This window comes from Streptomyces sp. NPDC050121 (genome assembly GCF_044460385.1).
GTDB lineage: Bacteria > Actinomycetota > Actinomycetes > Streptomycetales > Streptomycetaceae > Streptomyces > Streptomyces soliscabiei.
In genome coordinates this window covers 1-57,671 of record NZ_JBITJV010000005.1, presented here as the reverse complement: position 1 = coordinate 57,671, position 57,671 = coordinate 1, and the positions used below count along the sequence as shown (strand labels likewise).

Annotated in this window: 53 protein-coding genes (1 of these 53 running past the window's edge); 35 read left to right on the top strand and 18 right to left on the bottom strand. The window is 70.5% G+C overall.

Annotated elements, in window-relative coordinates; all coding sequences use genetic code 11:
• From ispG to ACIBTS_RS09870, 7 genes are all read left to right on the top strand, one after another.
• Positions 1-1,016: the 3' portion of a flavodoxin-dependent (E)-4-hydroxy-3-methylbut-2-enyl-diphosphate synthase gene (ispG, locus tag ACIBTS_RS09900; RefSeq protein ID WP_399318055.1), read on the top strand. It extends 142 nt beyond the left edge of the window; the window shows 1,016 of its 1,158 coding nt (coding positions 143-1,158); its start codon lies off the left edge, out of view; it ends in the stop codon at positions 1,014-1,016.
• Between the two features lie 595 nt (positions 1,017-1,611).
• The gene (locus ACIBTS_RS09895; protein ID WP_399318053.1) at positions 1,612-2,460 is read left to right on the top strand and encodes a GNAT family N-acetyltransferase; all 849 of its coding nucleotides are present in this window, start codon (positions 1,612-1,614) and stop codon (positions 2,458-2,460) included.
• Between the two features lie 21 nt (positions 2,461-2,481).
• On the top strand, positions 2,482-3,012 hold the full coding sequence (locus ACIBTS_RS09890) for a GNAT family N-acetyltransferase (RefSeq protein WP_399318051.1): 531 nt from the start codon (positions 2,482-2,484) through the stop codon (positions 3,010-3,012).
• Between the two features lie 207 nt (positions 3,013-3,219).
• Positions 3,220-4,923, top strand: coding sequence for a proline--tRNA ligase (locus ACIBTS_RS09885; protein WP_399318049.1), 1,704 nt, complete (start codon positions 3,220-3,222; stop codon positions 4,921-4,923).
• Positions 4,924-5,047: 124 nt separating this feature from the next.
• Complete coding sequence (locus tag ACIBTS_RS09880) at positions 5,048-5,479, top strand: hypothetical protein (protein ID WP_399318047.1); 432 nt, start codon at positions 5,048-5,050, stop codon at positions 5,477-5,479.
• On the top strand, positions 5,476-5,982 hold the full coding sequence (locus ACIBTS_RS09875) for an NADH-ubiquinone oxidoreductase-F iron-sulfur binding region domain-containing protein (RefSeq protein WP_399318045.1): 507 nt from the start codon (positions 5,476-5,478) through the stop codon (positions 5,980-5,982). The genes ACIBTS_RS09880 and ACIBTS_RS09875 overlap by 4 nt, the downstream gene beginning before the upstream one ends.
• 3 nt (positions 5,983-5,985) lie before the next feature.
• The gene (locus tag ACIBTS_RS09870; protein WP_399318044.1) at positions 5,986-6,090 is read left to right on the top strand and encodes a ferredoxin; all 105 of its coding nucleotides are present in this window, start codon (positions 5,986-5,988) and stop codon (positions 6,088-6,090) included.
• A 127-nt stretch (positions 6,091-6,217) separates the two neighbouring features.
• Here ACIBTS_RS09870 and ACIBTS_RS09865 read toward each other — a convergent pair whose 3' ends face one another.
• The 3 genes from ACIBTS_RS09865 to ACIBTS_RS09855 are packed head-to-tail and all read right to left on the bottom strand — an operon-like array spanning position 6,218 to position 8,223.
• Positions 6,218-7,114: an aminoglycoside phosphotransferase family protein gene (locus tag ACIBTS_RS09865; RefSeq protein WP_399318042.1), complete on the bottom strand. Its 897-nt coding sequence runs from the start codon at positions 7,112-7,114 to the stop codon at positions 6,218-6,220.
• A gap of 27 nt (positions 7,115-7,141) precedes the next feature.
• A complete protein-coding gene (locus ACIBTS_RS09860; protein ID WP_399318040.1) occupies positions 7,142-7,639 on the bottom strand; it encodes a ferritin-like domain-containing protein in 498 nt (165 codons plus the stop codon).
• Positions 7,636-8,223, bottom strand: coding sequence for a hypothetical protein (locus ACIBTS_RS09855; protein ID WP_399318038.1), 588 nt, complete (start codon positions 8,221-8,223; stop codon positions 7,636-7,638). The genes ACIBTS_RS09860 and ACIBTS_RS09855 overlap by 4 nt, the downstream gene beginning before the upstream one ends.
• Before the next feature lie 227 nt (positions 8,224-8,450).
• Here ACIBTS_RS09855 and rimP point away from each other — a divergent pair, with 227 nt between their 5' ends.
• The 9 genes from rimP (at position 8,451) to ACIBTS_RS09810 (ending at position 20,678) form a co-directional block, all read left to right on the top strand.
• Positions 8,451-8,990, top strand: a complete 540-nt coding sequence (gene rimP, locus ACIBTS_RS09850; protein WP_399318036.1) for a ribosome maturation factor RimP — start codon at positions 8,451-8,453, stop codon at positions 8,988-8,990.
• Positions 8,991-8,992: 2 nt separating this feature from the next.
• Entirely contained in the window at positions 8,993-9,991 is a 999-nt protein-coding gene (gene nusA, locus ACIBTS_RS09845; RefSeq protein ID WP_079659160.1) for a transcription termination factor NusA, read from the top strand.
• Between the two features lie 101 nt (positions 9,992-10,092).
• Positions 10,093-10,389: a YlxR family protein gene (locus tag ACIBTS_RS09840; protein ID WP_079659159.1), complete on the top strand. Its 297-nt coding sequence runs from the start codon at positions 10,093-10,095 to the stop codon at positions 10,387-10,389.
• Between the two features lie 146 nt (positions 10,390-10,535).
• Positions 10,536-13,658 (top strand): translation initiation factor IF-2, encoded by a 3,123-nt coding sequence (gene infB / locus ACIBTS_RS09835; RefSeq protein ID WP_319676399.1) that lies wholly within the window; start codon positions 10,536-10,538, stop codon positions 13,656-13,658.
• 191 nt (positions 13,659-13,849) lie between these two features.
• Positions 13,850-14,143 carry a DUF503 domain-containing protein gene (locus ACIBTS_RS09830; RefSeq protein WP_319676398.1) on the top strand — a complete coding sequence of 98 codons (294 nt, stop codon included), beginning with the start codon at positions 13,850-13,852 and terminating at the stop codon, positions 14,141-14,143.
• Positions 14,144-14,187: 44 nt separating this feature from the next.
• Positions 14,188-14,637: a 30S ribosome-binding factor RbfA gene (rbfA, locus tag ACIBTS_RS09825; RefSeq protein ID WP_079659156.1), complete on the top strand. Its 450-nt coding sequence runs from the start codon at positions 14,188-14,190 to the stop codon at positions 14,635-14,637.
• Positions 14,637-15,542, top strand: a complete 906-nt coding sequence (gene truB / locus ACIBTS_RS09820; protein ID WP_319676397.1) for a tRNA pseudouridine(55) synthase TruB — start codon at positions 14,637-14,639, stop codon at positions 15,540-15,542. Before rbfA ends, truB begins: the two co-directional genes overlap by 1 nt.
• A 258-nt stretch (positions 15,543-15,800) precedes the next feature.
• A complete protein-coding gene (locus tag ACIBTS_RS09815; protein WP_399318035.1) occupies positions 15,801-19,511 on the top strand; it encodes a trypsin-like peptidase domain-containing protein in 3,711 nt (1,236 codons plus the stop codon).
• A gap of 222 nt (positions 19,512-19,733) precedes the next feature.
• Positions 19,734-20,678: a bifunctional riboflavin kinase/FAD synthetase gene (locus ACIBTS_RS09810; protein ID WP_099935834.1), complete on the top strand. Its 945-nt coding sequence runs from the start codon at positions 19,734-19,736 to the stop codon at positions 20,676-20,678.
• Positions 20,679-20,745: 67 nt separating this feature from the next.
• Here the strand turns inward: ACIBTS_RS09810 and ACIBTS_RS09805 are convergent, their stop codons facing one another.
• The 3 genes from ACIBTS_RS09805 to eccE form a co-directional block, all read right to left on the bottom strand.
• Positions 20,746-24,135 carry an SCO5717 family growth-regulating ATPase gene (locus ACIBTS_RS09805; protein ID WP_399318032.1) on the bottom strand — a complete coding sequence of 1,130 codons (3,390 nt, stop codon included), beginning with the start codon at positions 24,133-24,135 and terminating at the stop codon, positions 20,746-20,748.
• Between the two features lie 339 nt (positions 24,136-24,474).
• Complete coding sequence (locus ACIBTS_RS09800; RefSeq protein WP_399318031.1) at positions 24,475-25,287, bottom strand: hypothetical protein; 813 nt, start codon at positions 25,285-25,287, stop codon at positions 24,475-24,477.
• Positions 25,284-26,630 carry a type VII secretion protein EccE gene (gene eccE / locus ACIBTS_RS09795; protein WP_399318030.1) on the bottom strand — a complete coding sequence of 449 codons (1,347 nt, stop codon included), beginning with the start codon at positions 26,628-26,630 and terminating at the stop codon, positions 25,284-25,286. Before eccE ends, ACIBTS_RS09800 begins: the two co-directional genes overlap by 4 nt.
• Before the next feature lie 208 nt (positions 26,631-26,838).
• Here eccE and eccB point away from each other — a divergent pair, with 208 nt between their 5' ends.
• The 17 genes from eccB (at position 26,839) to ACIBTS_RS09710 (ending at position 41,503) form a co-directional block, all read left to right on the top strand.
• Positions 26,839-28,365: a type VII secretion protein EccB gene (eccB, locus tag ACIBTS_RS09790; protein WP_399318029.1), complete on the top strand. Its 1,527-nt coding sequence runs from the start codon at positions 26,839-26,841 to the stop codon at positions 28,363-28,365.
• Positions 28,366-28,547: 182 nt separating this feature from the next.
• A complete protein-coding gene (mycP, locus tag ACIBTS_RS09785; protein ID WP_399318417.1) occupies positions 28,548-29,825 on the top strand; it encodes a type VII secretion-associated serine protease mycosin in 1,278 nt (425 codons plus the stop codon).
• Positions 29,826-29,948: 123 nt separating this feature from the next.
• The gene (locus tag ACIBTS_RS09780; RefSeq protein ID WP_399318027.1) at positions 29,949-30,368 is read left to right on the top strand and encodes a WXG100 family type VII secretion target; all 420 of its coding nucleotides are present in this window, start codon (positions 29,949-29,951) and stop codon (positions 30,366-30,368) included.
• Between the two features lie 55 nt (positions 30,369-30,423).
• Positions 30,424-30,738, top strand: coding sequence for a WXG100 family type VII secretion target (locus ACIBTS_RS09775; protein WP_399318025.1), 315 nt, complete (start codon positions 30,424-30,426; stop codon positions 30,736-30,738).
• Entirely contained in the window at positions 30,738-32,477 is a 1,740-nt protein-coding gene (locus ACIBTS_RS09770; RefSeq protein ID WP_399318023.1) for an RNase A-like domain-containing protein, read from the top strand. The genes ACIBTS_RS09775 and ACIBTS_RS09770 overlap by 1 nt, the downstream gene beginning before the upstream one ends.
• A 45-nt stretch (positions 32,478-32,522) precedes the next feature.
• Entirely contained in the window at positions 32,523-33,122 is a 600-nt protein-coding gene (locus ACIBTS_RS09765; RefSeq protein ID WP_399318022.1) for a hypothetical protein, read from the top strand.
• A gap of 84 nt (positions 33,123-33,206) precedes the next feature.
• A complete protein-coding gene (locus tag ACIBTS_RS09760; RefSeq protein ID WP_399318020.1) occupies positions 33,207-33,506 on the top strand; it encodes an RNase A-like domain-containing protein in 300 nt (99 codons plus the stop codon).
• Between the two features lie 23 nt (positions 33,507-33,529).
• Positions 33,530-34,225, top strand: coding sequence for a contact-dependent growth inhibition system immunity protein (locus ACIBTS_RS09755; protein ID WP_399318019.1), 696 nt, complete (start codon positions 33,530-33,532; stop codon positions 34,223-34,225).
• 183 nt (positions 34,226-34,408) lie between these two features.
• Entirely contained in the window at positions 34,409-34,954 is a 546-nt protein-coding gene (locus ACIBTS_RS09750) for an SAV_915 family protein (RefSeq protein ID WP_399318018.1), read from the top strand.
• Entirely contained in the window at positions 34,954-35,256 is a 303-nt protein-coding gene (locus ACIBTS_RS09745; RefSeq protein ID WP_319676190.1) for a DUF6317 family protein, read from the top strand. Before ACIBTS_RS09750 ends, ACIBTS_RS09745 begins: the two co-directional genes overlap by 1 nt.
• Positions 35,256-36,545: a WXG100 family type VII secretion target gene (locus tag ACIBTS_RS09740; RefSeq protein WP_399318015.1), complete on the top strand. Its 1,290-nt coding sequence runs from the start codon at positions 35,256-35,258 to the stop codon at positions 36,543-36,545. The genes ACIBTS_RS09745 and ACIBTS_RS09740 overlap by 1 nt, the downstream gene beginning before the upstream one ends.
• On the top strand, positions 36,523-37,062 hold the full coding sequence (locus ACIBTS_RS09735) for a hypothetical protein (protein ID WP_399318013.1): 540 nt from the start codon (positions 36,523-36,525) through the stop codon (positions 37,060-37,062). The genes ACIBTS_RS09740 and ACIBTS_RS09735 overlap by 23 nt, the downstream gene beginning before the upstream one ends.
• A 155-nt stretch (positions 37,063-37,217) precedes the next feature.
• A complete protein-coding gene (locus tag ACIBTS_RS09730) occupies positions 37,218-37,652 on the top strand; it encodes a hypothetical protein (RefSeq protein ID WP_319676192.1) in 435 nt (144 codons plus the stop codon).
• Positions 37,652-39,376 (top strand): hypothetical protein, encoded by a 1,725-nt coding sequence (locus ACIBTS_RS09725; RefSeq protein WP_399318012.1) that lies wholly within the window; start codon positions 37,652-37,654, stop codon positions 39,374-39,376. Before ACIBTS_RS09730 ends, ACIBTS_RS09725 begins: the two co-directional genes overlap by 1 nt.
• Before the next feature lie 202 nt (positions 39,377-39,578).
• Entirely contained in the window at positions 39,579-40,676 is a 1,098-nt protein-coding gene (locus tag ACIBTS_RS09720; RefSeq protein ID WP_399318010.1) for a S8 family serine peptidase, read from the top strand.
• 94 nt (positions 40,677-40,770) lie between these two features.
• The gene (locus tag ACIBTS_RS09715) at positions 40,771-41,109 is read left to right on the top strand and encodes a WXG100 family type VII secretion target (protein ID WP_319347728.1); all 339 of its coding nucleotides are present in this window, start codon (positions 40,771-40,773) and stop codon (positions 41,107-41,109) included.
• Between the two features lie 91 nt (positions 41,110-41,200).
• Positions 41,201-41,503: a WXG100 family type VII secretion target gene (locus ACIBTS_RS09710; RefSeq protein WP_399318009.1), complete on the top strand. Its 303-nt coding sequence runs from the start codon at positions 41,201-41,203 to the stop codon at positions 41,501-41,503.
• A gap of 164 nt (positions 41,504-41,667) precedes the next feature.
• On the opposite strand, the gene ACIBTS_RS09705 is transcribed toward ACIBTS_RS09710, so the two are convergent.
• On the bottom strand, positions 41,668-41,946 hold the full coding sequence (locus tag ACIBTS_RS09705) for a GntR family transcriptional regulator (protein ID WP_399318007.1): 279 nt from the start codon (positions 41,944-41,946) through the stop codon (positions 41,668-41,670).
• Between the two features lie 520 nt (positions 41,947-42,466).
• Here ACIBTS_RS09705 and ACIBTS_RS09700 point away from each other — a divergent pair.
• Positions 42,467-42,682, top strand: coding sequence for a hypothetical protein (locus ACIBTS_RS09700; protein ID WP_399318006.1), 216 nt, complete (start codon positions 42,467-42,469; stop codon positions 42,680-42,682).
• Between the two features lie 408 nt (positions 42,683-43,090).
• Here ACIBTS_RS09700 and ACIBTS_RS09695 read toward each other — a convergent pair whose 3' ends face one another.
• From ACIBTS_RS09695 to eccCa, 11 genes are all read right to left on the bottom strand, one after another.
• The gene (locus ACIBTS_RS09695; RefSeq protein ID WP_399318004.1) at positions 43,091-43,480 is read right to left on the bottom strand and encodes a hypothetical protein; all 390 of its coding nucleotides are present in this window, start codon (positions 43,478-43,480) and stop codon (positions 43,091-43,093) included.
• Positions 43,481-43,493: 13 nt separating this feature from the next.
• On the bottom strand, positions 43,494-44,156 hold the full coding sequence (locus tag ACIBTS_RS09690) for a hypothetical protein (protein ID WP_399318003.1): 663 nt from the start codon (positions 44,154-44,156) through the stop codon (positions 43,494-43,496).
• A complete protein-coding gene (locus tag ACIBTS_RS09685) occupies positions 44,156-46,324 on the bottom strand; it encodes a hypothetical protein (RefSeq protein ID WP_399318001.1) in 2,169 nt (722 codons plus the stop codon). The genes ACIBTS_RS09690 and ACIBTS_RS09685 overlap by 1 nt, the downstream gene beginning before the upstream one ends.
• Before the next feature lie 5 nt (positions 46,325-46,329).
• Complete coding sequence (locus ACIBTS_RS09680) at positions 46,330-46,776, bottom strand: hypothetical protein (RefSeq protein ID WP_399317999.1); 447 nt, start codon at positions 46,774-46,776, stop codon at positions 46,330-46,332.
• A gap of 283 nt (positions 46,777-47,059) precedes the next feature.
• The gene (locus ACIBTS_RS09675; protein WP_399317998.1) at positions 47,060-47,605 is read right to left on the bottom strand and encodes a hypothetical protein; all 546 of its coding nucleotides are present in this window, start codon (positions 47,603-47,605) and stop codon (positions 47,060-47,062) included.
• A gap of 11 nt (positions 47,606-47,616) precedes the next feature.
• Positions 47,617-48,144, bottom strand: a complete 528-nt coding sequence (locus ACIBTS_RS09670) for a hypothetical protein (RefSeq protein WP_399317996.1) — start codon at positions 48,142-48,144, stop codon at positions 47,617-47,619.
• Positions 48,141-48,662 (bottom strand): hypothetical protein, encoded by a 522-nt coding sequence (locus ACIBTS_RS09665; protein ID WP_399317994.1) that lies wholly within the window; start codon positions 48,660-48,662, stop codon positions 48,141-48,143. Before ACIBTS_RS09665 ends, ACIBTS_RS09670 begins: the two co-directional genes overlap by 4 nt.
• Positions 48,663-48,673: 11 nt before the next feature.
• Positions 48,674-49,135: a hypothetical protein gene (locus ACIBTS_RS09660; RefSeq protein WP_399317993.1), complete on the bottom strand. Its 462-nt coding sequence runs from the start codon at positions 49,133-49,135 to the stop codon at positions 48,674-48,676.
• A 104-nt stretch (positions 49,136-49,239) separates the two neighbouring features.
• Complete coding sequence (locus ACIBTS_RS09655) at positions 49,240-51,054, bottom strand: alpha/beta hydrolase (RefSeq protein ID WP_399317991.1); 1,815 nt, start codon at positions 51,052-51,054, stop codon at positions 49,240-49,242.
• Between the two features lie 19 nt (positions 51,055-51,073).
• Positions 51,074-51,508, bottom strand: coding sequence for a hypothetical protein (locus ACIBTS_RS09650; RefSeq protein WP_399317989.1), 435 nt, complete (start codon positions 51,506-51,508; stop codon positions 51,074-51,076).
• A gap of 221 nt (positions 51,509-51,729) precedes the next feature.
• Complete coding sequence (gene eccCa, locus ACIBTS_RS09645; RefSeq protein ID WP_399317987.1) at positions 51,730-55,710, bottom strand: type VII secretion protein EccCa; 3,981 nt, start codon at positions 55,708-55,710, stop codon at positions 51,730-51,732.
• Positions 55,711-55,939: 229 nt separating this feature from the next.
• On the opposite strand from eccCa, the gene eccD reads away from it, so the two are divergent.
• Positions 55,940-57,451, top strand: coding sequence for a type VII secretion integral membrane protein EccD (eccD, locus tag ACIBTS_RS09640; protein WP_399317985.1), 1,512 nt, complete (start codon positions 55,940-55,942; stop codon positions 57,449-57,451).
• The last annotated feature ends 220 nt before the right edge of the window (positions 57,452-57,671 follow it).

Below are 57,671 nucleotides of genomic sequence, written 5' to 3'. Positions count from 1 at the left end.
CCGACATCGGCGCCACCCTCCAGCAGATCGCCGAGCTCACCGCCTCCGGCTGCCAGATCGTCCGCGTCGCCTGCCCCACGCAGGACGACGCCGACGCCCTGTCGACGATCGCCCGCAAGTCGCAGATCCCGGTGATCGCCGACATCCACTTCCAGCCGAAGTACGTCTTCGCCGCGATCGAGGCGGGCTGCGCGGCGGTCCGCGTGAACCCCGGCAACATCAAGCAGTTCGACGACAAGGTCAAGGAGATCGCCAAGGCCGCCAAGGACCACGGCACCCCGATCCGCATCGGCGTCAACGCCGGCTCGCTGGACCGCCGCCTGCTCCAGAAGTATGGCAAGGCCACCCCGGAGGCGCTGGCCGAGTCGGCGCTGTGGGAGGCGTCCCTCTTCGAGGAACACGACTTCCGCGACATCAAGATCTCGGTCAAGCACAACGACCCGGTGATCATGGTCGAGGCCTACCGTCAGCTCGCCGCCCAGTGCGACTACCCCCTCCACCTCGGCGTCACCGAGGCGGGCCCCGCCTTCCAGGGCACGATCAAGTCGGCGGTGGCCTTCGGCGCCCTCCTCTCCCAGGGCATCGGCGACACGATCCGCGTCTCCCTCTCGGCCCCCCCGGTCGAGGAGGTCAAGGTCGGCAACCAGATCCTGGAGTCCCTGAACCTCAAGCAGCGCGGCCTGGAGATCGTCTCCTGCCCGTCCTGCGGCCGCGCCCAGGTCGACGTGTACAAGCTGGCCGAGGAGGTCACCGCGGGCCTCACGGGCATGGAGGTCCCGCTGCGCGTCGCCGTCATGGGCTGCGTGGTCAACGGCCCCGGCGAGGCCCGCGAGGCCGACCTCGGCGTCGCCTCCGGCAACGGCAAGGGCCAGATCTTCGTCAAGGGCGAGGTCATCAAGACCGTCCCCGAGTCCAAGATCGTCGAGACCCTCATCGAAGAGGCCATGAAGCTGGCCGAACAGATGGAAGCGGCCGGCACCCCCTCCGGCGAACCGTCAGTATCAGTCGCAGGCTGAAAGCGGGCCGGACTGCCGTCGCGCGGCCGCCGCGGCCGGGCCGCCTCCCGCCCCTACCCGAACGACCCCCGCCGTCGGGCCGACCGCTCCCAGCCCCCCGCTGTATCCAGCCCGGGCCCCTGCACCCGGCCCGTCCGGTGTCCGAGGACGGGTTCGAGGAGGAGGGACGGATGAGGGACGGAGGACGTCTTCGAGGACGGAGGACGTCTCCATGGCGCCGGTCCGGGCATCCCGCCCGTCCGGCCTCCGAGGACGAGGAGACGGTGTTTGAGGCGAGGGACGGAGGACGTCCTTCGCGGACGGGGGACGTCTCCGTGGTGCCGGCCCGTATCAACCAGCCCGTCCGGCGTTCGCGGACGTCTTCGAGGACGGGGGACGTCTCCATGGCGCCGGTCCACATCAACCAGCCCGTCCGGCGTTTGAGGACGAGGCCCCTTCAGGGCCGAAGCGGGGGTCCGGGGGCGGCAGCCCCCAGGGGACGGCCCGACAGCCCACGGCCACAGGCAAACAAGCGGCACCAACCACAGGGCGGCACGGCAAAGCTTCCGCAGGTACAGTGCGGGGATCAGCCAGACCTGAGTGTGAGGCCCCGCGCGTGTTGACCCAGACGACCTCCCGGGTCCTCGAACCGAGCGACCTGGACGCCGCGCTCGCCGTCCTCGACCGCGAGCCGGTTGCCAATGCCTTCGTCACCTCCCGGGTACAGATCGCGGGCCTCGACCCATGGCGGCTCGGCGGCGAGATGTGGGGCTGGTACGAGGACGGCATGCTGACGTCCCTGTGCTACGCGGGCGCCAACCTCGTCCCGATCTGCGCCACCCCGCGCGCGGTCCGAGCCTTCGCCGACCGCGCCCGCCGGGCAGGCCGCCGCTGCTCCTCGATCGTCGGCCCCACCGAGCCGACCACCCGGCTCTGGCGCCTCCTGGAACCCCACTGGGGCCCGGCCCGAGAGGTCCGCACCCGCCAGCCCCTCATGGTCACCGACCGCATGCCCGCCGACATAGCCCCCGATCCCTACGTCCGCCGCATCCGCAAGGACGAGATGGACACGATCATGCCGGCGTGCGTGGCGATGTTCACCGAGGAGGTCGGCGTCTCCCCGATGGCCGGCGACGGCGGCCTGCTCTACCAGGCCCGAGTCGCCGAACTCGTGGGCACCGGCCGCTCGTTCGCCCGCCTCGACGACAACGGCAGGGTCGCCTTCAAGGCGGAGATCGGCGCCGCGACGTCCCAGGCCTGCCAGATCCAGGGCGTGTGGGTGGCCCCCGAATACCGGGGCCAGGGCCTCGCGGCCCCCGGCATGGCGGCGGTCCTGCGCTACGCCCTGGCCGACGTCGCCCCGGTCGTCAGCCTCTACGTCAACGACTTCAACACCCCGGCGAGGCGCACGTACCGGAGGGTCGGCTTCCAGGAGGTCGGCGCATTCACGAGCGTGCTTTTTTGACGCCCCTGTAGGCTCCCCGCCATGGACCTCGTCATCGGCCCCTTGGACCTTCCCGCCCATGTGGACGAGGCACTGGCCGTCCAAGCGGCCGCCTTCGGACTGGGCCCGGACGAGGTCGCCGTCCGCCGTCAGATCGTCCTGCGCCATATGACGAACCCCGGCGCGAGAGCCTTCGGAGCGACCCTCGGGGACAGACTCGTCGGCTTCGTCTACGGCATGCCCAACGACCGCACGCACTGGTGGTCCACGGTCGTCCAGCCCTACCTCCGCGCCCAGGGCAACGAGCACTGGCTGGACGACTCCTTCGTGATCACGGAGCTCCACGTCCACCCCGCCCACCAGAACCGCGGCGCGGGCCGGGCCCTGATCACCACGATCACCGACACCGCGGCCGAACCCCGCTCGATCCTCTCCGCCATCGACACCGAGAGCCCCGCCCGCGCCCTCTACCGCTCGCTGGGCTACCGGGACCTGGCCCGCAGCGTCCTCTTCCCCAGCGCCCCCCGCCCGTACGCGGTGATGGGCGCCCCGCTTCCCCTCCTGCGCCCGTAAGAGCCTGGGTTATATCCCCGGCCGGGCGTGCGACGCCTGGCACGCTCCCCCCAAAGGGGGCACCCCCACCCCCAGAGGGGGGACCCCCATGACGCCGCACGCTGATCCGACCGGGGATATGACACAGGCTCCAACGGATTTCCGGCCCCGCCACGCTCCCGGCTAACCTCCTAGCCATCACCCTTTCCCGGCAGGAGTACGAGAACCATGGCGAACGCACCGGTCCAGCGCATGTCCCAGTTGATGGCGAAGACGCTGCGCGACGACCCGGCCGACGCCGAGGTCCTGAGCCACAAGCTCCTCGTCCGCGCCGGCTACGTCCGCCGTACCGCGGCGGGCATCTGGAGCTGGCTGCCGCTCGGCATGAAGGTCCTGCGCAACGTGGAGCGGGTCGTCCGCGAGGAGATGGACGCGATCGGCGCGCAGGAGGTGCTGCTGCCCGCCCTGCTGCCGCGTGAGCCCTACGAGGCCACCGGCCGCTGGGACGAGTACGGCCCGGAGCTGTTCCGCCTCCAGGACCGCAAGGGCGGCGACTACCTCCTCGGCCCCACCCACGAGGAGATCTTCACGCTGCTCGTGAAGGACCAGGCGTCCTCCTACAAGGACCTGCCGGTCATCCTCTACCAGATCCAGAACAAGTACCGTGACGAGGCCCGCCCGCGGGCCGGCATCCTGCGCGGCCGCGAGTTCCTGATGAAGGACTCCTACTCCTTCGACACCGAGGACGAGGGCCTCGCCCACTCCTACGCCCTGCACCGCCAGGCCTACCAGCGGATCTTCGAGCGCCTCGGCCTCGACTACCGCATCTGCGCCGCGACGGCGGGCGCGATGGGCGGTTCCAAGTCGGAGGAGTTCCTGGCCCCGGCCGGCGCGGGCGAGGACACCTTCGCGGACTGCCCGAACTGCGACTTCGCGGCGAACACCGAGGCGATCACCTACGGGCTGAAGCCGGTGGACGCCGAGGGCGTCGCCGCGCTCGAGGAGATCCCGACCCCCGACACCCCCACCATCGAGACCCTCGCCGCCCACCTCGGCGTACCCGCCTCGGCCACCCTCAAGAACCTTCTGGTGAAGGTGGACGGCGAGATCGTGGCCGTGGGCGTCCCCGGCGACCGTGAGGTCGACATGGGCAAGGTCGAGGCGCACTTCGCCCCGGCCGGCGTCGAACTGGTCACCGCCGAGGATTTCGTGGGCCGCCCGGACCTGGTCCGCGGCTACGTCGGCCCGCAGGGCCTGGGCGAGAAGGTCACCTACATCGCGGACCCGCGCGTGGCCCCCGGCACCGCCTGGATCACCGGCGCCAACAAGGTGGGCCTGCACGCGAAGAACGTCGTCGCGGGCCGTGACTTCGAGGTCGCCGAGTACGTCGACGTCGTCGTCGTCCAGGAGGGCGACCCCTGCCCGAACTGCGGCACCGGCCTGAAGCTGGACCGCGCCATCGAGATCGGCCACATCTTCCAGCTGGGCCGCAAGTACGCCGACGCCCTCAAGCTCGACGTCCTCGGCCAGAACGGCAAGCCGGTCCGCGTGACCATGGGCTCCTACGGCATCGGCGTCACCCGCGCGGTCGCCGCCCTCGCCGAGCAGACCGCCGACGACAAGGGCCTGGTCTGGCCCGCCGAGGTCGCCCCGGCCGACGTCCACGTCGTCGCCGCGGGCAAGGCCCTGCAGACGGAGCTGGCGCTGGACGTCTCCGAGAAGCTGCACGCGGCCGGTCTGCGCGTCCTGGTCGACGACCGGGCCGGCGTCTCCCCGGGCGTGAAGTTCACCGACTCCGAGCTGATGGGCGTGCCGAAGATCCTGGTGGCGGGCCGCCGCAGCGCCGAGGGCGTCCTGGAGCTGAAGGACCGCAGGACCGGCGAGCGCGAGGAGCTCACGGTGGACGAGGCGATCGCCCGTCTGACCGCGTGAGGTACGTGAATCAAAGGAACGTTTCAGAGAGTTCTGGGGAGGCGTACGGCCGCCTCACAGACTTCTCGCAGGCCGTTCCCCGACCGTAGGGCGTGACAGAGCGTCACTACGGAGGGGAACGGTCATGGCGACAAGGGAAGCGGAACGGGGGCCGCGTCGGCCGTCCGCAGGGGGGGCACGGCGGACGGCGGCCGTCGCGGCGGCCGTCACGCCGGCCGCGGCAGCCGGGGTGTTCGCCCTGGTCGGCGCGGCAGCGACGTACCTCGCCGTGGAGGACGGCGCGACCTGGCTGGAGTCCGCTCTCGCCCGGCGCACCGCGGACCCGCTGCCCGTCAAGGTCGTCCGCCTGCCGAAGTCGTTCCTCTCCGGCCAGTCCTCCGCCCTCGCCCGGTACGTCTCCGGCGGCGCGGCCCTGCCCGCCCACCAGCGGCTGCCGGCCCACCTCGCGCTCGTCGCCCGCTACGGCGCCGACTGGTACCGCACCGCCGGCACCCGACCCAGCCCGGCAGCGTCCTGTGCACGGTCCATGTGCAGGGCCGTGAACCCCGGGTCGTGAAGGCCCCCTACGGCCTGCCCATCGCCCGGCTGTTGCCCCTGGAAGATGCCCGGGCGGTCCTGGTGGGCGGCTACCACTACACCTGGATCCCGGCCCCGGAGGCGAGCCGACTCACCCTCGACGCAAGCTGCTTGGGCGCGGGAGTCCTCGCCGCACTGCCCGCCGACCGCTGCGGCCTCGTCGAGACCGCCCGCGTCCTGCGCTACCTCGCCCTGCAGTCGGCTACCGGCCAGTGCGGCCCCTGTCTCAACAGCCTGCCCCGCACCGCCGCCGCCTTTCGCGCCCTCGCCGCCCCCGGCCCCCAGGGCACGGTCCGCGCCGACCTCGCCCGCTGGTCGGGCCTCGTCGAGGGCCGGGGCGCCTGTCACCACCCCGACGGCACGGTCCGCCCGGTCCTCCGCAGCACCCTGACGACCTTCGCCACGGAGAACGACGCCCACGCCCACGGCCACTGCACGGCGACCGACCGCACCCCCCTGCTGGCCGTCCCGGAGGAGAGCTGACCCATGAGCACGGACCAGCACATCGACATCGACCGGACGTCCTGCCGGGCCCACGGCCTCTGCGCGGAACTCCTACCGGACCACATCACCCTCGACGAGTGGGGCTAACCCTCGTGCCGGCGAGGCCCGTCCCGTCGACGACGGTGAAACGCGCCCGAAGAGCAGCAGCGGACTGCCCGGTCCTTGCCTTGGCACTGACGCCGGCCACTACGGACCCGGCCCCGAACCGCGACCGCTAAAGCCACCCGGCGAACTCCAGCAGCAGCTCGGCATCCCGAGCCCGACCCACCCGAAGGGCACGAACCCCCGACTCCACCGCCCGGAAAAGCGTCCAGCCCCGCACCCGCTCCGGATCCAGCTCCAACGACTCCGCCAGCTTCCGCACCCGCCGCCGCGTGATCGACGCCCCCGAGGGCGAGGCGATCAGATCCTCCACCCGGTCCCGCACCAGCCGCGCCAGATCGAACGCGCACTCACCGACCACCGGATCCGGCCCCACCGCCAGCCACGGCGTCCGCTCGCCCGCCAGCACCTTGCTCTGCCGAAACGTCCCGTGCAGCAACCGCACCTCGGGGGCCGTCCCCACCAACTCCTCACGGGCGCAGAGCGCCGCCTCGACCAGCACACCCACGTCGGAGCCGACGGCGGTCCCCCGCATCGCCTCGGCCTGCCGGCCGGTCCGCTCGGCGACGGTCTCGAAGACCTGCCCGGCCGGCGGCTCCACCCACAGCCGCCGCAGCGTCCCCGCCGCCTCCAGCAGCGCCTTCGCCTCCGCGAGCGAGCGCACCGACACATCGGGATGGAGCCGTTCGAGCAGCAGCACCCCGGCCGTCTCCGGGCCCTCCAGCAACTGGACGGCGCCCAGGCCGCCCCAGTGCGCCAGCGCGGCCCGCTCGGCCTCGGGCCGGAACCGGGGCGGGGCCAGCTTCAGCACGGCCGGGGTGCCGTCCGCACGCCGCACGAGCACGACCAGGCTGCTCCGGCCGCCCGGCACCTGCACCCGGTCCACGGTCAACTCGCGTAGATCCACGGCCTGTCGGGCCGCCTCCGGCAGCTTCTCCAACCAGCCGTCACCGTCCGGTGCCGTCTCACCGAGCGCCCTCACCAGACGCTGCGGCGGTTCGAAAGCCATGCGCGAGTCGTTCCCTTCCGTCTCCGGTCAAGCGGTCGGTGTCCCCGAAGCCCCTGCCCCGGCTCCTGCCGCGGCCGGATTCCTACTGGTCGTACCGGACCGTTCCGCGAGACCAGGGAAGGCTACGCTCCCGCCGCGCCAGCGCACCGCGCGGACCGCCGCCTCCCGCAGCGCCGCCGCCGCGTCCCGGCGCCGTGCCCCGGTGGCCGCGCGCACCAGGTCGGAGTACACCCCGGCCACGCGGTCCTCCAGCTCGGCGGCGAGCCGGACCGCCGCGACGGCGTCCGCGACCGCGAACGGCAGCGCGTACCCGGCGCTCGCGGCGACCGGCTCCGCGCCCACGCCGCGTACGTCGCGCACCAGCGCGTCCCGACGCGCCCGGTGCGCGTCGTACGCCGCCCGCGCTTCCGTGCGCCGCTCCGCACCGATGCGCCCGCCGACGACGCCGTACCCGTACACCGCGGCGTGTTCGGCGGCCAGCGCCGCCTGGAGTGCCGTCAGCTCCGCGCTCGTCTCCTCGCTCATCGGGCCCCCTCCGCCAACAGATAGGCGTGCGCCGCGCCGGCCGCCGCCACCGAGGCCAGCAGCCGGGCCAATTCGCCGGGGACGTCCAGCAGTTCAGTAGCCCTGCGGTCGGCGAGCGCCCGCTCGGCGGCGGCCAGCTCGGCGAGGGCGTCCTGCTCGGTCACCGGCGCGGCGGACGGCGCCGCCGAGGCCGCAGGAGCCGAGGAGACGGGGGAGGAGGGCGAGTGGGCCGACGAGGACGAAGGGGTCGACGAGGGCGAGGGGGACGCGGGTGCCTTCCGCGCGCCCCCGAAGGCCTCCACGTGCCGTACGACCTCCGCCCGCAGCGGCGCCAGCCGCGCCGCCAGCGTCGGATGGACGGCGAGGACGGCGTCGTAGCGCGCCACCAGAGCGTTGCTCTGCTGGGCCGCACGCGCGCGTGCCCGCTCGGTGACCGACGGGCCGTCGCTCGCGCTCCCCTCGCCCTCCTCATGCTCCCCGCCGCCGGACGAGCAGCCCACGAGCAGCGCGACCCCCGTGGCCGACGCGAGCAGGGATCTTCTGCGCGGCCCCGACAGGGTGCGCGAGGGAGGGGGGAACGGCACGGCAGACGTCCTCGGGGAACTCGTACGAAAGAAACACCAAGAAGGGCGGCAGGCCCGTGATCACCGTACCCGCGCACCCGTCCGCCATCACTCAGCGGCACCGTTTCGCCGCATGTCCGGCCACCCTCCGTGCACGGGTGGACGGCAACACACCCTGCGACCGGATACCCTTTGACTAGACACGCGCCCCATCCCACAACAGCACACGCGGCCGAGGAGTCACCCGGATGAGCACCACCCAGAGCGAGAGGCTGCGAGAGCTCCTGGAACCGCTCGTCGCCTCCCAGGGACTGGATCTCGAAGAGATCACCGTGGACTCCGTCGGACGCAAGCGGGTGCTGAGCGTCGTCGTCGACTCCGACACCGGAGCGGACCTGGACCAAATCGCCGATGTGAGCCGCGCGCTCTCGGCGAAGCTCGACGAGACGGACGCGATGGGCGAGGGCGAGTACACCCTCGAGGTCGGCACCCCGGGCGCGGAGCGCGCCCTCACCGAGCACCGGCACTTTGTGCGCGCCACGGACCGGCTGGTGCGGTTCCAGCTGACCGAGGGCGGCGAGCTGGTCGCCCGGATCCTGAAGGTCGACGACGAGGGGCTCGACGTCGAGGTGCCGGGCGTGAAGGGCCGCAAGGCCACCGCCCGCAGACTCGCCTTCGGCGACATCGACAAGGCGCGCGTGCAGGTCGAGTTCAACCGCAAGGACAAGCACGACGGGCACGACGACAACGACGACAACGACGAGAACGAGAAGGAAGAGGAGGCGTAGCCGTGGACATCGACATGAGTGCCCTGCGGGGCTTGGTTCGGGAGAAGGAGATCTCCTTCGACCTGCTGGTCGAGGCGATCGAGTCGGCCCTCCTCATCGCCTACCACCGCACCGAGGGAAGCCGCCGTCACGCGCGCGTGGAGCTCAACCGGGAGACCGGGCATGTGACCGTGTGGGCGAAAGAGGATCCCGAGGACCTCGAGGAGGGGCAGGAGCCCCGCACGTTCGACGACACCCCGTCCGACTTCGGCCGTATCGCCGCCACCACGGCCAAGCAGGTGATCCTGCAGCGCCTGCGCGACGCCGAGGACGACGCGACGCTCGGCGAGTACGCCGGCCGTGAGGGCGACATCGTCACGGGCGTGGTCCAGCAGGGCCGCGACCCGAAGAACGTCCTGGTGGACATCGGCAAGCTGGAGGCCATCCTGCCGGTGCAGGAGCAGGTACCCGGCGAGACGTATGCGCACGGCCTGCGCCTGCGGTCGTACGTCGTCCGGGTGGCGAAGGGCGTGCGCGGCCCGTCAGTGACGCTCTCGCGCACGCACCCCAATCTGGTGAAGAAGCTCTTCGCGCTGGAGGTGCCGGAGATCGCCGACGGCTCCGTCGAGATCGCCGCGATCGCACGTGAGGCCGGTCACCGTACGAAGATCGCCGTCAGGTCCACCCGTTCGGGTCTGAACGCCAAGGGCGCCTGCATCGGCCCCATGGGCGGCCGGGTGCGCAACGTCATGGGCGAGCTGAACGGCGAGAAGATCGACATCGTCGACTGGTCGGACGACCCGGCCGAGATGGTGGCGAACGCGCTGTCCCCGGCCCGGGTCTCCAAGGTCGAGGTCGTCGACCTCGCGGCCCGCTCCGCGCGCGTGACGGTGCCGGACTACCAGCTGTCGCTGGCGATCGGCAAGGAAGGGCAGAACGCCCGGCTCGCCGCCCGGCTGACCGGCTGGCGGATCGACATCCGTCCGGACACCGAACAGCCCGCCGAGCAGCCCGGGGAATAGATCTCGGCCTGTGGAGGCTCAGATCACGACAGATGTAACGCGGCAACTGTTCGATTCCTGGCCCAAAGGGGCGAGGTCGCCGCGGGGAGGTAGACTTAACAGTGTCTGGCCGGACGCACGCCGGAGCATGCCCTGAACGCACCTGTGTGGGGTGCCGGAAGCGAGCGGCCAAGACGGAGCTGCTGCGCATCGTGGCGATCAAGGACGCATGCGTCCCCGATCCTCGCGGTACGCTGCCCGGCCGGGGTGCGTATCTGCACCCCGCCCCGGTCTGTCTCGACCAGGCGGTACGCCGCAGGGCGTTCACGAGGGCGTTGCGAGCCCCGGGAGCGCTCGACACAAAGGTGTTGCGCCAGTACGTCGAGCAGACGACCGTTGCCGAGCAGGCAACACCGTAAGAAGCGTCGCGCGGAACCCCCGCGCGGCTCTGGTACCCCGCGAGTTGGAAGTAGGTCGAGATTGCGATGAGCACTCGATGAGCACGCGATGAGTACGCCCATGAAGTAGCGACGGTCCGGACACACCCGGACCTAAAAGGAGCGAAGTGGCTAAGGTCCGGGTATACGAACTCGCCAAGGAGTTCGGGGTGGAGAGCAAGGTCGTCATGGCCAAGCTCCAGGAACTCGGTGAATTCGTCCGTTCGGCGTCTTCGACCATCGAAGCGCCCGTTGTACGCAAGCTGACAGACGCCTTCCAGGGCGGCGGCAAGCCCGCCCCGCGCAAGGCTGCCCCCAGGCCCGCGGCGCCTTCCCCGGCGCAGGCGGCCCGTCCGGGTCCGGCCGCTCCGCGGCCGGCCGCCCCCAAGCCTCCCGCGGCCCAGACACCGGCGGCTCCGGCTGCCCCGGCGGCTCCGGCCGCCTCGTCGGCCCCCGCGCCGGCTGCTCCCGGTCCGCGTCCGGTGCCGGGTCCCAAGCCCGCGCCGCGCCCGGCCCCGGCCGCCCCGGAGTTCACCGCTCCGCCGGCCGCCCCGGCCGCTCCCGCGCAGTCCGGTCCGGCGCAGTCCGGTCCGCGCCCGGCCTCCCAGGGACCGCGCCCCGGCGCGCCCCGTCCCGGTGGCCGTCCCGCGCCCGGTCAGGGTCAGGACCGCGGTGACCGCGGTGACCGTGGTCAGCGTCCGGCCGCAGCGCAGGGTCCGCGCCCCGGTGGCGCAGGCGCCCCGCGTCCGGGCGGTGCCCGTCCCTCGGGTCCGCGTCCGGGCAACAACCCCTTCACCTCCGGCGGCAACGCCGGCATGGCGCGCCCGCAGGCGCCCCGTCCGCAGGGCGCACCGCGTCCCGGCGGCCCCGGTGGCGCTCCCGGCGCCGGTCCCCGTCCCCAGGGCCCCGGTGGCCAGGGCGGCGGTCCTCGTCCGCAGGCTCCGGGCGGTGCCCGTCCGAGCCCGGGCGGCATGCCTCGCCCGCAGGGTGCCGGCCCCGGCGGTCCGCGTCCGGGCGGCCCGCGTCCCAACCCCGGCATGATGCCGCAGCGTCCCGCTGCCGGCCCGCGTCCCGGCGGCGGCCCCGGCGGCCGCGGTCCGGGCGGCGGCGGTGCCGGTCGTCCCGGCGGCGGTCGTCCCGGTGGCGGCGGCGGCTTCGCCGGCCGTCCGGCCGGTCCCGGCGGCGGCGCCCGTCCCGGTGGCGGCGGCGGCTTCGCCGGTCGTCCCGGTGGCGGTGGCCCCGGCGGCGGTGGCGGCGGCTTCGGCGGCGGCGGTGGCCGTCCCGGCTTCGGCGGTCGTCCCGGCGGTCCCGGTGGCCGTGGTGGCACGCAGGGCGCCTTCGGTCGTCCCGGTGGTCCCGCGCGTCGCGGTCGCAAGTCGAAGCGGCAGAGGCGCCAGGAGTACGAGGCCATGCAGGCCCCGTCGGTCGGCGGCGTGATGCTGCCTCGCGGCAACGGCGAGACCATTCGCCTGTCGCGCGGTGCGTCCCTCACCGACTTCGCCGAGAAGATCAACGCCAACCCGGCGTCGCTCGTCGCGGTCATGATGAACCTCGGCGAGATGGTCACGGCCACGCAGTCCGTCTCCGACGAGACGCTGCAGCTCCTCGCGGGCGAGATGAACTACGAGGTTCAGATCGTCAGCCCCGAGGAGGAGGACCGCGAGCTGCTCGAGTCCTTCGACATCGAGTTCGGCGAGGACGAGGGCGACGACGAGGACCTGGTGGTCCGTCCGCCGGTCGTCACCGTCATGGGTCACGTCGACCACGGCAAGACCCGACTGCTCGACGCCATCCGCAAGACGAACGTCATCGCGGGCGAGGCCGGCGGCATCACCCAGCACATCGGTGCCTACCAGGTCGCGACCGAGGTCAACGAAGAAGAGCGCAAGATCACCTTCATCGACACCCCGGGTCACGAGGCGTTCACCGCCATGCGTGCCCGTGGTGCGAAGTCGACCGACATCGCGATCCTGGTCGTCGCGGCCAACGACGGCGTCATGCCGCAGACGGTCGAGGCGCTCAACCACGCCAAGGCGGCCGACGTCCCGATCGTCGTCGCGGTCAACAAGATCGACGTCGAGGGCGCCGACCCGACCAAGGTGCGCGGTCAGCTCACCGAGTTCGGTCTGGTGGCCGAGGAGTACGGCGGCGACACCATGTTCGTCGACATCTCCGCCAAGCAGGGTCTGAACATCGACTCGCTGCTGGAGGCCGTGATCCTCACGGCCGACGCCTCGCTCGACCTGCGGGCCAACCCCAGCCAGGACGCGCAGGGCATCTCGATCGAGTCCCGTCTCGACCGCGGCCGCGGCGCCGTGGCGACGGTCCTCGTCCAGCGAGGCACGCTGCGGGTCGGCGACACGATGGTCGTGGGCGACGCCTACGGTCGTGTGCGCGCCATGCTCGACGACAACGGCAACAACGTCGCCGAGGCCGGCCCGTCGACGCCGGTCCAGGTCCTGGGCCTGACCAACGTCCCGGGTGCGGGCGACAACTTCCTCGTCGTCGACGAGGACCGCACCGCCCGCCAGATCGCCGAGAAGCGTGCGGCCCGCGAGCGCAACGCCGCCTTCGCCAAGCGCACGCGCAGGTTCTCCCTGGAGAACCTGGACGCCGCCCTGAAGGCCGGCGAGGTCCAGCAGCTGAACCTGATCATCAAGGGTGACGCTTCCGGTTCGGTGGAGGCCCTCGAGTCCTCCCTGCTCCAGCTGGACGTCGGCGAAGAGGTCGACATCCGCGTCCTGCACCGCGGTGTCGGTGCGGTCACGGAGTCCGACATCGACCTGGCGATGGGCTCGGACGCCATCGTGATCGGCTTCAACGTCCGTGCGGCCGGTCGTGCCGCGCAGATGGCCGAGCGCGAGGGCGTGGACGTCCGGTACTACTCGGTCATCTACCAGGCGATCGAGGAGATCGAGGCGGCCCTGAAGGGCATGCTGAAGCCGGAGTACGAGGAGGTCGAGCTCGGCACGGCGGAGATCCGCGAGATCTTCAAGTCGTCCAAGCTGGGCAACATCGCCGGTGTCCTCATCCGCTCGGGCGAGGTCAAGCGCAACACCAAGGCCCGACTCATCCGCGACGGCAAGGTCATCGCGGAGAGCCTCAACATCGAGGGCCTGCGTCGCTTCAAGGACGACGTCACCGAGATCCGCGAAGGGTTCGAGGGCGGTATCAACCTCGGCAACTTCAACGACATCAAGATCGACGACGTCATCGCGACGTACGAGATGCGGGAGAAGCCCCGCGTGTAAGGCCGATGGTCGTTGCCGGCCGGCGGGACATGGTCCCGTCGGCCGGCGCGCCGTCCCGGGGGCTGCGGCCCCCGGCCCCAGGGGGTAAAACCCCGTCGAGCCGTCGGACGGATCGTTGTACCGTTCTTGATGTCCCTGTCCCATGGACGGCAGGGCCATCGATCCCGTACCGGCGGGTGAACCGGTTACACATGTACGTGGGGACTCTGTCCTTCGACCTTCTCCTCGGCGACGTACGGTCGCTGAAGGAGAAGCGCTCCGTCGTCCGTCCCATCGTCGCCGAGCTCCAGCGCAAGTACGCGGTGAGCGCGGCCGAGGTGGACAACCAGGACCTCCATCGCAGGGCCAAGATCGGCCTCGCCGTGGTCTCCGGCGACGCGGAGCACCTGACCGATGTGCTGGACCGGTGTGAACGGCTGGTCGCCGGCCGCCCCGAGGTGGAACTGCTCTCGGTCAGACGCCGCTTCCACGGCGAAGACGACTGACCGACCGAAAAACGCAAGAAGAAGAAAGAACGGGAGACGGACCAGTGGCCGACAACGCGCGCGCCAAGAGGCTGGCGGACCTCATCCAGCAGGTGGTGGCCCAGAAGCTGCAGCGCGGGATCAAGGACCCGCGGCTCGGCTCCCACGTCACCATCACGGACACCCGGGTCACCGGTGACCTCAGGGAGGCGACCGTCTTCTACACCGTGTACGGGGACGACGAGGAGCGTGCGGCGGCGGCCGCCGGCCTGGAGAGCGCCAAGGGCATCCTGCGCTCCGAGGTGGGCCGCGCGGCGGGCGTGAAGTTCACGCCGACGCTGGCCTTCGTCGCCGACGCCCTGCCGGACAACGCCCGCACCATCGACGACCTCCTCGACAAGGCGCGCGCCGCCGACGAGAAGGTCCGCGAGGCGTCCGCGGGCGCCGGGTACGCGGGCGGGGCCGACCCGTACAAGAAGCCCGGTGACGAGGACGAGACGGACGACTCCGCCTGATGAACCGCAAGCCGACCCCGCCCGACGGCCTTGTCATCGTCGACAAGCCGTCGGGCTTCACTTCGCACGATGTCGTGGCCAAGATGCGGGGGATCGCGGGGACCCGCCGCGTCGGCCACGCCGGCACGCTCGACCCGATGGCGACGGGCGTCCTCGTCCTCGGCATCGAGAAGGCGACCAAGCTCCTCGGGCACCTCGCGCTCACCGAGAAGGAGTACCTGGGCACGATCCGGCTCGGCCGGACGACGCTGACGGACGACGCGGAGGGCGAGATCACGGGGTCCACGGACGCCTCGAAGGTCACCCGGGACGCGATCGACGCGGGCATCGCCAAGCTGAGCGGCGACATCATGCAGGTGCCGTCCAAGGTCAGCGCCATCAAGATCAACGGCGTCCGCTCCTACAAGCGGGCCCGCGACGGCGAGGACTTCGAGATCCCGGCCCGCCCCGTCACCGTCTCCTCCTTCTCGGTCTACGACGTCCGCGACGCCGTCGCCGAGGACGGCACCCCGGTCCTGGACCTGGTCGTCTCCGTCGTCTGCTCCTCCGGCACCTACATCCGGGCCCTCGCCCGCGACCTGGGCGCCGACCTCGGCGTCGGCGGCCACCTCACCGCCCTGCGCCGCACCCGCGTCGGCCCCTACAAGCTGGACTCGGCCAGGACACTCGACCAGCTCCAGCAGGAGCTGAGCGTGATGCCGATCGCCGACGCGGCCGCCGCGGCGTTCCCCCGCTGGAACGTGGACGCCAAGCGGGCCCGGCTGCTCCTGAACGGCGTGCGCCTGGAGATGCCCGACGAGTACGCGGGCGTGGGCGCCGTGGCCGTCTTCGACCCCGAGGGCCGCTTCCTGGCCCTGGTGGAGGAGCAGAAGGGGAAGGCGAAGAGCCTGGCCGTCCTCGGCTGAACGGCTCCGGCCAGTCCTTGCTCTGCCCGTGGAGCGGCGAACACGGGGTTGTGCTGCGCCGCCGCTCCACGGTCCCCCCTCGGTTCCCCCACCCCTAGGGTGTATCCAACGTCCCCCGTTCAGTCACCCGTCCGGGCAGGCGCTCGGAGTGAACCGAGGGAGTGCAGGGGGGCGCGTTCGCTGCGTGATCTGTCCCGCTGATCATCCCGCCCCTACCGTCGAACAGAGGGCAGGCAGGCGCGGCGGGGAGGTACCACGATGGCGGGACGAGGCCCGCGGACCGGCGAGGGCCATCGCGCACACACCGAACCCAGGGGCGTCGCTCCCGGCCCCGCTCCTTCTCCCGACGCCTGCCTGGTCCGCATCCGCGACCTCGCCGGCCGCCCCCGCGGCACCGGCTTCGTCGCCGACCACCACGGCACGGTGATCACCAGCCACGAGGCCGTCGACGGTCTGCCCCGGCTCGTCCTGTACGCCGCCGACGACCGCGGCTGCGTGGTGACCGCCGACGCGGTGACGCTGCTCCCGCAGCTCGACCTGGCCCTCGTCCGCACCGAGGGCCTCGGCGTGGACCCGCTGCCGGTGACCGTGCGAGAGGGAGTCGAGCCCGGCAGGTACGTCCGGCTGGCCGCCGGCTGCTGGCGCGAGGCGCGGGTGCTGACCGAGACGCCGGTGACGTACACCGCCACCGACCGGCTGCACGTCCTGGACGAGGCGCTGGAACTGGCGATCGGCACGGCGGGCCGGGACGCGCTGCGGCTGGGCGGCGGCGCGGCCGGCGGCCCGGTCCTCGACGCCGGGACCGGGGCGGTCGTCGCCGTACTCGGCACCGCACTGCGGTCCGAGGACCGCGACGTCGGCTTCGCGGTGCCGTTGCGTCCGGGCACCCGGATTCCGGACGACGACGGCTCGGCGGCGGAGCCGCCCCCGTGGGCGGCGCCCGCTCCGGCCGACGGTCCGCTCACCGAGTTGCTCGCCCGCAACGCGGCGACCGTGCCCGCGTACGGGGCCGACCTCAACCTGGCGGGCATCCTGGAACTGACGGCCACGTCCGTCGGCTCGGACGGCCCGCCCGGCGCGCTGGGGCGCGCCGGGACCGGCTCCCGCGTCGCCGCATCGGAACCGGTCGAACGCGCCCATCCGGCCCGGGAGTTCGCCGCGTTCGCGACGAGCCCGGCGGCCGTCCTCGGCCTCGTCGGCGCACCGGGCAGCGGCCGTACCACCGAGCTCGCGGCCCTCGCGGCCCGCCGCAACCGGGGCGCACGGCCGGCCCCCACCCTGTGGCTGCGCGGCGCCGACCTGCGGGACGAGGACGACTCACTCGCCGACGCGGCCCGCCGCACCCTGATCCGGGCGGCCCGCATCGTCGCGGCTGCGGATACAGCTGCGGACCGTGGTCCCTCCGGGCTCGGGGACGTCAGTCCCGAGCGGCTCGCCAGGCTCGCGCGGGCCGTCGGGCGGCCCCTGCTCCTGCTCCTGGACGGCCCCGAGGAGATGCCCCCGGTCCTCGCGCACCGGCTCGCCGAGTGGACCGAGGGGACCGCGGACTGGCTGCGGGAGACGGGATCGCGGCTGGTGGTGGCGTGCCGGGGGGAGTACTGGGAGTGGGCGGGCGCGGAGTTCCCGCCGGAGATGCTGTACGGGGTCGCGGACGCCGGAGACCCGCTCCCGCCCTGCGTCCGCCTGGGCGACCTCACCCCCGACGAGGCGCGCGAGGCCCGCGCCCGCTACGGCCTGCCGGAGGCCGTCCTCGCGGCCCCCGACGCCCGGCATCCCCTCACCCTCCGCCTCCTCTCCGAGATCCGCGCCGCCCTGCCCGGCCCGCCGGATCAGGGCGGCCCCGTCGACCGGGACGACGTCCTCGCCGCCCACCTGGACCTGATGTGTCTGCGCATCGCCGTCCGCCTCGCCGCCGAGAACGGGCTGCGCGGCACCGCCGTACGACGCCTCGCGGCCAAGGTCGCCGGCCAGGTGCACGAAGCCGCCCGGCGCAGTCTCGGGCCGGGACAGGGCGAGCTGGACCGGGCGTCGTTCGAGGCGGTGTTCCCCTGGGGGCCCGCGCCCGCCCGCCTCGGCGGCGGAACCGGCTGGGCCTCCGCCGTCCTCACCGAAGGCCTCCTCGTGCCCGCGGGCACCGGCTACCGCTTCGCCCACGAGGAACTCGCCGACTGGATCCAGGGCGTCCACCTCGACCTGGACGAGGCCCTGCGCGCCCTGGTCCACGACCGCCGCGCCCCGGAGCAGGGCGGCCACCCGCTGCCCGTTCCGCACCACCGCATCGGCCCGGTCGTCCAGGCGCTGCTGCTCGTCGCCCGCCAGCGTGGAGCACATCAACTCGCCGCTCGACTAAGGGAGTTGGTTCACGCTCTGGAAGCCGACCCGGACTCGTGGTGGGCCGCCCGACTGCTCTGCGAGACCCTGCTGAAGGTCCCCGACGCGACGCCGTACACAGGCGTCCTGCGCCTGCTGGCGGACCGGATCGGCGCGGGGGGCGGGCTCGGCTCAGAGGCGGAGGCGGAGGCGGGGACGGAGGCAGGGACAGGGACAGGGACAGGGACAGGGACAGGGACAGGGACAGGGACAGGGACAGGGGTGGGAACGGGGGCGGGAACGGGAGCAGAGGTGGGGCCTGGGGCGGCTGAGGGCGGCCGGGGCGTCGACTTCGGTCCCTCCTTCTGGACGGAGATCGCCCTGCCGCCCGACGCGCGCCTCGACCTGCTGCGCCGTCTGGTCCTCGCCGACGGCGCCCCGCGCGCCGCGGACGCGCCCCGCTACCTCGACGCCGTCGCCCGGCTCCTCGCCGCCGACCCCACCGCCGTACAGCCGTATCTCACCCATTGGTTCGACGACGAGCGGCCGCTGCCCGCGACCCCGCACGCCACCGTGGCAACGGCCGCGCAGGCGCTGCTGCACACCCACCGGCGCCGGGCGCTGGACGACCTCACGGAGGTGCTCGTCGACTGCGCGCACCACCGCGCCGACGAGCTGCTCGCCGTGCTGGCCGAGGACGAGCCGTCCGCGCTGTGCCGGGCCGTCGACCGGTGGGCGCACGACGAGCGACAGGCCCGCCGGGTCGCGGCGGCGGGCTACGGACTGCGCGCCGCCCCGCACGCGAAGACGGACGCCGACCGTCGGCTGCTGCGCAACGCGGCCCTCGCTCTCCTGGCCCGCCCCGCCGACCCCGCACTGCACGGCGGCGCGCTCGCCCTCCTCGTCCGGGACCCCGAGACCCGGTCCGCCCATCTCCCGCAGGCACTGGAGCGGTTCGAGGAGGGCGATCCGCAGCTGCCGCCGGGCGCACTGCTCGCCGCCCTGAGCACCCACCCCGAGCCGGTCCTGGACGCCTTCCGGAACCGCCTGAGCGGCGCCGACCGCGCGGACGCGGGCAGCACCCTGGCCGCGCTCGCCGACGTCACCACGCCCGAGCGGGCCCACCGGGTCGCCGCCCTCGTCCGGGACGTGCTGGAGCGGCGGCCGGAGAGCGCCGGGCAGGTGGCCGCGTACGTCGACCGGCGGCTCGACCACGGCCCGGCCGCGCGTGCAGTCCTCCTCCCGCTGGTCACGGGCCTGCTGGACGGCGGTACCGAGCAGGTACGGGCCGCGCTGGCCGGCGTGCTGGCCGCGCCCGGCGCTCCGGACTCCGGTCCCCTCCGCCGCGAACTCCTGGAGCATCTCCTCACGCACGAGCACGCGCCCGCCGTCCTGGACGCCGTGCTGCACGGGGCCGCCGGGCGCAGCGGCGAGGACCTGCGCGACCTCGTCCACCGCACCGGCCTCCTCCTCGTCCGCACCCCGGACGGCGCGACTTGCTTCGACCGTGCTCTGGTCGACCTGGGACGGCACGTGCCGGGCTTCGCCGCGCAGGTGGTGCACTGGCTCACCGACGCGCCGCGGGAGTGGGCCGCGGTGGTCGGCCCCAGCACCCGCCGGACGATCGAGAACCTGGCGGGCGTGCGGGTGCCCGCCTGAAGCACGCGCGTGCGGCTCTGCGCGGCGCCCTGCGTGCGGTCGTGCTCGGAGCCCTGCGTGCGGTCGTGCTCGGCGCCCTGTGTGCCGTCGTGCATGGGCCGACGCGCGTGGAGCGGGTCACAGCCTCCATGCCGATGCGGGCACGGGCCACCCGGCATGGCACCCTTAGACCTGCGTAAGAGGCAATGCTAGATACGGACACGGGTTCGAGGAGCGGTCACAGTGCAGCGCTGGCGTGGCTTGGAGGACATCCCCGAGGACTGGGGACGCAGCGTCGTCACCATCGGTTCCTACGACGGGGTCCACCGCGGGCACCAGCTGATCATCCGCCATGCCGTGGAACGCGCCCGTGAACTGGGCGTTCCCTCGGTCGTCGTCACCTTCGACCCGCACCCCAGCGAGGTCGTCCGCCCCGGCAGCCACCCGCCGCTGCTCGCCCCGCACCACCGCCGCGCCGAGCTGATGGCGGAGCTGGGTGTGGACGCGCTGCTGATCCTCCCCTTCACGACGGAGTTCTCGAAACTGTCCCCGGCGGACTTCGTGGTCAAGGTCCTGGTCGACCGGCTGCACGCCAAGGCGGTCGTCGAGGGCCCCAACTTCCGCTTCGGCCACAAGGCGGCGGGCAACGTCGAGTTCCTCGCCGAGCAGGGCAAGGTCTACGACTTCGAGGTCGAGGTCGTCGACCTGGTGCTGTGCGGCGAGGCGGGCGGCGGCCAGCCGTTCTCCTCGACGCTGACGCGGCGTCTGGTCGCCGAGGGCGACGTCGAGGGCGCGGCGGAGATCCTCGGCCGCCCGCACCGGGTGGAGGGGGTCGTGGTGCGCGGGGCCCAGCGGGGACGCGAACTCGGCTTCCCGACCGCCAACGTCGAGACGCTGCCGCACACCGCGATCCCGGCGGACGGCGTCTACGCGGGCTGGCTGCACGTCGACGGCGAGGCGATGCCGGCCGCGATCTCGGTCGGCACGAACCCGCAGTTCGACGGCACCGAGCGCACGGTGGAGGCGTACGCCATCGACCGCGTCGGCCTCGACCTCTACGGCCTGCACGTCGCCGTCGACTTCCTCGCCTTCGTGCGCGGCCAGGCGAAGTTCGAGTCGCTGGAAGGGCTGCTGGAGCAGATGGCGCGGGACGTGAAGCGCTGCCGGGAACTGGTGGCGGCGCAGTAGCGAACGACCGAAGGGCGGCCGGTGTCCCAGGACACCGGCCGCCCTTCGGCGTTCCTACGCCTGGTTCCTACTGCTGCGGGTAGCCGTAACCGGCCGGGGGATACCCGGGGTGCGGCTGTTGCGGCTGTTGCGGCTGTTGTGGCTGCTGGGGCTGTTGCGGGTAGGGCTGACCGGGCTGCTGCGGTGGGTACGGCTGGGCCGGCGGTTGCTGTCCCTGCGGGGGGTACGGCTGGCCGGGCTGGGGCGCCTGGGGCTGCTGCGGATACGGCTGCCCCGGCATCGGCTGACCGGGCATCGGCTGACCGGGCATCTGCTGGCCCGGCATCTGCTGGCCCGGCATCGGCGGGGCGGCCACCGGGGGCGGGTTGCCGTCGCTGGTCCACAGTCCCTGGCGCTGCTGATGGCGGATGAAGTCCTCCGCGACCATCGCCGTGAGGTTGAAGTACGCCTCGCGCACCTTCGGCCGCATCATGTCGAGGTCGACCTCGGCGCCGGCCGCCAGATGCTCGTCGAACGGTACGACGACGACCCCGCGGCAGCGCGTCTCGAAGTGCGACACGATGTCGTCGACCTTGATCATCTTGCCGGTCTCGCGCACCCCGGAGATGACGGTGATGGACCGCGAGACGAGCTCGGCGTACCCGTGCGCCGACAGCCAGTCCAGCGTCGTACTGGCGCTGCTCGCACCGTCCACGGAGGGCGTGGAGATGATGATGAGCTGGTCGGCGAGGTCGAGCACACCGCGCATGGCGCTGTAGAGCAGACCGGTGCCGGAGTCGGTGAGGATGATCGGGTACTGGTTGCCCAGCACGTCGATGGCCCGCCGGTAGTCCTCGTCGTTGAAGGTCGTGGACACGGCCGGGTCGACGTCGTTGGCGATGATCTCCAGCCCGGACGGCGCCTGGGAGGTGAACCGCCGGATGTCCATGTACGAGTTGAGGTACGGGATCGCCTGGACGAGGTCACGGATCGTCGCCCCGGTCTCGCGGCGCACCCGGCGGCCGAGCGTACCGGCGTCCGGGTTGGCGTCGATCGCGAGGATCTTGTCCTGACGCTCGGTGGCGAGGGTGGAGCCGAGCGCGGTGGTGGTCGTGGTCTTGCCCACGCCGCCCTTCAGGCTGATGACGGCGATCCGGTAGCAGGACAGCACCGGCGTACGGATCAGCTCCAGCTTGCGCTGCCGCTCCGCCTCCTCCTTCTTCCCGCCGAGCTTGAACCGCGAGGATCCGGCGGCCGGCCGACCGCTCTTCGCCTTCTGCTTCTTGTTGTTGAGCAGCCGGTCGGAGGACAGCTCCACGGCGGCCGTGTAACCCAACGGCGCCGCACCGGGGTTGACCGGCTGCCGCTGGTCATGCTGAATCGGCTGCGGCCAGGCGGCCCCGGCCCGAGGATCCACGGGCTGCTGCGGCGCCTGCGGAACCTGCGGAACCTGCGGAACCTGCGGAACCTGCGGAACCTGCGGTGCCGACGGGACGTGTGCGCCGTCGGGCGCGGCGGCGTGGTCCTGCGGGGCGTGCGGTGCCGGCTGAGGGAACGGTCCGGGGAAACCCTGAGGAGCTCCCGGCGGGAAACCCTGAGGAGCGGCCGACGGAGCCTGCCCGTCCGCCTGCTGCGGAATCCCGGGCTGCGGGAAACCGGGGTGCGCTTGCGGGGCCTGCGGGGCCTGCGGGGCTTGCGGTGCCGGGGGCTGAGGGAAGCCATAGCCACCGGGGGTGTTGGGCGCGGGCGGCTGAGGGAAGCCGTAACCGCCTGCTGGCTGGGCGTCGGCGGGGGGCTGGGGTGCCGAAGGCACCGGGTGCGGCTGGGGGTTGGGTGCGGCGGGGGGCGCTCCCGGGCCGGCGTTCTGCTGCGGGAAGCCGTAACCGCCGGGCGTGGCCGGTGGGGTGGGGGCCGGTGCTTCACCGGGGTGCGGGAAGCCGTAGCCGCCTGGTGCGTGGGGGTCGGCGGGGGGCTGGAGGTTGGGGGCGGCAGGGGGTGTTGCCGGGCCGGCGTTCTGCTGCGGGAAGCCGTAACCGCCGGGCGTGGCCGGTGGGGTGGGGGCCGGTGCTTCACCGGGGTGCGGGAAGCCGTAGACCGGCGGCGGGGCGGACGGGTGCTGTGCTGCCGGGGCGGCGGCGGCCGGGGGCTGTGGGAAGCCGTAGCCGGGCTGCGGTGCGGGAGGGGCGGGCGGGGTCCAGCCGTCCGCCCCGGGCGGAGACGCCTGCGGCTGGACGGGCGGCTGCGGGGCGGCCGCCGCGGCCTCGGCGGGCTGCGGCTGCGCCGGCCACTGGGCCGCCGGCGCGGGCGCCGCGGGCTGGTACGACGGAGGCAGCGGAGGCAGTTCGCTCTGCGGGGCCGGCGGGGGAGTCCAGGCCGGCGGCGCGGCCGGAACGGCGTCCTGGGGCGCGCCGACCGGGGCGTCGGAGTCAGAGGCCCCCTGGGCGTCCTGAACCGCCGTCTCGTCGTTGGCCACGGCCTCGGAGGCGGCCTCCCCTACCTCGGGCTCGGGCTCGGCAGGAGTGTCATCTTCGTCGAGCGTGTCGTCGACGGCGACGTCCGTGGCCTCCGCGACGACTTCGCCTCCGTCCGATGCGGCCGGGTCCTCGGTCGGCACGGGGGCCTCCGGCGTGGGTTCCACGGCCTCGGCGGGCCGGGCGGGCGGCTCCACGGCCGCCTCGGGCTCGGCCTGCACGGCAGCGGCGTGCTCAGCGATCTCCCGCTTGAGGGCGGCCGCGGAGAAGCGCATGGTGGCGCCACTCTCCAGATCCCCGTTGCCGGAACCGCTCTCCTCGGCACCCGCGGAAGCGGCCGTGGCCTCCCACTGCGCCTCGGCCTGCTGCGGCTGCGGCTGCGGCTGCGGCTGCGGCTCGAACCCGCTGTCCGCCGGAAGGTTGGGCACCGCAGCGGGCGGCACGGCCGGCACCGCCGGAGCAGCCGGAGCAGCCGGAGCAGCCGGAGCAGCCGGAGCAGCCGGAGCGGCTGGGGGAGTCGGGGGAGTCGAAGCAGCCGGAGGTGTCGGAGCAGGAGGACCGACCGGTACACCAGGAGCGGGCGGTGCGGCCGGAGCGAAGTGCTCACCCGGCGCATGGGGCGCGGCCAGCGCGAAGTGCTCGCCCTGCCCACTCGCCGCATCCGGCGCGGGCGGCGCGGCCGGAGTGACCGGCACCCCCGGAACTCCCGGCGCGGGCGGCGCAGGCGGTGCCGCGGACACAGACGGTGCGGCAGGCACCGCAGGCGGTGCGGGGGGCGCAGGCGGTGCGGCCGGTGCGCCAGGGGCGCCGGCCCCGGCGCCACCCCCCGAGCCTGTTCCCGCCCCCTGCGCATCGCCGCCCGCGCCGCCCGTGGTCTGCGTGTACCAAGCCGGCGGCGCGTAGTCGATGGTGAACTCGCCCGTCGCCTCGACGGAGGGCTCCGCGTCGGGCTGATCATCGCCGGGTGTGGCCCAGCCCCCGCGGATCCCGTCCCGATCGCTGCTCACAATTCCTCCTGGTGTGGTCGAGCACCCTCATGCCGTGCCGAAGCGACCATTTGCTTGTCCTGCTTGTCGTCCGAAGTGGTTCGAGGCCGTCTGACGTCGTCCGATGACGTCGTCCGATGCGGCCCTCCCCCGAAGACGCCGACGTCCACCCGCTGGTTTCCGGCATCGCGCCCCGTACCAGCCTAATCATCGGACGGCCCGCCCCGGCAGGCCCGCCCGCCCCTGAGCACCAGTCCACCACGTCACGCACTCCCCGAACGGGCCGCGTGCGCACGCCAAGTTGTCGGACGAAACAGCCATAGTGGTTGAAGTGCCGCATGGGCAACGGAAGAAGCGGCCTCAGTCCATCCGTCTCGGCGTACCGAGCAACCCGATCTCCGCGTCCGTGGGCTGTGTCATCACATACTGCCTGTCCCGGTCGGCGCACCACAGGGTGAAGCCGTCGGCGAGAGTGGGCAGGGCCTCCACGTCGTGCCGGGGCAGAGCCAGGGTCCGGCCCAGTTCCGCGGCCTCGTCCGGCGAGATCCGCTGCACGCCGACGAGGCGGGCCTGCCGGATCAGTCGCGGGGCGACCGGACTGAGATACGGCAGCAGCGTCAACACGGACTGCCAGGGCCCGGAAGCGACCCTCCCGCGCGGTGGACGCATACCGCAGTCGCGCACCACCAGCACCGGCGTACCGGCCGAGGCGCCCTGCGGCGGCACCCGCCCGACCTCGTACACCGCGAGCCCGTTCTGCCCGCCGCCCATCGCGTGCACCATCTGCACCCAGGCCTGCGGCCGCCCCGTCTCCACGGCCACCCGGGCGCCCGTCGCCGCCGCACGGAGCGCGAGGACCTGCGCGGTCCACAGACCGCCGATCAGGACGACGTCGTACGGCGTGGGCCGGTTGATGCCCAACACGGCCGGCCGGCCCTCGCCGCCGACCCCGATGACGACACCGTCGTCCCCGATGGGCAGCGCGAGCCCCGCCAGTTGGTCCACGGACACCGAGTGCCGGCCGTGCCGCGGTCCGAGCAGGCCGAAGCCGCTGCGCGGCGAGCGGCGCCCGGCCCGACCGAGCCGCCCCGGCCGGCCGGCCTGTCCGGACCGGCCGGTGGACGGCTCCGGTTCACCCGAAGCGATGGTTCCACCTGACGTCGTCACCGTCACCGGGCACCTCCGAGGGGCAGTGTCGCGAGCATGCCGGGCACCTGTTCCCGGTCGAGACGGGCGAGGCCGGCGCCGGTGTGCCGGGCCGCGCCCTGCACCGCGCGCCGGGCGGCGACCAGTTCGTCGTCGCTGCGGCCGGTCACCCGGATGTGCCCGGTCAGGGACACCTCCTGCCGGTCACCGCGCGCGAGGGTGACGCTGAACGTGGTGGCCAGCGCCGGAACGGCCGTGACCAGGGCGACGAACTGCGGCAGCGACGGAGCCCCGCCCCCGCCCAGGGTGGGCCACCGGCGCAGCCAGTACGTGGTGTGGCGGCGGTTGTCGCACCGCCAGCTCCGGCTGGTCTCCTCGGTCCGCCGCTCCGTCGTCCCGGTCCGCCCGGCCTCCGCCGTCACCAGCGGGTTGGCGCAGGCCGACGTGGCGATGGCGGCCGTCAACTCTTCCTCGTCGAGGACGGTCGCCCGGAACCCGGCGCCGGTCAGCCGGCTCGCGAGGTGGTCCGCCGCCCGCACGACGCACTTCTGCGCCCCGATCAGCCCGCCCCCGCGGACCGCCACCGCCTCCGGACACAGCTCCGGGTCCAGCTTCAACGCGATCCAGGTGATACGGACCGCCGGCGCTCCCGTCTGCTCCTGCAGCGGCGCGTAGTTGGCCACGGCCACGGACTGCGGGGGCAGATGCAGGGCGGGCGCGGGCTGTGTGTGCAGCACGATCTGCGCGGACTCCAGCCGGATGCCGTCCACCTCGAGGGCGCCCTGCACCAGGGCGAGCGGCAGCGGCTGCCGGCCGCGCTCGGCGCGCAACGCGGTCGCGTCCGCCTCCACCTGGAGGACGGCGGTGACGAACGTGCCGTCCCCGACGAGCCCGACGGGCCGCCGGTCACGGCCGCCGTACGCGTACGTCCGCAGCCCGGGATCGCACTCCACGGCCGGACCGAACCCCGGTTCCGTCCCGGGCGGTATCTCCAGGCGGGCGGCCAGCCGTCGGCGGGCCTTCAACTCCCGTGCCGTGGCCAGCCATTCCGGTAGTGAGCGGCCGCGACGACGTGCGAAGGCGAGGACCACCAGCACGGCGGCGACCACGCCCGCCGCCACCAGCGCCACCGGCCCGCTCACCCAGCCGACCAGCAGCACGGCCGCCGCGATCTCCAGCAAGACCAGGCGTTGCAACCGAAATGCCCCGCCCTGACCCGCGCGTGCCCTGAGCGCGGGCGCACCCGGCGCCGACGGCCGCTCGGACCGCCGGGACCCGGACCGGGATCGCTCGGGCGGCTGCGGACCGGCCGCCGAGGAGCCCCGGTTCCGCGACCGGCCGGCAGAGCGCACGCCCGTTCCCGAAGCCATCACTCCATCCCCCCGTTCCGTTCACGATTCGCCCGTGTTCCAGCACCGCACAGGGCACTCGACGGCCCAGGAACCCTACCCGCTCCCCAAGTCCCCACGGTTACCGGGCATAGTAGGTGGCCGCTCTGACATCGTCGGACGGGGAACCGGGTCCACCCGCGGCGCGGAGCACGCGGATCGGCCGGAAAACGGGGAGTGACGGGCACAGATGGCATCTCGGCGGGACCAGCTCAACGCCTACACCTTCGCGAAGCGCCGGATGCTCGCGGCCTTTCTGCAGCCGTCGCCCGACGGCTCGGAGGAGGGGGCGCCGCGCCCGCTGCGCGCGATCCTGCCCGGTGTGGTCGTCGGGGTGATCGTCATGGCCGTCTTCGGTGCGTGGGGCATGTTCAAGCCGACCGCGCCCAAGGGCTGGGACGTGCCCAACGCCAAGGTGATCGTCGCGAGCAAGTCGACCACCCGTTATGTCGTCCTGAAGACCGGCAAAGAGGTCCAGCTGCACCCGGTCCTCAACATGGCCTCCGCCAAACTGCTCCTCGACGAGGGACAGGGCGACGTGGTGACCGTCTCGGAGTCCGTTCTCGACAACGGCAAGATCCCGCACGGTGTCACCGTCGGCATCCCGTACGCCCCCGACCGGCTGCCCTCGGCCTCCGAGGCGGGCACCGCGAAGCGCTGGGCGGTCTGCGAGCGGCCGAACGCGGGAGGCGGGGACTCCGTCCAGAAGGCCGCGCTGGTCCTGGCCGCCCGGGAGAAGTCGGCGACCGAGGGCGCGGAGCGCCTCCACGGCGGCCAACTGCTCTACGTCGCGGACCCGGACGGCAAGCGCTACGTCGTCGACGCGGACGGCACGGCGTACCCCGTCGACAAGAGCGACGAGTTGCTGCTGCGCGCGGTGGTCGGTTCCGGCCGACAGCCCCAGCGGGTGTCCGCGGAGTGGCTGGCGACCCTGCACCGGGGCGACCCGATCACCTTCCCGGAGGTCCCCGGCCAGCCGGGCAGCGCGGCCGGCGCGCCCGGCCAGCTGGACGAGTCCGCCGACAAGGTCGGCATGGTGCTCAAGGCGTTCGACAACAACAAGGAGCAGTACTACGTGGTGTTGAACGGCCGGGTCGCTCCCGTGTCCGCGTTCGTCGCCCAACTGCTGCTGTTCAGCAAGGAGCTGGCCCCGCTCGGCCAGGCCGGTCACGCCCGGGAGATGAGCCCCGGCGCCATCGTGCCGGGCCAGGCCTTCGGCACCGAGCGCCGCTGGCCGACCGGTGACCCCGAGCCGGTCAACGAGGCGTCGTCGGCGGCCGGGAGCCGCAGCACGATCTGCAGCGTCCTGCGCGGTGTGAACGCCACCTCGGGCGCCACGACCCTGAGCACCTGGGCGGGCACGGAGTTCCCCGCCCCGCTGCCCACCGGCTCCTCCAGCGCCTACGTCACACCGGGGTCCGGCCAGCTCTACCGCCAGTTCCAGGGCGAGGAGACCAAGGCCGGCCCGGTCTTCCTGGTCACCGACACGGGCCTGCGCTACGTCCTGCAGTCCAACGGCGACAGCGCGACGGACGACGCGGGCATCGGCACCACCCCCGAGAAGCGCGAGCAGCTCCAGCAGGAGGCGAAGCAGGCCCAGACCCTGCTGGGCTACAAGGACGTCGACCCGGCGCCGGTCCCGGCCGCCTGGTCGGAGTTCCTGCCCACGGGCCCACGCCTGTCGACGGCGGCGGCCCGCCAGCCCCAGGGCTCGTGAGGAGGAGGACGACGATGGCGCTGCCCACGACAGCGGCCTCGCGTACGACGCCGGCGCTGCGGACGACGCCGGCGCTGCGCACGACGCCGGCACTGCCCACGACGCCGGCACTGCCCACGACGCCGGCCCCGCGTACGACGTCGGCACTGCGCACGACGCTGGCACTGCGCACGACGCTGGCACTGCGCACGACGTTGGCACTGCGCACGACGCTGGTGGCGGCCGCGACCCTCCTCACGACCGCCACGCTCCTAGCTCCCCCCGCGGAGGCCGCGGCTGCGGAATCGGCGCCGACGGCGGGCAAACGCCCCTACTCGGACCAGTGCACGTTCCCCAACGGCGAGTACCCGGGCCGCCCCTGGTCGCTGCAGCGCGTCCTCCTGGACGAACTGTGGAGCCGCTCCAAGGGCAAGGGCGTCCGGGTGGCCGTCATCGACACCGGCGTGGACGTCAAGAACCCGCAGCTCACCGACGCGGTGGACGTGAAGGCCGGCCGTAACCTCCTGCCCAGGAACCTCAAGGACGACAACGGCGACCCGATCGAGCGGGGCAACGAGAACGGCACGACGGACACCGTCGGCCACGGCACCAAGGTCGCCGGCATCATCGCGGCCCGCCCCCTCGACGGCACCGGCTTCGTCGGCCTGGCCCCCGAGGCGACGATCATCCCGATCCAGCAGAACGACGCCGAGGGCCACGGCGACACCAAGTCCCTGGCCGACGCGATCCGCTACGCCGCCCGGGCCGGGGCCGGGGTCATCAACATCTCCCAGGACACGTCGAACGCGATGAAGCCGTCCCCGGACCTGGAACGGGCGGTCGACGAGGCCCTGGCCAAGAAGATCGTGGTCGTGGCCTCGGCGGGCAACGACGGCCTCGGCGGCAACGTCAAGGAGACCTACCCCGCCTCCTACGCCGGCGTCCTCGCGGTGGCCGCCTCCGACCGCAACAACGAACGTGCCTCCTTCTCCCAGTCCGGCGAGTTCGTCGGCGTGGCGGCCCCCGGCGTCGACATGATCTCCACGGTCCCCCAGGGCGGCCACTGCTCCGACAACGGGACGAGTTTCTCGGCGCCGTACGTCGCGGGCGTGGCCGCGCTGCTCAAGGCGAGGCACCCGGACTGGACCGCGCGCGAGATCGTCGCCCAGATCGAACAGACCGCGGAACGCACCATCGCCGGGCACGACCGACTGGTCGGCTGGGGCGTCGTCGACCCGGTCCGCGCCCTGACCGAGGACGACCGTCCCCTCGAGTCCCCGAGCCCCCAGGACGGCCTGGGCAAGGCCGAAGCCCCGTCCCCCGCCAGATTCCAGACCGGCGAGACCCCCGACGAACGCAACGCCCGCCTCGCCACCTACGTTGTCGTGGCAGCGGCAGCCCTGGTCGCGGGCCTGGGCGGTACGGCGGTGGCGCTCCGCGACGCCCGCAGGCGGGCACGGCGGGTGGCGGGGGCGGAGTAGGCAACGGCGGCCATCTCAAGGCGCATCGAGCCGAGTTGAAGCGTGCGGTTGCCACCGATTTATAGAATCATCGCAACAGCAAGCGACTTGTGATGCCGGTGCGACGGGGGACGGAGGTACACCATGGGCGTGCCCGGAGCAGGCTCAGGGCCGGGAGGCGGCCCCGATCTACGGGCGTCCGCAACGGACCTCACCAAACTCGCCGGCGACCTCGACGACATGCAGGACCACCTGGACAAGCAGGTGCAGCGCATGGACGCGATCGTCGACAGCATCGAGGCGGGCTGGCGCGGCCCGGCGGCGTCGGCGTACCGCGACTTCCACCGGGCGGCGGCCGAGGACGCCGTACGCATCCGCGAAGTGATGAAACTGCTGGAGGAGGCGGTACGACTGAGCCGCGACGGCTTCTCCCGGGACGACCTCGAGGTACTCGCCCGGATGCGGCGGATCCAGGTGGACGTCGCCAGCGAGGTCGCCCGCCTGTCCACGCCGAACGCGCAGCCACCGATCTCGGCACCGCGCAGCAGCCTCGACGACCTGTAGCCTGCACGGCCCTTCGCGCAGTTCTTCATGAACCGAGACCGAGACCAGGGGGATCATGTCGACCGGCTCCGCACCCGACGAGCACATATCCGTCTCCTTCACCACACTTCAAGGGCTGGCCGCCGACCTGGAGGACATCCTCAAGAAGCTCAACGAGAAGGTGGAAGCCCTCTACGACCGCGTCGAGCCGGTCGTCCTGTCCTGGCAGGGCGAGACCAGGGAGGTCTTCGTCGGCAAACTCGACGAGTGGGACCGCTCGGCACAGGACCTCGAGGCAGCCCAGAAGTGGCTCCACGAGTACGTCACCACCGGCCACACCAACTACGCGGCAGCGCACCGGGCGGTGCTGCGGGGCTGGGGGGCCGGCTGATGGCGGACCGTCCCAGCGACGCCGAGCGCAAGCGGGAACGGGACCAGCTGACGCCGGCGGCCCCCGACGCGGGCAGCGGGTTCGACGTACAGCCGCCGCATCTGTACTACACGTCGGCAGTCGTGCGCGACGGGCAGTTCGACTACGACAAGGGCGCCACCGACCTGGTGAGCGCGCTCAACCAGTACAGCCAGTCGGCGGGCACCGGATGGGGACCGGACTCCTTCGCCAAGGTCTACCTGCAGATCGCCGAGAAGTACCTCGAGGTCTGGGCGGCGGGTGTGCTGAGCGTCGGCGGGGTGGCGGTCGGCCTGACCGTGACCGCCAACAACTACCAGGCAGCGGACTGGTCCACCCGCGGCATGCAGGGGCCGCCGCCCCGCCGCCCGCCTCCCGTCGTCATCGACAAAAAGCCCGACTACGGGAACATCAACGACATCAAGTGGACGGGGACCGGCGAAGACGCCGACTCGTGGGCGATCTCCGGAGCGATGGGCGAGATTCCGGACTTTCTCGCGGATGTCATCCGTCCGGCCATCGAGTACGGGCTGAACCTCGGCAAGACCCATGAGATCACCCCGGGAGCCCGTGAGGACGACCTCAAGGGCATGGCCACCGCCTGGCGGGAAGCCGGCAGCGCCGCGCTGAAGGCCGGGGACACCTTCACCTCCGCCATCGCCTACATGACGGACCCGCACGGGAACAATGAGTGGCAGAGCGCTATGAAATCGTTCTGCCAGTCGATCTGGGGGACCACCGCCTGGGGCCGCAGCCGGAACGCGCAGGGCCAGATCGCCCAGCCCCACCAGGGCGGCCGCAGTTGGAAGACCTCGGGAAACGTGGCGCCCGCGCAGCGTCGGCCGATCCTCGAGGTGCTGCACACCACCGCCGACACCGTACAGAAGACCTGCGACGACCTGGCCCAGGCCGCCCACCTGTGCAGGGAGACCACCTCCAACCTCGCCAAGACGGCAGCCAAGAAGATGGTCGAGGACCTGACCGTCGGACTGGACGCGCTGGAACTGATCCAACTCGCGGGCTCCGCCATGCTCGGGAAGTTGGTGATGACCTTCCGGCAGCACATGGACCGGGCGGCTGCGGACAAGGCTGTCGAGGCCTACCAACAGAAGTTCAGTGACGCCGCCACCACGCTGCTCGCCCTGGAGTGGGAGCTGGACGAGGCGTTGAAGAGCACCCCCACGTTCCTCGCGGAGGAGGCCAGGGCCGAGGCGTTCGCAGGCCGCTCGCTGAACGAGTTCAAGAGGGAACACAAGATCCTCAACGGCGAGAACCCGATCCCCTACAAGTACACGCTCGACCTGGCGATGGCCGAGGACCTCGGCGGCGGCCACACCATCGACAAGCACGTCGGCAAGACCGACGCCCAACTGCTCCAGCGGCTGCGTGATCAGAGCGGGATCCCGGCGGCCTCCAGCTTCCCGGACCTGGCCTCGGCCCAGAAGTACACCCAGGCGTGCATCCGGCAGAACTCCGGGGCCATCGACGCGTGGCTGGCGACAGGCCCGCCGCCGCAACCGGCCAGCCCGATCTTCCAGGTCAACTCGGTGAGTTCCGACGTCAACAACCCGCTTGCGGTGACACCGGTGACCGGGCGCACCTCAAGGATGGTCAATGGCCAGGCGGGCCCGGTGACCGACGCGCATGGCGTCGCCACCCGCCTCCGATACGACGCCGGCCTCGACCCGCCCTTCATCGTGGTCACCTCCATGCCCAAATAGGCTGGATCCAGTCGCTCAGAGAACACGATCGTCAAGGGAGCCGTGATGTCGACGCCGGACGCCGAGGCATGGGCCGAGGCACTCACCATGTACGAGCAGCGCTACTCGTACGTTCTGGTGGGGCCCCGCGCGCACCAGGACTGGGTGCAGGACGTGGCGGCGGTCATGCGTCGGCGGGCGGTGGATCCCCGGAACTGGAGGTGGATCGACGTCGACGAAGACGAGGAGGAGCGCATGGAGGATCCCTACTTCCCCTTCGCTCCACCGCCCTCGGACCTGGAAGGCGCGGCGGCCTGGCGGGCCGCACTGCGAACCGTGCCCCGGACGTCGGTCGAGCGGCTGCTCGTCATGCTGTCCACCACATGGCTGGACGTCCCGGACGAACGCGCCCGGAATCACTTCGAGGCCCGTCGGCCGGAACTCGAGCGGAAGGCCCGGGTGATCCTTTCCCGCTTCCCGGAAGAGACGTCCTTCTACGCCAACACCGGCTTCCCTGACGTGCGGACCGGCAATCGCGTCGACGATCCGGACTTCTACGAGATGACCACCGGTTGCAACCCCCGCTCCCGCTACGACTGGGACCTGGGTATGGTCGCGGTCTCCGACACCGAAGTCGGCGTCTTCTGGTCCTTCGACGCCACCTGAGCGCTCCCTAGCAGGCTTCCGTCGTCCCGGAGTTCGAGCTGGGAGTCCTCCGGGCCACTTTCGAGGACTGAGAGAGATCTATCCATGCGTACCCGTACCGCCACCTACCCCGACCGCGTCACCGCCCAGTGGGCCACCCAGCAGGTGGTCACCGCCAACGAGCAGCTCATCCACCGCTGGCTGGCGCAGTCCACCCGGCAGCGGCTGACGATCGAGGCGTCGTGGCCGTCCCGTGAGGAGCCCGTCGGACGGGTCCTGTTGCAGGCGATGATGCTGGCGGGCCGCGGTGCCGTCGATGTACGCGCCGCCCGGGTCGTACTGCGCCGAGAACCGTCCGCCGCGCACGGCTTCACCGTCCACGCCACCTTCCCCGTCTACCTGTAGAAACCCTGTAGAGGCTGCCCACCGTGCCCTTGAGCCCCCTCGAACACGACCGCCGCTACGGCGAGCTGGACCAGGTGATCCGCGCCTACGCCGGCCGGCCGGCGGACGACACCCCCGACAAGCCGAGCACGGCCCTGACCGCCTATCTCCGCCAGACCTGGCACACCCGCCCCTGGGCCCTGGCCGTGGCGGAGCGCCAACTGCGCGAGTACGCAGACAACCCGCCGGGCCGACTGCGCCTGCGTCTGGGCGAGTTCTACGCGATCCCGGACGTCGGTCTGGCCGAGACGGACATCCAGCAGTGGCTGTACTGCCTGGCCGACCACATCAAGCACAGCATCGAGCAGGGCGAGGTCCCGCCCCCGGCCATGCCCGCCACCCACTGGGAGTGGCAGACCCGCTTCCCGGAACTGGCCCAGCTCCTGGGCGGCTGGTTCTCGCAGGACATGCCGGACGAGTTCGACGACCACGACGCGGCTGTCGACGACTACCGCACCACCACCGACCCGCACCTCGTGGCCCGCCTCGTCGGCGAACTACGCGAACTGCTCGCCCTCACTCTGGACGAGTCCGACTACGCCGTGGCCGTCGCCGAGTTGGGCATGGAGGTCGACCCGCCGGCCCCGTACTCACCCAGCGGCTGGCTTGCGCTCGTCGCGAGTCGGCTGAGTGCCCCGCGAGCCGACTATGGGCCGGGGGCGCAGACGGACGCGCCGTGACCACGTGACGTGCAACCCCGGTCATCCCGCGGTCAAGTACTGATCTGGCCACGGCCAAACACCTGTATGGGTTCCGCATGCTCTGCCCACGTCAACCTGAAATAGCCGGACTTACCCGAAAGTTCCCTGGCTACGGTGGTGCAGCCACACCATCCGCAAGTCCACGGGGAACAGGAGACGGCGGTGGGCACACCAATCCGTTCACGCCTGCTCGACTACATCGAGGCAGAGCCGCCCGCTGAGCCGTCCGCAGGGGCGGTCCCGGCGTCTCCGCCGACGCCGGAGCCGGGCAGATCACGCCTTCTCGAGTACGCCGCAGAGTGCGCAGGGACCGAAGCGGCCCAGCCCGGGCCCCCGGGCCCCCAACCCGGCGTCCCCGCCTACCACACCCCCGTGTTCGTCCCGGCCCATCCCCGGTACGCCGACGTCACGGACGCGGACGGCCGTCCGACCCGCGTGCCCTTCATCGCGTACGAACTCTTCGAGCACCAGGCGGCCGGAGCGGGAACCGGAACCGGGACCGGGACCGTGGCCTTCGCCTTCACCACACGCGACCGGCTCGTCGCCGCCCTCGGCGACGCCCAGCCCTGGGTCGCCACCTCGATCGGCCCCCTGGCCGAGACCGTCGCCGAGTACGACGTCACGGTCCTCCTCGACCCGCGAGTCGCCCCGGGCCACCACAACTGGCAACCGGACGACCTGGCCGCCTACGCCCGGCAGGTGCGCTGATGCCGCCCGACTTCAAGGCCGTCCTCGGCGACCTCACCTCGATGTCCAAGACCTTCCACGACGAGGCCGTCAACTACCGCAAGCTGCACGCCGACGTAGCCCCGCCCCTCGTCAGCGGCGGAGACGCCGGGCTCGACCACGCCCTCAAGGAGGTAGCCGACCTCATCGTCGCCCTCCACATCGGCTTCGCCGACCGCCTCGACGACCACGGCGACAAGGTGACGTACGCCCGCGACTCCTTCCAACGGCACGACATCGACGTCCACGGACTCTTCGAGGACCTGATGGCGGGAGACGGCTGATGACCGACAGCTGGGTCGGCGGCGACATCGGCGGACTGCGCACGATGGCCGAGACGTACAAGAACGCCAAGGACAAACTCGACGACGTCATCACCCCGATCAGCCGCGCCGTCGAGGCCCTCGTGGGCGACGCGGCCTGGAAGGGCGAGGCGGCCGAGACCTTCCGCGCCACCTGGAGCGAGGACGCCCTGACGGCAGGCGCCTTCGCCAACCTCGTCCACGACGCGGGCGACATCCTCTCCGACCTCGCCGACGCCCTCACCACCTGTGAGACCGCCCTGCAGAACGCCGAACACGTCGCGACCCGCAACGGCGTCCCCATGGCCGCGATGGGAGCGCCCCAGACGATCGTCACTGCGAACCCGCCCAGCGCCGAGGACCAGAAGACGATCTCCGCGATGGGCGAGTACGACAAGGTGCGCCAGGAGGTGCTGCACACGGCGCAGCACGCCCGGCTGGTCGCGGCGGACAAACTGCGAGGTCTGTACGCACAGGTGACGGCGCCCGCGTCAACCGGCGACAAGATCACCATCGCCGACTATCTGCGCGGGCTGTACGCCTACGACGCCGAGGACGCCCGGGCCGACGGAGCGAAGGCCCGCACCAAGATCGACGACGCCAAGACGGAGGCGAACGCCGCCAAGAAGGAACTCCGCGCCGAGCGCAAGGCATACCAGAAGGCGGGCCGCGCCCTGCCCCACGACCTCCCGGCCAAGGGCGCGTACGCCGACGCGGTCATGAAGGTGGACTCGCTCGAAGAGGCCATGGCCCGCGCCGACCACGGCAGCACGGCACTGCCGTACGACCGGGCTCTCAACGTCAAACTGGCCGATGCAGCGGACGCGCTCCGCGCAGGCAAGAGCCTGGAGAAGCTGCCGGACTTCCTCAAAGAAGTCCCGGTCCTGGACGTGGCCGCGGCCGGCGCCTGCGGGGTCCTCGAAGCCTCTGACGACCACGACAAGGGCTGGTCGTGGCAGAAGTCGGTCGCCGTCGACGGCGGCGCGAACGTCGCCGGCCTGGTGGCCGGTACGGCCATCACGGCGGGCGTCGTGGCCGCCCTGCCCTTCGAGGCGCCCGTCGCCGCCGTGGCCGTCGCCGGCGGCCTGGTGGTCATCGGCGCCACCGGCATCATCGACCACTCCTTCCACGAGCACTGGAGCGAGGACATCCACGACCACGGCGTGGTCGGCGGGGTGCTGCACGGCACCGGACATGTCCTCTCCGAGACCGGGGACGACTTCGTACGACTCAAGGATGACGTCTGGCATGGCATCAAGAGCATCTTCTGACGTTCCCGCCTCCGCGACCCCGGTCCGGATCCCCAAACTGCCGGGACTCGGCACCAGTTGGTACGAGCGAGGCGCGCGCTACTGGGCACGCCGGGTCTGGACGGCCGTCCTGCTCCTTCTCGTCCTGGCCTTCGTCTGCTACATCGCGCTCAGGCTGTATCTGGGCGTTCCCCGCAGTGACCTGCCACCGACCGCGCGCACGGCGTGGGACTGGGCGCAAGCTGTCGCATCCTGCGTGGCCGTGGTCTGGGGGTGGACGGTGCAGCGTCGCCGCCACCGCAAGGACCTCCTGGATCCGCCGGACCCCGACGAGTTCCGCAGGCGCAAACGCGACGAGACCCGCCGTTCCACGGGTCTGGCCGTCGCCGGCCGCGCTCTCGTGCTGATCGCGGCTCCCGTCATGCCCGCGCTCGCCGCGTTCGCCCTGGGGTGGACCGCGGCGATGCTCACCGTCCGCGAGTACCCCAGCGAAGTCGGCGCCCGGCTCTGGCTGCAAGGCAGAACATCTCGAACATGAAGGTTGAGGCTGTCGGCGGTAGCACGGTTGTTGCATAGGGCAGTTGGGACTGTCAGAGGAAGTCATTACAGTGGTTGTGTTGCGGTCATGAACACTTGAGAGGCGTGGGCTGAGCTGCTCAGGACGGGCAGCGGAATACGGGGAGATGGGCTGTCGTGATTCCTGCGGACATGGGCGGGGGCGCCCCCGACGTACGGCGTGGCTACATGGCGCTCTCGACGTTCAAAAAGCGGGTGGACGACCTGCTCACGGCCTTCGAGAAATCCGCGGGCGGCTCGGCGAAGGTCGGGGACCACAACCTGTCGGAGGCGACGTTCGGCGCGGGGCACTTCCCGGAAGCACAGGCACTCCACCTCCAGTACGCGCGCGTGCATGAGCGCATCACGGCCCTGTCCAAGTCGCTGGGACTCCAGTTGGAGGCGATGCAGATCGCCGTGCACGGCGTGGACGTCACCTTCGACAACCTCGAAGAGGAGCTTCGGTACCGGTTCCACGAGATCCGCACCGAGGTCAACCGGGACCGGGAAGAGGCGCTGAACAAGCAGATCCAGCGGACCAACGACGCCGACCACACGGACGCGGGGTACTGATGAGCGGCGACAAGAAGAAGCCGGCCCACCCGGACCACTACCAGGCCGAACGCCAGGACGCCGCCCAGCAGAACTCCGGCGTGGACGATGCCGTCAACAAGGCCGCGGTGATCAGCCCGGCGCCCGCCGGCAGCCCCGGCGGCTTCGGCAAGACCAGCTTCGAGGGCTACGACCTCAACGCCATGATCGACATCGTCGAGTCGGCGAGCCCGGAAACCATGGAGAACGCGGCGACGGCCCTCGTCGACGCCCGGGACGCCATCAACGACGCCGCCAACGAACTCAGCCGCAACCTCGGCAACGTCGACTGGGAGGGCGAGGCCCACACCGCCTTCTACACCTGGGGCATGAACCTCACCACCACAGCCCTCGCACTCGCCAGCTACACCGACGAGGTAGGCACCCAGGTCCTGGCAGCCAGCTCCGGCCTCGCCTCGGTACGCAAGTCAATGCCCCCACGCGACAACCGCACCGACCCCAAGAAGGTCGACGACATCCCGACACCACAGCGGGTCGAAGGCAACGCGGAGTACGCGGCGGCGGTCGCGGCCGAGAAGGACCGCCAAGAGGCGATCAACCAGATGTACCGACTGGCGTCCTTCTACACGGTGTCCAGCGGGATGATGGAACTGGCGGAGGAGCCGGTGTTTCCGGAGATGCCGGGGGTGGGGGTTCCGGAGCCGCCGCCGTCCTTTGAACCTCCGGAGACGCCGATCTCGAGACAGCGGTCACTTTCGGCTGCAAGTGATTTGGGAACCACGCGACATCATTCTGTGTCAACTGGAGTGGAGCGACCGCATGCGGAGGACTTGGCGTCATCCCATAAAAGCGGGGACGAAACCAACAGGCTTCCCGAGCGGCACGTGGGCACGGAGATCGACAGCGTCGGCTCATTGCCGCCGTCGGACACAGTGAAGCCGATGATCGTCACCCCGCCCTCGACGACAGGCCCCAACGCGACTCCAGCGGGGATGGCCCCTCCTTTTGCCCCCACTGGTGTATCTCCCACTTCCCGAGGGGCGGTCGGGCGTTCCTCAGGGTTCGGCGGCGTACCGGTAAGTAAGCTTCCTTCCTCGGCGCAGGGGCGCGTAGGCGGTACGCCGGGCGGTACCGCGGCAGGGCGTACGGGATCTGGCCCAATGGGGCAGACAGGGCGTACCGCCGCAGCAGAGAAAGCAGGCGGTCGCACCACTGGTCCCATGGGACGAGGTGTAGTCGGAGGGGCACCGAAGGCCGCCGGGCAGGAGGTAGGACGCACTGGCGCTATCCCACGTGGTCCCGTCACCGGCATGGGTGCCACGAACCCCGGACGTCCGGGCGCTGGGCGCACTGGCGCCGCACGTACCGGCGATGGCGTTGTCGGCGGGAGGCCTGTCCCCGGCGGTGCCCCAGGCGCCAACGGCTCCAGGTTGCCGCGTGGCACGGTCGTTGGAGGTGAGGGTGCGTCCCCCTCGCGTGTCCCGGGCGAGAGGCCCGGCCAGCGTGGGGTGATCGGGACTCCAGGCTCGAAGACGGGCACACGCGGGGGACAGGAGGCTCGCCGCCCCGTCGGTAGCCCAGATGGTGTGGTCGGAACGCCGAAGGGACGCGTGTCCGGAAGCAGGAACAACGGAAACATGCCCGGCGGCTCGGGCGCGGCGCGGCGTTCTGCGCGCAATAAGGGTCCAGACGAGACACTGTCGCGCCGCGACGAGCGGCGCGATGACGCGTCGGCGACCGACTGACCGGACAAGAGCGAGGACAGACAGAGGCATGGTGGCAGGGATCAGCCGACGCAGCGGGCCGAGTGCGTCATTCGCGGGACGAAATGGGAGACGTGTTTCCGCCGTCTGTTCAGCGGTCGGTGCATTGGTTGTCCTTTCGGCCGGTCTGGCTCCGAGTGCGTCGGCCGCTGACGCTCAGCCCCAGCAGTGGTACTTGTCTGCGATGAAGGCCGACGAGATGTGGAAGGTGAGCACCGGCAAGGGCGTCAAGGTGGCCGTGGTTGACACGGGGGTCAACCCCAACACTCCTTCTCTGAAAGGGCAGGTGCTCGTTGGCGAGGTACCGAAAGCCGTCAGCTACAAGGCGACTGAGGACTACACGGGGCACGGGACAAGCATGGCGGAACTCATTGCTGGCACTGGTGCAGGTGGTGGGCTGAAGGGCCTTGCTCCAGGCGCGAAGATTGTTCCCTACCGGATCTCGCTCAAAGGCCTGGAGAGCAAGGCCGAACGGGCAAAAGCCCCTAATAAAGCAGCGGTGATCAGAGCTATCGCTGATAGTGATGTCAAAATCATCAACCTGTCTTATACGGGTAACGTCTCCTATCCCGACATGGAAGCTGCGATCAAATACGCGCAGTCCAAGGGGAAGTTGATGATTGCGGGCACGGGCAATGACGCCGGAGAGAAGAATTCAATCGGGTACCCAGCTGCTTTCCCGTATGTAGTCGGCGTTGCCGCTTCGGACGAGTCAGGAGCAGTCGGAAAGTTTTCGGAGTACGGCAACTACGTTGACCTGGCGGCTCCTGGGCTCGACGTACCTGCCTGGTGTGATGAGACGTTCCGCTCTTATTGTGTCGGTGAGGGAACGAGTATGGCCACTGCCATCACCTCCGCCTCCGCCGCCCTAATCTGGTCCGCCCACCCCAAGTGGACCGCCAACCAGGTCCTCGCCAGCCTGATCGACACCGCCGGCCGCGACTGGGCGAAGGACAACCCGAGCACGTACCTCGGATACGGACTGATTCGCCCCCGCATGGTGCTGGAGAAAAGCGACTTCAACCCGGGCCCGGCCAACACCGACCCGCTCGCCAAGGAAAACGCGGCAGGCGTCACGGGCGAGATCAGCAACTCACCGTCCGCTTCGGCATCAACCTCGCCACAGCCCTCGAAGGGCACTTCAACCGGCGAGACTTCGGCAGCATCTACCTCCGACACTTCCGACAACTCCACGATGTGGGTTGCACTCGGAGCCGCAGCAGCGGTCCTGGTGATCGGCGGCGGCGCCTTCGCGGTGATCCGCTCGCGGCGAGGCGCCTGAACGACCCACACACGACGACCGGTCACACGCACAAACGATTCTCGCGCAGCGAAGCGCGTAGAAGCGACCACAGCTCACGAAAGGGAGTGCCGAAATGGTCGACCGCAAGCTCAATGACGGCGACGTACAGAAGCTCCAGAAGGAAGTCATCGATCGATACGACAACATCAGGGGCTCCCTCGCGAAGCTGCAGGGCACGATCGACATGATCGAGAAGGCGTGGACCGGCCAGGGTGCCAACGCGTTCAACACCAAGCAGACGGAGATCAACGGCCACATGGCCGCGATCGGCAAGATGCTCGACGACTTCCTCGAGGGCATCCACATGACCAAGACCGACAAGCAGAACCTCGAAGACCAGATCACGGCCGACATGACCAAGATCTCGGTCGAGGACCTCGGTGGAAAGACCTCGGCGCTCAACAGCTATTGACGAGCTCCGGGCGAGCCACTGGCGGCGCTGAACCACGCCGTTCTCCGGACCGCGAAGTCCGGCTGAAATCTTCAGAGAAACGAGGGAAGAAATGTCCGGAGCCCACTACGAGGAACTCGCCGTCACCTACGGCACCATGGACGCGCTCGCCACCGAACTCGGCGACCAGGCCAAGAAGCTCGAGGAAGACCTCGAGGCGCTGCGCCAGGCCGTGCTCAACGTGTCTGCGGGCTGGGGCGGCGAGGCGTTCCAGCAGTTCCAGAGCAAGAGCGAAGAGTGGAACAAGCACGCCCGAGGCATCCACGCGGCGCTGCTCCAGATCTCGCACAAGGTCCACGGCGCCGGCGGTGACTACCGCGGCGGCGACCTGAAGGGCGCCAGCTACTTCATGTAGTAGCAAGCACGTACTTCGGAGCACAGGGTGGGCACGCACGGGAGGTGCCCACCCTGTGCTCCGCCGCGAGCGCAAGAGGCGGCGGCGAAGGTGGCAGAGCCGCAGGAAACGGGGGATACGAGGTGGTGTTCGCCTCCCGGCGCCTTGAAGCAGTGACCTGCCCGTCAGTCGTCGGCCTTGCCGTCCTCAGACGTATCGGCGGGCACGGCGATGACGAACACACCCTTGCCCTGGACTCCTTGAACGATTCCCTCGGCCTGTAGTGCCTCGACGGCGGACTTGATGGTGCGGCGGCTGACTGCACCGCCCGTCTCCTGCTCCAGTTCGTGCTGAGAAGGGATGCGGCGGCCAACCGGAATCTCGCCGCGCCGGATGCGCTCGCGCAGGGCGGAAGCAAGCTGCACGTACATCGGAACAATGCTCTCCCGGTCGATTTGTATCATGCCCTGGAGCGTAAAAGGCCAGCTCAAGCCAGCATAGGGCGACTTAGCACGTAAAAATACGTACCAAGACGTGCCAAGTGGGCGTACAGTCGATGTCAGTAGAAGACCCCCGCGACGGTGGGCGCCGTCCGGGGGCATGGCCACCAACCCTGTGGAGGTTGATGACAGTGAGCATTATCCATGCGCTGCTGCGCTGGATCCTGGGCGTGTTCGCGCCTGGCACCGGCAGGCGGAGGGCGGGTACACACTCCGCGCTACCGGTCCCCAACTGCATCCCCAGGAGTCCCGGCGCAATGGTCGTACGGCTCCCCGCACCACGATCTCCGTACGGGCTGCCCGAGCCCCTCGATGGCGCCTCCACGGCCCCAATCCGCCCGTACGTGCTTGCGGCGGAGCGGGCTCACCGGGAACGGGAGTGTGAGCAGGCAAGGCAGTCAGAGCGTCGTGTGGCGGTGGTCCCGGCGGCGGACTTTGGTATCGACCTCGACCGGCATGTCATCGGTGCGGAGAGGGTGGCGTGATGGCGACAGGAAACAAGGCAACGCGCCCGCCGGTGCGGATGTGCGTGCGCTGCCAGGTGACGACCGAGGCCCCAGTCGTGGTCGGCGTGGTCCACCAGAACTCGGGGCCGGGCTTCGTCGTGTACGCCTGCCAGACGTGCGCCGCGCACTACCCGCCGCAGCCGGATGTCCTCACCGTCCTGCCCCCGTCTCGCCGAGCCGGGGGTGAGCAGTGAGCGTGAGGTCTGGCAGAACGACGGGGGAGGCGCGGGAGCTGTCGCCGGAATGCACGCTGGCACGTCGGCCTGGGTACGAGGACGTGCACGCCTCGTGCCGCCGCCTGCGGGACATTCCGCTCCCACATGGCGGGGGCCTGCTGCTGGTACGCAGTTGCAGCTGCGCCTGCCATCGCCCGTCGGCGGAGGGGGCTCAAGTGAGCGCCGGCACCCCATCCCAGCGGAGGCCTGGCGTCCCACGCTGAGCATCTACCGCGTGGGCTGGATCGGGCCGCTACGTCGGCCCGATCCAGAGCCTGGCGGTGGTGCCGATGCGAATGTGCTGCGGTACTGCCTTTGGTGGCCGTCCCGCTGCTGTCTTCGCTGTAGGAGCCTGGGCGCTGTCGCTCGTGCTGGTACTCAAGCGGTTCAGGTGTCCGTGGAAGGGGCCTGAGGGAGAGGCGGCGGCGGAGGAGGCGGGATCGGTGGCCGAGACGGGACCCTGAGCGCGGGCGGGGCCACTGATGGGGGCAGAGGAGGCGGCGCCGGCGGTGGGGGCGGCACCTCCACGAACTCCGGCAGAACCGGGCCCCCTGCGCGCAGCCGCTCGATGGTCTGCTCGGCCCGGCGGCGGGCGAGCGGGCCGTCGTCACGTACGAAGTGGAGCCCGATGCGGCCGCGTCCGAGATTGTGAGTGGCGAGCAACCTGTAGCCGAGGGCGTGGGTGATCTCCTCGATCCGGCGCTTGCGCGATGCTCGGGTGCGCAGCTCGACACGACCACGCCCGTCGAAGTGCGCGATGATCTCCTCGTCCCTCACCGGCTCACTCCTCTCAGTCGTTCTCGTAGCGAGGCAATTGCTGGGGAAAGTCGCGAGGGTCCTTGCACTCGGCCAGCTTGTAAGCGTGCTCGGTGAGGCGGTAGGCGAAGTCGGTCAGGGTCTGCCGCAGCGGTCCGTCCGAGATCTTCACACTTCCGTCGACACGGGCCTCACCGATCACCGCATAGGGCTCTGAGGCGTTGTACTCGGGGACGGCGGGCGGCGTGCAGGGCACATACACGGATGAGGTGCCGTTTTCGGAGTTGATCTGCGCCAGAGCTTCAATGGCACCCACGGACACACGAATGATTGTTTTCTGACCACCGGTTTCCTGATAGTACTTGAGCCACTCCTCACTGGAAGCGGACTGGACTTGTGCTTCGCCAGACAGGCCCGAGTCGTTGCTCGTGGTGACGTAGCAGGAGAAGGAAAGGTCGTCCCCGACGCCTCTGCTGTGGGAGCCATTATCCACCGATCGCGCATTCGGCAGGACCTTAGTGACCACGCTCCGCTCCAGCGTGCCTTCACACATTTTCTCCGGGAGCATATACAGGCCCTTGATGAAGAAGAGCCAAGTGGCACCACCCAGGAGACTCAGGACCACAAGGCAGAGCACGAGACCCTTCCCGCTCTCCCACGTGGCGATTTTTTCCCGGCTCCACGTCGACTTGTCCACTAGGGTCGCTCCTTCGTGCGGTTCAACAGCTCACTGGCGCCGTCCCAGCCTTCGTTGACAGCGTTGCGGACCAGATCGGCAGTGCCGTCCCTGGGCAGGTCCACGTGGCGTCGATCGAGCGCTTCCAGGGTCGACCACTGTGCCTGCTGGTTGACGGATTCCCGCATCTCGTAGAGGTCCTTGGCACTCGCGTACAGTGCTTCGTCCTTGGCGCCCTTGAGTTCCTGGCCTTCGAGTAGACGGTCAACGGCCGATCCCGCGACAGCTCCTAGCATTCCTCCGCCCACGGCCCCCATCGCTGCTCCTCCATATGCGTCGGGTACCGAGAAGTTGGCCAACCCGATGGCGACCCAAGTCTTGGCGAAATCCCCCTTCGCCTTCAAGGCGTCGTTGTAGTCTTTCTCTCCCTCGATGGCACCGCTTACTTCCGCGTCGGCGGCGGAATGCCCAACGATGCCCTCGATCATTCCCGCGTTTCTGCCGATGTCCGCAAGGACCTGACTTCGGGGACCGTCGAACAACGACGGGTCGGAGAGGTGTGCCTCGAGGAGATTTCCGGTGTAGATGCTCTCTCCGTACACGATCCCGGCCCGGCCAGCGGGGTCCGCGGACACCGCGGAAAGGAATCGCATCACATCGCGAACCTCCCCCAGGCCATCGGGATTCTCGCTGTTCGAGAGGAAAACTGCTCCTGATTCAGCGCCCAGTTTCTGGCTGATCTCCGGCATGTAGGAAGCCGCCATGTTCCCGAAGCTGTCGCCCAGCCCCTTGCTCACCAGGCTCGCGCCCTCGCCAGGCTGTGCCACCGCGCTCATGATGTTGGCCATGATCCCCACTTGCGCGGCGCTGTGAGGTGGTGCCGGCGATGTGAAGTCACCAGCGGCGATCCCGGTGACCGCCGCCTCCAGTGCGTGCCCCAGAGACTCTCCCCGGCCCGTGTACATCGTGGTGCCCAGCATGTGATCCAAGTCCGACTTGGACTTGAACGCGTGCGTTGCCGCCTCGGGGTTGTGGGAGAGGCCTTCGAACAACCCCTCCAGCGGGTCCCGTCCGTTGCCGTCGCCGAAGACAAGGTCCAGAGCGTCATACCCCTTGACCCACAGGTCATGGGTGCCCGCGTCCCCCGCGCCCTTGTCCGCCTTGAACACCTTCTCCCGGTAGTCGTCCAGGAACTCGGTGTCGTACTGCCCCTCCCGCATCAGGCTGCTGATGACCTGGGAGCCCAGAGCCCCGATCGGGCTGAAGGAGTCCGCGGCGCGCAAGTTGGTGTTCCGTTCGGCGATGAGGTCCTTCTTCCAATCCTGCATGGCGTCCGAGTCGGAGAAGGACGCCGTGGCCAGGGTGAGGCTCAGATTGTTCTGGAGGCTCTTCATCGTCTCGAGCTCTGAGCCCCTGGCCCCGGCGTGCGCCGAGGTCATCTCGGTCCAGAACTGGAGTGTCCCTTTGGGCCCGAGGCGCGTGGCGAACTGTTCCGCGAAGAGGGAGTCGCCGTTGTACAGCTCCATCGTGCGGTTGAAGTCCTTGATGTCGTCGAGGCTCATGTCGGCAGGGTTCTTGGCCATCTTCGCCAGCTTCTCCGCTGCCGCGACGGCCTTGGCCGCGGAGTCCCGGTCGGCGTAGGAGGCGTCGGTGAAGCCGTACTTGGCCTGGTCGACGAGAAGCCGCAGGACTTTCGCGGCGCTGTTGTCGCTCTGCGTCGCCTTGGTCAGGATGCCCTGGATCTCGTCGCGGAAGGCGTCTACCACCTTCTGATCCGTCACGCCGGTCTTTCCGCTGGGGTCGGACGCCCAGTCGGGCCGGGTGTTCCCGGCGACGGTGAACGTGCCCTCACCGGTGTCGACCACAGTCAGGTGCTGCTCCGCGGCCCGCCTGATCGCGTCGTTCAACTGAGTCCGATATCCGATGAGTTCACCGCAAGTGTCGCTGAGGATCTTGGTGATGGAGTCGGCCTGGGTGTGCGCGTCGGCGAACTCGGCCGCTGTCTTGGTGATGAACTCGCGGGAGACAGTGGCGTTGACCCCGGCCCACTTGGCCGTGTCTGCCTTGGCCTTGAGGTTGCTCTCCGCGTCTTTCTGTAGATCCGCGAGCTTCTTCGTCATCTGCTCCCAGTCGGTGACCGCTTCACCGAGCTTGGAGAAGTCCCCGTGGCGCAGAGCGTCGAGGTCCATCGGTGTCAGTGGCCCTTCCGGTCGTCGAAGCCCTCGTCCAGCAGAGCGATGCTGCTGACCGCGCCGGCGATGTACGAGTCGTCGGCAGCGTGCTGGTTCTTCGTGAACCGCAGGTGGTTGGAGATGTGGGCGCAGGCGTCCAGCAGGGTCTTCGTCTGCTCGCTCCAGCGCTCCGTCGCATGCTCCAGCGCGGCGCCCAGCGCGAATCCCTCACCCTTGAGTCCGCCTGCCGCCGCCGCGGAGGCCACGCGCGCGTGCCCGCTGTAGGTCGTGAAGTCCTCGAACAGGTCGTGGGCCGCCTTGCCGACCGCTTCCAGGTCCTGGTGGCCGGCCACCAGGTCGCCCTGTGTGCCGTCCCCGCCCTGGTCGGCCGGGTACTGGTTGAGCTGCATCCGGGTGGCATGCTGATCGGCCGCCGCGGCCTTCACCTGCTCCCACTCGTCCCACGCCATGCGCGAGCCCCTTCCCCGTGTCCCCGTGAAGCCCGTCCGCCGGACGGGACAGTTGCGCCAAGCTACCAACACGCCAGATTCGTGAACTCGGTTCAAGTCAGTTCACGGATCTCACCGTACTTTCGCGTCCTTGCCCGACCAGACCACGACTCCCGGCCGACTGCCGGACGTCTTACCCTTGACTTTCGGCAGATCATCGATGCGGCCTTGCCGAGACTTGCCTACCTCTCCTGCAACTGCCCCTATCGCCGAATCCAGAGCCGCGCGGTGGCACGCCGGAAACTCATCCCTGCTCTGAGTCATTCGCCGACCGAAAGCGCTTTGAGTACAGGTTTACCTCAATGAGCGGCTCGTGGCCGTCCAGTCCCTTGAGCCAGGTGATTTCAGCCTGACTGAGCGTCTTTTCGTGGACAGTCAGGATTTGCATGTTCTTGTTCTTGCTGCCGTCGTTGCCGACCTTATCGATCTTCCAGCCCTGGTGGGGGAGCCCCTGACGTAGATTGGCCATGCCCTTCTCCATGACGTCGTTCCCCGCCCCATACCCCGACCAGGGGTGCCGGATCCTGTACAGCTTCCCCGAGTCGCCGTCACCGGAGTCACAGGGCTGAACATTCGGCCCCGGTTTCGTGGCCTTGCTCTTGATGCTCATGGCATCGAAAATCCGGCTGGAAAGCTCCGAGATTTCGGTCTTGACCGTATCGGTGGACCGGGACTTCGGCTCGTAGTCCAACGAGTTCTCACTCGCCTGTGAGCATGCCGCCAGCAGAGCGCAGGCCGCCATCACATACATGAGTTTTGCAACGCTGCTACGGGGCGCGCTGGCGGCCACGGGCTGATCTGTCAAAACCTCTCGACCTCTTGGCCGTCGGGGACCTTGTAGCACCCGGAGATGAGGTCCAGGCTCAACATCGGTGGGTCGTCCTTCGCCATGGCGACGACCTTGACACTGACCTTCTTCTTGTCATTGTCAGCGGTGAGATTCATGTTCTTGTTCTTGCTGGTGTCCGGCCCGTAGTTGACGATCTCCCACCCATTCTTCGGCAGTTGCTCCTTGAGTCTTTTCATCGCTACGTCGAGGTCGCTCACCGACACCGGGACGAAGCTCCAGGGGTGCAAGATTCGAAAGTACGTCTTCGTGTCTTTTCCCGAACAGTCCAGGACTGTCGGACGGCTGTCGGATGCCTTTCCCTTGACGCCGATCAGGTCGTAGATACCGCTGGACACCTTTTCCAGGGTATCCGAGGCATCACGCGAGGTGCTCGTGCCGACGAACGGGATTTCATTGGCGTCGTCGTCCGTCGTGCTGCATCCGGTGAGGACGAGAGGTACGGCGAGCAAGAGAGCGCCCAGCTTGATGTGTTGGCTCACTTGGACCGATAACAGGCAGATTCGACCGTTACCTCGATGAGTGAAGGATCATCGCCGTACTTTCGCTCATCGAGCAATCGCACATCCACCGCGAATTCCTTCCCGCTGGACTCGGCGACGATCTGCGGACTCTTGGCAGAGCTGTCATCGACGCCGTCCTTGACGATCGTCCTGCCCTTCTTGGGCAATCCTGCACGGAGGCGGTCCGTGGCCTTCTCCGTGTCCGCCACGGGAACCCGGTTGATGCTCCACGGATGGCGGGCGCGGTAGACCTCCTCATCCGAGTCGTAGTCCGTGCACCGAGAAGTCATGGCCCCGGTGTCGGTCACTTTTCCCTTGAGTGCCATGATCTCCAGGATTCGGCTGGACGTCTGCTCGACCTCCGCCTTGACCGCATCCCCGTCGCGTACTTCCATACCGGATGTCTCACTCCCTTGTGAGCGTGCCGCCAGCGGAGCACGGGTCGCCATCACATACATGAGTTTTGCAACGCTGCTACGGGGTGCGACGGCGGCCACGGACTGATCTGTCAAAACCGCTCGACCTCTTGGCCGTCGGGGACCTTGTAGCAGCCGGACACGAGGTCCAGGCTCAGTTTCGGCGGATCGTTCTTCGCCATTTGGGCGATGTGGACGCCCACCTTCGCCTTATCGTTATCAGCGGTCAGGGTGATGTTCTTGTTCTTGCTGGTGTCCGGGCCGTATTCGACGATTTTCCACCCATTTTTCGGCAGTTCCGTCTTGAGTCGCTCCATAGCAACGGCGAGGTCACTCGCCGAGGCGGGATAGAAACTCCAAGGGTGGAAGACCCGGAAATAGGTCTTCGTGTCCTTGCCCGAACAGTCCATTACCCCTGGCTGAGTGTCGGACGCTTTACCCTTGACGCCGATCAGGTCGTAGATACCGCTGGACACCTTTTCTAGGGTATCCGAGGCATCACGCGAGGTGCTCGTGCCGGCGGACGGGATTTCATCGGAGTCGTTGTCAGTCATGCTGCATCCGGTGAGAATAGTGAGGACGAATGGTACGGCGAGAGCGCTGAGCTTGGTCTTCACGTAAGGGGGCCTTACTTCGGCGGACAGGGTTGCCGGCTTATCTACTTCACGTGTGCCCATGGGTCCGGTGGTGGCTTCAGAGGCGCGTCATCACCCTTCCCGGCAACGACCAGGGCCTGATTCTTCAAACTCTGCGAGCTCGTTCCGGAGTCTTCGTCCCTGTCCCAATAGCCACTGTGTCCTTCGGTGTCCGTGGTCAGCTGGTTGGCGCCGAATTCGGGGTCGCTGGGGATGATGAAGTCTTTCCCGCTGTGGCCCAAGCGGCCGAGGTCCGGAACCACGTCTCCGTCAGCCTCCTCGTTCCACACATGACCGCTGGGGACGTCCAGCTCATCGGCACCGGACACCTTGACGCCAGGGCTGCCTGCGAAGACGAGGTCATCGGCGTTGAGATGGCCCGTCTGGGCCGCAGCACCTACGAGGGTTGTTCCGTACGAGTGCGCGATCACGGTGGTGTGGGACGGTGAATCACCGGAGTGAGATGCGTCGAGTCCATCCATGAAACCGCGGAACGCCGGCGCGCCGTCATACGCGTAGTGTTCGAACGGTGCGTCCTTCACGACGTCATCAGGTGCGTCGTAGCCGAGCCAAGTGATCGTGGACACAGTTTTTCCGTCGGCTTCGTCATGGGCAGCACGCCAGACGTTTTCCATCCGGTTCATGTTCCCCTCGATTCCCGGCAGGTCCGACGTCGTACCGGGAACATAGACCGCCGTGTGATCCGCGGTGTCAGGGTTTCCGTTGGCGACGATCGCCCGGCCGTCTCCTTCGGTGCTGAATCCCAGCAGATACGCTTCGGGCAGTCCGTTCGTGCCGGTCTTGTCGAAGCGCGTCTGGATGCTCTGCATTCCCTTGAGATTGTTGGTCAGCAGGTTGTACCGATCGCCGTACTTGTTGTGCCACTCCATCCACTCATCGGTGTGAACCTTGGACGGGTAGCCCCCCGCGGTGATGTAGGTCCACTCATTGGGCGGTGGCTTCGGGATGGAGTTCAGCTCTGTCTGCATAGCGCCCCGCGCCTCGTCGAACACGATGCGGTTGGCCTCGTCCCGGACCGTGGCCGGCAGTCCGTCGAGCGCGCCCACGGAATCGGGACGCATGGAGATCCATGCCGCCTGCTGCTCCGCGTCGAGTCCCTTCCACCACTCCGCGTTGTCCTTGGGGCTGCCGTCCTTGGGCGGCTGGGGCAGCGAGTCGAGGTACTTCTTGCCCGCCTCCTTCACGCCGCTCGTGTCCGAGGACGCGTCGGCCCAGTCCTTGTCTGAGACGGTCAGGTCGTCGTCCGCCTTCAGCGCGCGCAGTTTCGGGGCCCACTTCTCGTCGGCCTCCGTTGCTTCCTTCAGCGCCGCGGCGATCTGGTCGGCGTAGTCCTGGGCGAGGCGGTGGTTGGGGTTGGGGTCGACGTTGGCAGCCTGGCGGCCGATCGCTGCGGCTGTGCCGTCCGTCAGGCCGCTCACCGTGCCGCCGTCGGGGATCTTGCCGTCGGCGTCCTTCTCCCCGCCCGCCGGATACGACACCGAACCGTCGGCGTTCACCGTGAGCTTGGCGGCCTGGGCACCCGCGAGCGCCCCGTCGAGCTTGGACTTGGCGGCTCCCACCTCGTACGAGAAGGCTTCCAGCGCGGTGCTGACCAGGCCACATTCGACCTGGACGTAGTGGAAGTTCTTACCAAGTTCCCCCAGTTGCGTGATCGCCGCAGTCGCCGCCTCGCCCTTCAGGGAGTTCCGCATCGCTACGACGATCTGGTTCTCGATGCGGTCCTTGGCAGCGCTCGCCATGTCAGAGGTGCTGCGATAACCGTCGGCCGCTTCCGAGTACTCCGTCGGCTTGAGGGCCTTGAGCGTTGCGAGGTCCATGATGTCTCGTTACTGCCTCTCAGCTCTTGCCGCCGACGGGCGGAGTATCCGCGTAATCCACCTTCAGGTTGCCGATCTCGACCTCGATCGCCTCGTCGGTCTTGAGCTGGTCGTTGCCCGCCTTCTCCAGCAGACCCGAGAGCTTCCCGCAGCGCGCGCTCACGTTCTTGACGTAGGTCTCCCACGAGTCGTGGACGTCCTTCTGGGCCGCAGCGGTCAGGCAGCCGGCATCCTCGCCAAGGCCCTTCTGCCCGCCCACCAGCTTCGCCACCGCCTTGCCGATGTCCTCGCGGAGCGAGCCGACGTCCTGACCGGCCTTGGACCAGGCGGGCTTGTTCGACACCAGCGTGCCGGTGCCACCGCCCGGGTCCAGTGGTACGTGGTTCAGTTGCATCTGGGCCGCGTGATGCTCGGCCGCCGCACTTTTGAGCTGTTCCCACTCTTCCCACGCCATGCGTGAACCTCTTCCCCCGTGTCCCCGTGTCCCCGTGTCCCCGTGTCCCCGTGTCCCCGTGTCCCCGTGAAGCCCGCCCGCCGGACGAGACAGTCACGCCCGCTGCCAGCAGCCAGCCCCGTGAACCCAGTTCAAGTGAGTTCACGGAGCTCACCATACTTTCCCCAATTCACCGCGCACGGCTTGACGGCGAGTGAGGCGAGGTCCGCGAGGCCCGCGAACTACGCCCGCTCATCGGCCCCCTCCTCCACCCACCCCACCTGCACCAACGGCTTCCCCCGCCGCCGCGAAACAAAGACCCCCCGCCCCGCAGGCATCGGACGAGGCCGTACGCCCCCCAGGAGGTCCCCCTCGCCGGGGTCGCCCGCCAACACCACACCCTGCGCGCCCAGTTCCTTGATGCGCTGCATGAACGCCTCGTACCCGGCCCGCCCCGCACCCGCCGTCGACCGGGCGACGATGAACCGCACGCCCACGTCCCGGGCGAACGGCAGCAGTTCCGTCAGGCCGGCCAGCGGGTTGCCGCTCGACGTCGCCACGAGGTCGTAGTCGTCGACGACGACGTACACCGTCGGTCCACGCCACCAGCTCCGGTCGCGCAGTTGCTGTGCCGTCACGTCGGCCGTCGGCGTCCGGCGCTTCATCAGGTCCGCCAGCGCGGCCATGTGATGCTCCATGGCGTTGGACATCGGGATGTACTCGGCCAGGTGGGAGGACGGGGTCACGTCCAGCAGCGACCGCCTGTTGTCGACGACGAACAGCTTGCACTCGTCGCCCGAGTACCGCTCCGTCAACTGCTTGATCAGCAGCCGCAGCAGGTTCGACTTGCCGGACTCGCTCTCGCCGAAGACGAGGAAGAACGGGTCCTGCTCGAAGTCGACGAAGACCGGTTCGAGGGCGTTCTCGTCGAGGGCGAAGGCGACGCCGCGGCGCGGGAACCGGCTCCCCGGCGGCAGCGAGGCGGCCGGGAACTCGCGCGGCAGCAGCCGTACTTCCGGAGCGGGCGGCGCCTGCCAGTGCCGGGCGACCTCCGTGGCCAGCGCCTGGGTGGCGTCGGAGAGCTCGGTGTCGGAGGTGAGGCCGTCGATCCGCGGCACCGCCGCCATGAAGTGCAGCTTCTGCGGCGACTGGCCACGGCCCGGAACGCCCGCCGGGACGTTCGCGGCGACCTTGCGGTCGATCTCGGAGTCCATCGTGTCGCCGAGCCGCAGCTCCAGGCGGTTCATCAGATGGTCCTTGAGGGCGGCCCTGACCTCCATCGAACGCGAGGCGGTCAGCACCAGGTGGATGCCGTAGCCGAGGCCGCGCGCCGCGATCTCATGGATGATCTGGTCCATGGCCTCGTAGTCCGCGCGGAAGTTGCCCCACCCGTCGATGACCAGGAAGACATCGCCCCACGGCTGGTCCGTCACCGAGATGTCGCCCCGCGCCCGCCTGGCCCGGAAGTCCGCGATCGACGGGATTGAGGCCGAGCGGAAGTACTCCTCGCGGCGGGTCAGCACGCCGTACACCTCGGCCACCGTGCGCCGCACCCGCTCCGGGTCCAGCCGCGAGGCGATCCCGCCGACGTGCGGCAGGCCGGCCACCGTCGCCATGCCGCCACCGCCGAAGTCGAGGCCGTAGAACTGGACCTCGTGCGGGGTGTGGGTGAGGGCGAACGCCGAGATCAGCGTGCGCACCAGCGTCGACTTGCCGGACTGCGGGCCGCCGACGATCTGCATGTGGCCCGCCGCGCCGGAGAAGTCCACCCAGAGGGAGTCGCGGCGCTGCTCGAACGGCTTGTCGACCAGACCCACCGGCACGACCAGCCGGCCCGCGCCCTCGTAGCCGGGCTGGGTGAGTCCGCGGCCCTGCGCGGCCGTGAGCCCCGGCAGCAGCGCGTCCAGCGACGGCGGGCTGTCCAGCGGCGGCAGCCACACCTGGTGCGCCGCCGGGCCCTGCGCCTCCAGCCGCCGCACGATCACGTCGAGGACGGTGTCGGCGAGGGCCTCGTCGACCTCGGGACCGTCCCCGGAACGCAGTTGCTGCGGCACGGCCGCGTACCGCACCGGCACCTCGGCCGAGGTGAACAACACCGGCCGCCGGTCCACCGGCAACGGGCCGCCGCCCGCCGCGGCCCGCTGACCGCCCGAGCGGTAGACCCCGGACACGTATGCCGCCTTGAACCGCACCATTTCGTCCGTGCCGAACTTCAGGAACCCCGAACCCGGCACGTTCGGCAGCGAGTACGCGTCGGGCACGCCCAGCGCCGCCCGCGACTCCGCCGCGGAGAACGTCCGCAGACCGACGCGGTACGACAGGTAGGTCTCCAGGCCGCGCAGCCGGCCCTCCTCCAGACGCTGAGAGGCCAGCAGCAGGTGCACGCCGAGCGAGCGGCCGATCCGGCCGATCTGCACGAACATCTCGATGAAGTCCGGCTTCGCCGTCAGCAGCTCGCTGAACTCGTCGATCACCAGGACCAGGGAGGGAATCGGCTGCAGGGCCGCGCCCGCGGCCCGCGCCTTCTCGTAATCGTGGATGTTGGCGTAGTTGCCCGCGTCCCGCAGCAGCTCCTGACGGCGGTTGAGCTCGCCCCGGATGGAGTCGCCCATCCGGTCGACCAGCGTCAGGTCGTCCGCCAGGTTGGTGATCACGGCCGCCACGTGCGGCATCTGCGCCATGCCGGCGAAGGTCGCACCGCCCTTGAAGTCGGCGAGCACGAAGTTCAGGGTCTCGGAGGAGTGGGTGACCGCCAGGCCCAGCACCAGGGTGCGCAGCAGCTCGGACTTGCCGGAACCGGTGGCGCCCACACACAGACCGTGCGGACCCATGCCCTCCTGCGCCGCCTCCTTCAGGTCCAGCATCACCGGACGACCGTCCTCGCCCACCCCGATCGGCACCCGCAGCCGCTCCGCAAGCGAACGCGGCCGCCAGGTGCGCGACGGGTCCACGGACGCCGCGTCCCCGAGGTTCAGCAGGTCGGTGAACTCCAGGTTGGCCAGCAGCGGTTCGTCGTCGTCCCCGCCGGAGGCCATCCGCAGCGGGGCGAGCTGCCGGGCGAGCGCCTCGGCGGACTCCGGCGAGAGGGCGTCGGGCGTCCCCTCGTAGACGGCCCCGTGCGCCGACTCCAGCCGCAACACGCCGGGCTGTACGACGATGTCCAGCTCGCCGCCCGTCCCCGTGAGCTCCCCGGGGACGATCTCGAGGACCGTCACGCCCTGCAGCCCCTCGGGGTTGGCCAGGACCGAGTCCGGGGGGAGGGAGACGCCGTCCAGGACGACGACGAGGTGCGGTTCGTCGGGCAGCGGCGCGGCGTTCGGGTGGAACCGCGGCCGGCCGGCGAGCCGCGCCCCGAGCAGCTGCTCCAGCTCACGGGTGTCGGCGCCGATCAGCCTGCGGCTGCCCGCCCCGTCCACGGCGCCGGACGCCTGGACGTGCGGCAGCCACTTGGCCCAGTCCCAGTGCGGCAGTTCCTCCCGGCCCGCCGCGACGACGAGGACCAGGTCCTGAGGCGAGTGCAGCGCCGCCAGCGAACCGGCCAGGGCACGGGCGCAGGAGCGCGCCGACTGCGGCTCGCCGCTGACCGTGACGTGGTAGAAGGCGCGCAGCGACACGGCCATCGGCAGGTCGTCCAGGCTGTCGTGGACGGCGATGAAGCGCTGCAGGGCGCCCGCCGTCAGCGGCTCCAGCTGCTCCACCGGGCCGGTCTCGGGGGGCAGGAGCGGGGTGGCCAGCGCCTGGACGCCCAGGCCTACGCGGACCTGGGCGAAGTCCTCGTCCCCGGGCCGCCGTTCCCACACCCGGCTGCCCTCGGCGACCAGCGCCCACAACTGCTCGGGGGAGGGGTGCAGGTAGTACTGCGCGTCCCGCTGGGCCCGCGCGGTGTCGAGCGCGGTGCGCCGGGTCTGCGCCAGGTAGCCCAGGTAGTCCCGGCGCATGTCCGCCAACTGCCCCTGCGAGCCGCGGCGGAAGCGCACCACCATCGCGATCGACATCGCCACCGTCGAGGCGATCATGACCATGCCCATGATTCTCATGAACGGCTGCCCGCTCGTGAAGAAGAAGACCACCGAGCCGCCCATGCCGAGCGTCGGCAGCAGTTGCATCAGCACGCTCTCCTGATGCCCCCGCGGCAACTCCGGCGGAGGCTGCAGGACGACCTCGCCCGTGGGCACCTCGGACGGCAGCGCCCGTGGCGGGCGCTTCACGACGATATGGCTCACTGCTCACCAATCCCCTTGCGAGGCCCCCGAAATACCGTCCGCCACCCCGTGTCAGGCGGACGCAGGCCGCCGCGTGATCCTACTGACTGTCGCTGCGACCAGAGGGCGGTAGGGTGCCGGATGTTCGCGTGAGCACACCCGCGGGCCGCCCGGCGCACGCACCGGAGCGGGACTCCACACCGCACTTTCACACCGTCGACGCGGAACCATCACTGAGGGGGAGCAGCAGGTGAGTATCGCGGCCTCCGCGGCAGCCACCGGAGAAGGGCGCGGCAACGGAACCGCTCCCGCGGCGGCGACGGGCCTCGGCTTCTGCCGGGTCACCATCGTCGCCCCCGACAGCCGGATCGACGTGGCGCTGCCCGACGACGTCCCCGTCGCCGACATCTACCCGGAGATCCTCAGGCTCTCCCGGCAGAGCCCCGCGGAGGGCGCCCCGGTCGGCTACCACCTCGTCCGCCGGGACGGCGCCGTCCTCGACAGTTCACGCTCGTTCGCCGCCCAGCACATCCTCGACGGCGAACTCCTCACCCTGCGCCCTTTCGCCGAGTCGCTGCCGCCCGCCGTCTTCGACGACGTGTCCGAGGCGGTCGCCTCCGCCGTGACGCGCGAGCACACCCTGTGGAGCGGCGACCTGACCCGCGCCGCGGGCCTCGTCGGCGGAGGCGTCCTGCCGGCCCTGCTGGCCTTCGTGGCCTGGACCGGCGACCCGCACCACGACATGAACAGCCTGCCCGGCGTCCTCGCCGCGGTCGTCGGCGTCCTGCTGGTCGCCCTCGCCTGTGTCCGGGCCCGCGTCTACGACGACCGCGGCTCCGCCGTCGCCCTGGGACTCGGCGCCCTGCCAGGCGTGGCGGTGGCGGGCTCCGGGCTGCTCCCGCTCGCCGACGGCCAGGGCATCGGCAGACTCCAGTTCCTGCTGGCCTGCGCCGCGGTCCTGCTGGCCTCGGTGCTGCTCACCCTGTGCTCCCCCCGCGGCGACGGCCCCTTCGTCGCCTTCGTCGTCGCCTCCGGCGCGGGCCTGGCGGCCGTGTTCGCGGCGACCCTCGCGCACTGGACCCCGGCCGAGACCGCTGCCCTGTGCGCGCCCGTCGGCGTGGGCGCCCTGGCCTTCCTGCCCGGCCTGTCCATGCGCTTCGCCCGCCTGCCGATCGGCTTCGACGCCCCGGACTCCGGCACGCGCAGCGCCTACGGCACCGACCCCACCCCCCGGGAACCGGTCGACGCCGAGCGGATCGCCGCCCAGGCCCGCCGCGGCCACGAACTCCTGGTGGGCCTGGTCGGCGGCTGCGCGGTGATCACCGTCGGCGCCTGCACGGTCCTCGGCTTCTCCGACGACGTCTGGGCCCAGCTCCTCGCGCTGGCCACGGGCATCGCCCTGCTGATGCGCGCCCACCTCTTCCGCTACACCGCCCAGGTCGCGCCCGTGCTGGCCGCCGGCCTCGCCTCCCTCGTCCTGCTCGGCCTCGGCCTGGCCCTCGACCCGCCCCACTCGGCGATCCGCGCCGCCCTCACGGGAGACCGCGCCGACCTGGACATCCGTACGATCTGGCTGGTCGCCGCGATCGCCGCGGCCTCCGCGATCGTCACCGCGGTCGGCCTGATCACCTCGCGCGGCGGTCTCACGCCGTTCTGGGGCCGGTTCACGGAGATCGCCGAGGGCTTCGTCCTGCTGACCCTCGTACCGCTGGCCCTGGCCGTCTTCGACGTGTACGCGACCGCCCGCTCGATGACCGGCTGAGAGCCTGTGTCATATTCCCGGCCGGGCGTGCGACGCCTGGCACGCACTCCCCCAGAGGGGGGACCCCCAGCCGCGTTGCCGAAACACCCACGTGACTCCTCCCCCACTCTCGACTGCGCTCGAGCGGGGGGTGCCTCTATGTCTTTCGTCAAGCGAGGCGTGGGGTTCGGGGTTCGTAGAAGGTGCCGTCGCGGAGCATCGCGAACAGCACGTTGATCCG

Excerpts from the sequence above, each read along its gene's own strand:
- ACIBTS_RS09890 (WP_399318051.1), top strand. The coding sequence starts at position 2,482 with ATGGACCTCGTCATCGGCCCCTTGGACCTTCCCGCCCATGTGGACGAG.
- ACIBTS_RS09885 (WP_399318049.1), top strand. The coding sequence starts at position 3,220 with ATGGCGAACGCACCGGTCCAGCGCATGTCCCAGTTGATGGCGAAGACG.
- ACIBTS_RS09880 (WP_399318047.1), top strand. The coding sequence starts at position 5,048 with ATGGCGACAAGGGAAGCGGAACGGGGGCCGCGTCGGCCGTCCGCAGGG.
- ACIBTS_RS09870 (WP_399318044.1), top strand. The coding sequence starts at position 5,986 with ATGAGCACGGACCAGCACATCGACATCGACCGGACGTCCTGCCGGGCC.
- ACIBTS_RS09865 (WP_399318042.1), bottom strand. The coding sequence starts at position 7,114 with ATGGCTTTCGAACCGCCGCAGCGTCTGGTGAGGGCGCTCGGTGAGACG.
- ACIBTS_RS09860 (WP_399318040.1), bottom strand. The coding sequence starts at position 7,639 with ATGAGCGAGGAGACGAGCGCGGAGCTGACGGCACTCCAGGCGGCGCTG.
- rimP (WP_399318036.1), top strand. The coding sequence starts at position 8,451 with ATGAGCACCACCCAGAGCGAGAGGCTGCGAGAGCTCCTGGAACCGCTC.
- ACIBTS_RS09830 (WP_319676398.1), top strand. The coding sequence starts at position 13,850 with ATGTACGTGGGGACTCTGTCCTTCGACCTTCTCCTCGGCGACGTACGG.
- truB (WP_319676397.1), top strand. The coding sequence starts at position 14,637 with ATGAACCGCAAGCCGACCCCGCCCGACGGCCTTGTCATCGTCGACAAG.
- ACIBTS_RS09815 (WP_399318035.1), top strand. The coding sequence starts at position 15,801 with ATGGCGGGACGAGGCCCGCGGACCGGCGAGGGCCATCGCGCACACACC.
- eccE (WP_399318030.1), bottom strand. The coding sequence starts at position 26,630 with ATGGCTTCGGGAACGGGCGTGCGCTCTGCCGGCCGGTCGCGGAACCGG.
- eccB (WP_399318029.1), top strand. The coding sequence starts at position 26,839 with ATGGCATCTCGGCGGGACCAGCTCAACGCCTACACCTTCGCGAAGCGC.
- ACIBTS_RS09780 (WP_399318027.1), top strand. The coding sequence starts at position 29,949 with ATGGGCGTGCCCGGAGCAGGCTCAGGGCCGGGAGGCGGCCCCGATCTA.
- ACIBTS_RS09775 (WP_399318025.1), top strand. The coding sequence starts at position 30,424 with ATGTCGACCGGCTCCGCACCCGACGAGCACATATCCGTCTCCTTCACC.
- ACIBTS_RS09770 (WP_399318023.1), top strand. The coding sequence starts at position 30,738 with ATGGCGGACCGTCCCAGCGACGCCGAGCGCAAGCGGGAACGGGACCAG.
- ACIBTS_RS09765 (WP_399318022.1), top strand. The coding sequence starts at position 32,523 with ATGTCGACGCCGGACGCCGAGGCATGGGCCGAGGCACTCACCATGTAC.
- ACIBTS_RS09760 (WP_399318020.1), top strand. The coding sequence starts at position 33,207 with ATGCGTACCCGTACCGCCACCTACCCCGACCGCGTCACCGCCCAGTGG.
- ACIBTS_RS09745 (WP_319676190.1), top strand. The coding sequence starts at position 34,954 with ATGCCGCCCGACTTCAAGGCCGTCCTCGGCGACCTCACCTCGATGTCC.
- ACIBTS_RS09740 (WP_399318015.1), top strand. The coding sequence starts at position 35,256 with ATGACCGACAGCTGGGTCGGCGGCGACATCGGCGGACTGCGCACGATG.
- ACIBTS_RS09735 (WP_399318013.1), top strand. The coding sequence starts at position 36,523 with ATGGCATCAAGAGCATCTTCTGACGTTCCCGCCTCCGCGACCCCGGTC.
- ACIBTS_RS09725 (WP_399318012.1), top strand. The coding sequence starts at position 37,652 with ATGAGCGGCGACAAGAAGAAGCCGGCCCACCCGGACCACTACCAGGCC.
- ACIBTS_RS09720 (WP_399318010.1), top strand. The coding sequence starts at position 39,579 with ATGAAGGCCGACGAGATGTGGAAGGTGAGCACCGGCAAGGGCGTCAAG.
- ACIBTS_RS09715 (WP_319347728.1), top strand. The coding sequence starts at position 40,771 with ATGGTCGACCGCAAGCTCAATGACGGCGACGTACAGAAGCTCCAGAAG.
- ACIBTS_RS09710 (WP_399318009.1), top strand. The coding sequence starts at position 41,201 with ATGTCCGGAGCCCACTACGAGGAACTCGCCGTCACCTACGGCACCATG.
- ACIBTS_RS09705 (WP_399318007.1), bottom strand. The coding sequence starts at position 41,946 with ATGATACAAATCGACCGGGAGAGCATTGTTCCGATGTACGTGCAGCTT.
- ACIBTS_RS09700 (WP_399318006.1), top strand. The coding sequence starts at position 42,467 with ATGGCGACAGGAAACAAGGCAACGCGCCCGCCGGTGCGGATGTGCGTG.
- ACIBTS_RS09685 (WP_399318001.1), bottom strand. The coding sequence starts at position 46,324 with ATGGACCTCGACGCTCTGCGCCACGGGGACTTCTCCAAGCTCGGTGAA.
- ACIBTS_RS09680 (WP_399317999.1), bottom strand. The coding sequence starts at position 46,776 with ATGGCGTGGGACGAGTGGGAGCAGGTGAAGGCCGCGGCGGCCGATCAG.
- ACIBTS_RS09660 (WP_399317993.1), bottom strand. The coding sequence starts at position 49,135 with ATGACTGACAACGACTCCGATGAAATCCCGTCCGCCGGCACGAGCACC.
- ACIBTS_RS09655 (WP_399317991.1), bottom strand. The coding sequence starts at position 51,054 with ATGGACCTCGCAACGCTCAAGGCCCTCAAGCCGACGGAGTACTCGGAA.
- ACIBTS_RS09650 (WP_399317989.1), bottom strand. The coding sequence starts at position 51,508 with ATGGCGTGGGAAGAGTGGGAACAGCTCAAAAGTGCGGCGGCCGAGCAT.